Consider the following 56,350-nt stretch of genomic DNA (forward strand, 5'->3'; position numbering starts at 1 on the left):
ATCGCCGCGCTCGCCGGCGCCGATCGCGAGCGCGTGTTCGTGCCGCTCGCCGAAGCCGCGCGCGATGCGGCCGACGACCACGACCCGGCCGCGCTGGCCGCGCGCGTCGAGCGCAGCGAACGCGTGCTGCGCGCGTTGCGGCACGCGATGCTGCGCTCGCAGCGGCGTCTCGAATTCGGCCAGGTGCTGCTCGCGTCGATCGGCAGCACCGCGCCGTTCGTCGGGCTGCTCGGCACCGTGTGGGGTATCTACCACGCGCTCGGCAGCATCGCCGCGAGCGGGCAGGCGCAGATCGAGAACGTCGCGGGGCCGGTCGGCGAGGCGCTGATCATGACCGCGTTCGGCCTCGTCGTCGCGATTCCGGCGGTGCTGGCCTACAACATCCTCGGGCGCCTCGTGCGGCAGCTCGCCGAGGAACTCGACGGCTTCGCGCGCGACCTGCACGTGTTCGTGTGCGCGCAGGAAGCGTGAACCGGCCCCGGAGGAGCGACCATGGCATTCGGCGGACTCGAGCACCACAAGACCTCCGCGCCGATGGCGGAGATCAACATGACCCCGCTGATCGACGTGATGCTGGTGCTGCTCGTCATCTTCATCATCACCGCGCCGCTGATGACGCACGCGATCCGGCTCGACCTGCCGAAGGTCGCGGCCAGCGTCGCGCGTGACACGCCGCAATCCGTCACCTTGTCGATCGACGACGCGGGCAAGCTGTATTGGGATGATTCACCGGTCGCGCTCGATGCGCTGCCCGCGCGCTTCCGGGCCGCCGCCGCGGGCGGCGCGCCGCCCGAATTGCGGCTGCGCGCGTCGCGTGCGACCCGCTACGACGTGATCGCGCAGGTGATGGGGGCCGCGCAGGCCGCCGGCCTTACGCGGATCGGTTTCGTGACCGACGTGCCGCCGCAGGCGGGCGGTTCAGCGGCGGCGCCTGCCGTGCCGGCCAACCGCTGAGCGGGCCCGTCCCCGCCGCGGGATCGGGCCGCGCGCTGCAAGACGGGTCGAATGGGCCGGCGCGGGCGGTATAATCAACGTTTTTCCCGGTTGGCAGGCTTTTTTCAGGTAACCCGGAATTTTCCAGGCTACCCGGGCATGCTGCGGGTTACCCGGAAAATGCCCGGAAACCGCGAACAGGTCCGGCAACAGCGAACCTGCAGGTCCGCCGGGCAAGCACGATTTTCGATCCACTCCTGCGCGCGCGCCGTCGCGTCGCTTAAAGCCTAGTCCGAACCACACCATGCACGAGAGATACGTACCCGCCGACGTCGAAGCCGCCGCCCAGGGCGACTGGCGCGCAGCCGATGCCTACAAGACGAAGGAAGATTCGCAGAAGCCGAAGTTCTACTGCGTGTCGATGCTGCCGTACCCGTCCGGTAAGCTGCACATGGGTCACGTGCGCAACTACACGATCAACGACGTGATGTACCGCTATCTGCGGATGAACGGCTACAACACGCTGATGCCGATGGGCTGGGACGCGTTCGGGATGCCGGCCGAGAACGCCGCGATGGCGAACGGCGTGCCGCCCGCGAAGTGGACCTACGACAACATCGACTACATGAAGGGCCAGATGCAGTCGATGGGCCTCGCGATCGACTGGTCGCGCGAAATCGCGACGTGCAAGCCCGACTACTACAAATGGAACCAGTGGCTGTTCCTGAAGATGCTCGAGAAGGGCATCGCGTACAAGAAGACGGGCACCGTGAACTGGGACCCGGTCGATCAGACCGTGCTCGCGAACGAGCAGGTGATCGACGGCCGCGGCTGGCGGTCGGGCGCGCTCGTCGAGAAGCGCGAGATCCCGATGTACTACCTGCGCATCACGCAGTACGCGGATGAGCTGCTGAACGACCTCGACGGCCTCGGCTGGCCCGAGCGCGTGAAGATCATGCAGCAGAACTGGATCGGCAAGAGCTTCGGCGTGAACTTCGGCTTCCCGTACGAACTCGACGGCGAGAAGAAGCTGCTGCGCGTGTTCACGACGCGTGCGGACACGATCATGGGCGTCACCTTCTGCGCGATCGCGGCCGAGCATCCGCTCGCCACGCGCCTCGCGCAGGACAAGCCGGAACTGCTGGCGTTCATCGACGAATGCAAGCGCGGCGGCGTCGCCGAAGCCGACGTCGCGACGATGGAGAAGAAGGGCGTCGCGACGGGTTTCTCGGTCGCGCACCCGCTGACCGGCGAGCCGGTCGAGGTGTGGATCGGCAACTACGTGCTGATGAGCTATGGCGAAGGCGCGGTGATGGGCGTGCCGGGCCACGACGAACGCGATTTCGCGTTCGCGAAGAAATACGACCTGCCGATCAAGCAGGTGATCTCGGCCGAAGGCCAGCAGTACTCGCTCGACGCATGGCAGGAGTGGTACGGCGACAAGGAAGTCGCGGTCTGCGTGAACAGCGGCAAGTACGACGGCCTGCACTACGCGCAAGCCGTCGACGCGGTCGCGGCCGACCTGAAGGCCGGCGGCTTCGGCGACAAGCAGGTCACGTGGCGCCTGCGCGACTGGGGCGTGTCGCGCCAGCGCTACTGGGGCACGCCGATCCCGATCATCCACTGCCCGTCGTGCGGCGACGTGCCGGTGCCCGAGCAGGATCTGCCCGTCGTGCTGCCGGAAGACCTCGTGCCGGACGGCTCGGGCAACCCGCTCGCGAAGTCGGAAGCGTTCCTGAACTGCACGTGCCCGAAGTGCGGCGCGGCCGCGAAGCGCGAAACCGACACGATGGACACCTTCGTCGATTCGTCGTGGTACTTCTCGCGCTACACGGCGCCGGACGCCGAGACGATGGTCGACGCGCGCACCGACTACTGGATGCCGATGGACCAGTACATCGGCGGCATCGAGCACGCGATCCTGCACCTGCTGTATTCGCGCTTCTGGACCAAGGTGATGCGCGACCTCGGCCTCGTGAAGTTCGGCGAGCCGGCGAAGAACCTGCTCACGCAGGGCATGGTGCTGAACGAGACGTACTACCGCGAGGACGCATCGGGCAAGAAGACCTGGTACAACCCGCTCGACGTGACGGTCACGCACGACGACAAGGGCCGCCCGGTCGGCGCGACGCTGAATGCGGACGGCCAGCCGGTCGTGCTCGGCGGCATCGAGAAGATGTCGAAGTCGAAGAACAACGGCGTCGATCCGCAGCTGTTGATCGACCAGTACGGCGCCGATACCGCGCGCCTGTTCACGATGTTTGCCGCGCCGCCCGAGCAGCAGCTCGAGTGGTCGGGTGCGGGCGTCGAGGGCGCGAGCCGCTTCCTGCGCCGCGTGTGGAGCTTCGGCGCGACGAACCGCGAAGCGCTCGCCGCGCGCGCGGGCTTCGATGCGGCCGCGCTCGGCGAAGCCGACAAGGCGCTGCGCCGCGAGATCTACAGCGTGCTGAAGCAGGCCGATTTCGACTACCAGCGCCTGCAGTACAACACGGTCGTGTCGGCCGCGATGAAGATGCTGAACGCGATCGACGGCGCGAAGGGCGCGATGCCGGGCGTGCTGCGCGAAACGTACGGCGTGCTGCTGCGCGTGCTGTACCCGGTCGTGCCGCACGTCACGTTCGAGCTGTGGAAGGCGCTGGGCTACGCGGACGAATTCGGCCCGCTGCTCGACGCACCGTGGCCGAAGGTCGACGAGGCCGCGCTCGAGCAGGCCGAGATCGAACTCGTGCTGCAGGTGAACGGCAAGGTGCGCGGCGCGCTGAAGGTGGCGAAGGACGCGAGCCGCGAGGCGATCGAAGCCGCGGCAGTGGCCGACGACGCGTTCGCGAAGTTCAGCGACGGCAAGCCGGCGAAGAAGATCGTCGTCGTGCCGGGCCGCCTCGTGAACATCGTCGTCTGACGGCCGCCGGCCATCGGACGTACCCAGAAGGAGCGAAGGTGATCCGCAGATCGTTTTTGATGCTCGCTGTCGGCAGCGCGGTTGCGCTGTCGGCATGCGGCTTCCAGTTGCGCGGCCAGCAGGACTACGCGTTCAAGCACCTGCTGATCGCCGGCGCGCCGGCGCCGGTCGAGGCGCGTCTCGTGCGCCTCGTCGAGGCCGGCAGCGACACGAAGATCGTCAAGTCGGCGGACGACGCCGATGCCGTGCTGACCATGTGGGAATCGCGTGGCCAGAACACGCTGACGCTCAACAAGTACGGCTCGGCGCAGGAATACGCGCTCTTCTATACGTTGCGTTATCAGTTGACGAGCAAGGACGGCACCGTGCTGATCCCGCCGAGCGCGATCGCGCTGAACCGCGCGATGACGTACAGCGATCAGTACACGAACGCGAAGGCGCAGGAAGCGGACCTCCTGTACGCCGACATGCAGAGCGATGCGGTCGACCAGCTGATGCGGCGTCTCGCGATCGTCCATTCGCTGACGCCGGCGCCGGAAGACGTGGTGCCGGGCGTCGCACCGCGCGCGCCGTTGCCGCCGCCGCCGCTCTGATCGACGGCGCACGTATCGATGCAATTGCGACTTGATGCGCTGGAGCCGCACCTCGCGAAGGGGTTGGCCGGGCTCTATACCGTCTACGGCGACGAGCCGCTGCTCGCGCAGGAAGCGTGCGACCGCATTCGTGCGGCCGCGCGCGCGGCCGGCTTCACCGAGCGCTCGGTGCATACGGTCGAGCGCGGCTTCGACTGGAGCGTGCTGCTCGGCGCGACCCAGGCGATGTCGCTGTTCGGCGAGCGCCAGCTGATCGAGCTGCGCATTCCGTCGGGCAAGCCCGGCAAGGAAGGCGCCGATGCGCTGAAGACGCTCGCGGCCACGCCGAACCCCGACGCGCTGATGCTCGTCACGTTGCCGCGTCTCGACGCGGCAACGCAGAAATCCGCGTGGTTTACCGCGCTGCAGAACGGCGGCGTCGCGCTGAAGATCGATCCGGTCGACCGCGCGCAGCTGCCGAACTGGATCGGACAGCGCCTCGCGATGCAGGGCCAGCGCGCCGCGCCCGGCGAGGACGGGCGGCGCGCGCTGCAGTTCATCGCCGAGCGCGTCGAAGGCAACCTGCTCGCCGCACACCAGGAAATCCAGAAGCTCGGGCTGCTGTATCCGCAGGGCGCGCTGTCGTTCGAGCAGGTGCACGACGCGGTGCTGAACGTCGCGCGTTACGACGTCTTCAAGCTGAACGAAGCCATGCTCGCCGGCGACGCCGCGCGGCTCGCGCGGATGATCGACGGGCTGAAGGGCGAGGGCGAGGCGATCGTGCTCGTGATGTGGGCCGTCGTCGAGGAATTGCGCACGCTGCTGCGGATCAAGCGCGGCACGACGGCCGGCAAGCCGCTCGCGACGCTGCTGCGCGAGAACCGCGTGTGGGGGCCGCGCGAGCGGCTGATCGGCCCCGCGCTGAATCGCGTGTCCGAAGCCGCGCTCGAGAAGGCGCTCGCGTTTGCCGCGAAGCTCGACCGTCAGGTCAAGGGGCTCACGGCCGTCGCGCCGGGCCGCCGCACGCAGGACGAACCGCCGCCCGATCCGTGGGACGGGCTGTTCCAGCTCGCGATGACGGTGGCCGGTGCCCGCGGCGAGCGACCGCCGACCGCGGGGCGCGTGCGACGCTAAGTCCCGTTCGGGCCTTCAGCGCGCGCTGCGCAACCCGCTTACAATGTTTTGATGGCTGGCGCGGCCTCCCGGCCGCCGCCGCTCACGCTTCCCCACGAATTCATGCCGCCCAGCGCGGCGCGCTTCTCGAGTCACACGATGGATATCGATCAGTACATGACCGACCTGGGCCGTCGCGCCCGGCACGCTTCCCGCGCGATGGCGCGCGCCAGCACGGCGGCGAAGAACGCGGCGCTCGACGCCGTGGCGCGCGCGATCGAACGCGATGCGCAGGTGCTGAAGGACGCGAATGCCCGCGATGTCGCCCGTGCCCGTGAAAAGGGGCTCGATGCGGCGTTCGTCGATCGCCTGACGCTGTCGGACAAGGCGCTGAAGACGATGGTCGAAGGCTTGCGCCAGGTGGCGTCGCTGGCCGATCCGATCGGCGAGATCAGCAACCTCAAGTACCGCCCGAGCGGCATTCAGGTCGGCCAGATGCGTGTGCCGCTCGGCGTGATCGGCATCATCTACGAATCGCGCCCGAACGTGACGATCGACGCGGCCGCGCTGTGCCTGAAGTCGGGCAACGCGACGATCCTGCGCGGCGGCTCCGAGGCGCTCGAGTCGAACGCGGCGCTCGCGAAGCTAATCGGCGAAGGGCTCGAGGCGGCCGGCCTCCCGCAGGACGCGGTGCAGGTCGTCGCGACGGCCGATCGCGCGGCGGTCGGCAAGCTGATCACGATGACCGAATACGTCGACGTGATCGTGCCGCGCGGCGGCAAGAGCCTGATCGAGCGCCTGATCAACGAGGCGCGCGTGCCGATGATCAAGCACCTCGACGGCATCTGCCACGTGTACGTCGACGATCGCGCCGATCTCGAGAAGGCGCTGACCGTCTGCGACAACGCGAAGACGCACCGCTACGGCACCTGCAACACGATGGAGACGCTGCTCGTGTCGAGCGGTATCGCGGCGAAGCTGCTGCCGCCGCTCGGCAAGCTGTATCGCGACAAGCAGGTCGAACTGCGCGTCGATGCGGCCGCGCGCGCGGTGCTCGCCGATGCGGGCGTCGGCCCGCTCGTCGACGCAACCGAGGAAGACTGGCACACCGAGTATCTCGCGCCGGTGCTCGCGATCAAGGTCGTCGACGGCCTCGACGCAGCGATCGAGCACATCAACCATTACGGCTCGCACCACACGGACGCGATCGTCACCGAGGATCACGACCGCGCGATGCGGTTCCTGCGCGAAGTCGATTCGGCGAGCGTGATGGTCAACGCGTCGACGCGCTTCGCGGACGGCTTCGAATTCGGCCTCGGCGCGGAAATCGGCATCTCGAACGACAAGCTGCACGCACGCGGCCCCGTCGGCCTGGAAGGGCTGACGTCGCTGAAGTACGTCGTGCTCGGCCACGGCGAAGGCCGCCAGTAAACAGCGAGGCACACAATCGATGGCGATGCTCTGGGTCAAGACGTTCCATATCGTTCTGATCGCCGCGTGGTTTGCAGGGTTGTTCTACCTGCCGCGCATCTACGTGAACCTGGCCATGGAAACCGATCCGGCCGCCGTGCGCCGCCTGCTGCTGATGGCACGCAAGCTGTTCCGCTTCATGACGATGATCGCGGTGCCGGCGCTGGCCTGCGGGTTGTGGCTCTGGCTGTCGATCGGCATCGGGCAGGGGCAGGGCTGGATTCACGCGAAGGTGACGGTCGTGCTGCTGCTCATCGTCTATCACGCGTATTGCGGGCACCTGCTGCGGGTGTTCGAGCGTGGCGAGAACCGCCGCACCGACAAGTGGTATCGCGTGTTCAACGAGTTGCCGGTGCTCGGCATGCTCGCGGCGGTCGCGCTGGTCGTGATCAAGCCGTTCTGAGCGGCATTGCCGGCGCAGTAGCCGGCGCCGCCTGATGTGCAACGGCGCCCCGCGGGGCGCCGTTTGTCGTTTACGCGCCCGTGGTTGGTGCGGGCGTCTGCTCAATCCTTCGTGCCGTCGTCGATGCGGCGGCGCGTGATCGCCTCCTTCGCACGGCCGACCCGTTCCATCAGCGCGGGGCCGCGTGACAGCGCGACGCCGACCGCGAGGATGTCGCCGATCGCGAGATGCGACATCCGCGACGTCATCGGTGAGAACACGTCCGTTTCCTCCGCCACGTTCGACGCGAGACTCACTGTCGCGAGCTTCGCGAGCGGCGAATGGCTCTGCGTGATCGCGACGACCTTCGCACCGCACGCGAGCGCGGAGCGCGCCGCGTCGACGATGTCGCGCGTGCGGCCGGTGTTCGAGATCGCGACGACGACGTCGTGCGGGCCGAGCAGCGCCGACGACATCGAGAACGTGTGCGGATCCGAATACGCGACGCTCGGCACGCCGAGCCGGAAGAACTTGTGCTGGATGTCTTGTGCGGCGATGCCCGAGCCGCCGGCGCCGTAGAACTCGATCCGCGATGCGTTCGACAGCAGCGCGATCGCCTCGGCGACGCTGCCGGCGGACAGGCTGTTGCGCACCTCGATCAGTGCGCCGATCGTGCGGTCGAACACCTTGCCGATGATGCCGGGCGCCGGTTCGTCGGGCTCGACGTCGCGATAGACCGACGACACGCCCGGCGCGACGCTCTGCGCGAGCCGAATCTTGAATTCGCGGAAGCCGCTGCAGCCGAGCGCCTGGCAGAAGCGGGCGATCGTCGGCTGGCTGACGCCCGCGCGCGTCGACAGCTCGGTCATCGCGAGGTCGAGCACCTCGCGCGGCGCGGCAAGGATGTAGTCGGCGAGCTTGCGCTCGGACGGGCGCAACTCGGTGCGGATCGCTTCAATGCGGGGCAGCATGGGGCGGCAGGCAGAAATCGGGTTCGGATGAGCGAGTGTATCGCAATCGAATTGTAGAAAATCTACATGAAAATACTAGCTCAATCGTCGGTGATTCATGAGGTGGGTAGGGTTGATCATTAGGGTTTTCACTAGGTAAAGCCTTGCTGGTGGCGGGAATGAGGGTTGCGAGCATGCTGATCCGCATTGCATGCGTGTAGTTTTTCTACTAGACTGCTTTCGTTCGTTCGACGAAGCTCGACCGTCCCCACGATTCCAACCGCCGGTGTCGGCCGGCATACAGGAGCGCCCAGCATGACGTCGCTGCACCCCACTCTGGCGAAGGTCACCGAACGCGTGATCGCCCGCAGCCAATCGACCCGTTTCGCCTATCTGCAGCGCATCGACGGCGCGCAGGGCAAGTTCCCGGCACGCGGCGCGCTGTCGTGCGCGAACCTCGCGCACGGCTTCGCCGGCCTCGAAGGTAACGACAAGTTCTCGATCAAGGCGATCCGCGAGCCGAACATCGGCATCGTGTCCTCGTACAACGAGATGCTGTCCGCGCATGCGCCGTACAAGGATTTCCCCGAGATCATCAAGGCGGCCGCGCGCGAGAACGGCGGTGTCGCGCAGTTCGCGGGCGGCGTGCCGGCGATGTGCGACGGCGTCACGCAGGGCAACCCGGGGATGGAGCTGTCGCTGTTCTCGCGCGAGGCGATCGCGATGGGCACGGCGATCGCGCTCACGCACAACATGTTCGACGCGGCGCTCTGCCTCGGCATCTGCGACAAGATCGTGCCGGGCCTCTTGATCGGCGCGCTGCAGTTCGGCCACCTGCCGACGATCTTCGTGCCGGCCGGCCCGATGACGAGCGGCCTGTCGAACGACGACAAGGCGAAGATCCGCCAGCAGTTCGCGACCGGCCAGGTCGGCCGCGACGCGCTGCTCGAAGCCGAATCGGCCGCGTATCACGGCCACGGCACCTGCACGTTCTACGGCACCGCGAACAGCAACCAGATGCTGATGGAGTTGATGGGGCTGCACCTGCCGGGTTCGGCATTCGTCCACCCGCACACCCCGCTGCGCACCGCGCTGACGGCCGAGGCTGCGCGCCGCGTGCTCGACCTGACCGTCGAGCGCGGCCACTACACGCCGATCGGCCACGTGATCGACGAGAAGGCGATCGTCAACGGGATCGTCGCGCTGCTCGCGACGGGCGGCTCGACCAACCACACGCTGCACCTCGTCGCGATCGCGCGCGCGGCCGGCATCCTGATCGACTGGAACGATTTCGACGAACTGTCGGCCGTCGTGCCGCTGCTCGCGAAGATCTACCCGAACGGCAAGGCAGACGTGAACCATTTCCACGCGGCGGGCGGCGTGGCCTTCCTGGTACGCAACCTGCTCGAAGGCGGGCTGCTGCACGAGGACGTGACGACGGTCGCCGGCAAGGGTCTCGCGCACTACACGAAGGAGCCGAAGCTGATCGACGGCAAGCTCACGTGGGTCGACGGCGCGGCCGAGAGCCACGACACGAAGGTGCTGCGCGGTATCCGCGACCCGTTCCAGCCGGACGGTGGCCTGCGCCTGATGCAGGGCCGCCTCGGCCGCGGCGTGATCAAGATTTCGGCGGTCGCGCCCGAGCACCGCAAGGTGACGGCGCCCGCGATCGTGTTCGATTCGCAGGAAGCCGTGCAGGAAGCATTCGATCGCGGCGAGCTGAAGCGCGATTTCGTCGCGGTGGTGCGCTTCCAGGGCGCGCGCGCGAACGGGATGCCCGAACTGCACCGTTTGACGCCGCTGCTCGGCGTGCTGCAGGATCAGGGCTTCCACGTTGCGCTGGTCACCGACGGCCGCATGTCGGGCGCGTCGGGCAAGGTGCCGGCCGTGATCCACGTGTCGCCGGAAGCGCTGCTGGCCGGCCCGCTCGGCAAGGTGAAGACGGGCGATACGCTCGTGATCGACGCGGAAGCCGGTGTGCTCGACATCGAGGTCGACGCCGCCGAGTGGCAGGCGCGCCCGGTCGCGCAGCCGCTGCACCAGGCCGAGAACGAGGTCGGTTTCGGGCGTGAACTGTTCGGCGTGTTCCGCGCGGCCGCCGCGCCGGCCGAGCAGGGCGCATCGGTTTTCGGCGCGCTGGTCGGCGAAACGGCCGCCCACGTCGCCGCATGAATTTCAAGGAGCCAATTCAATGAAGACGATTGCTGAAATCGTGAAGCTGGGCCCGGTCATCCCGGTGCTCGCATTCGACTCGGTCGAGCAGGGTGAACACGTGTCGCGTGCACTGCACGCAGGCGGCGTGAAGGTGCTCGAGATCACGCTGCGCACGCCGGCCGGCCTGGAAGCGATCCAGCGCGCCAGCCAGCTCGCGGACGACATCGTCGTCGGCGTCGGCACGATCACGAAGCCCGAGCATTGCGAGCAGGCGAAGCGCGCGGGCGCGAAGTTCGGCGTGTCGCCGGGCCTGACGAAGGAGCTGCACCTCGCGTCGCTCGACGCGGGCCTGCCGCTGCTGCCGGGCGTGATGACGCCGAGCGACATCATCCAGGCGCTCGAATTCGGCTACGAGATCGTGAAGTTCTTCCCCGCGCAGCAAGCGGGCGGCGTGCCGATGCTGCAGGCGTTCCACGGCCCGTTCCCGGCGCTGAAGTTCTGCCCGACCGGCGGCATCACCGTCGACACCGCGCCCAATTTCCTGAAACTGCCGAACGTCGTGTGCGTCGGCGGCTCGTGGCTCACGCCGAAAGCCGCGCTCGCCGCGCAGGACTGGGCCGAAGTCACGCGCCTCGCGCAAGCCGCGAGCCAACTGCCCCGCTAAGCCTTGTACCAGATGACGGTTTGGCCCTCGGAAAGCAAGCGTTAGTGCTTGTTTTGCCGAGGGTTTTTGCTGATGGAACCGGTTCTATCCGCGGACCGTAAAGATAAGTAAAATTCAGCGTCCTGACGGGGTGGGTACCCCCCGTGTTTCGGAGACCTGCATAGCCGGGCATACTCGCAACAACTCGCCCGGTTCGAACAATTCTAGGAGGAGTGCCACATGGGGGCTGTCCAAGGCAGCATGCTGCTCGTATTCACGCTGATCGCGATTGCCGCGCTGATCCTGATGATCGCGCGCTACAAGATCTACCCGTTCCTGGTGCTGATCATCGTGTCGCTCGGCCTCGGCCTGGTCGTCGGCATGCCGATGGACAAGATCGTCAAGTCGTTCGAGACGGGCACCGGCGGTACGCTCGGCCACATCGCGATCGTCGTCGGCCTCGGCACGATGCTCGGCAAGATGATGGCCGAATCGGGCGGCGCCGAACGGATCGCGACCACGCTGATCGACTGGTTCGGTGAAAAGAACATCCACTGGGCGATGATGTTCGTCGCGATCATCGTCGGCCTGCCGGTGTTCTTCGAAGTCGGCTTCGTGCTGCTGATCCCGATCGCGTTCAACGTCGCGAAGCGCACCGGCAAGTCGCTGCTCGTCGTCGGCCTGCCGATGGTGGCCGGCCTGTCCGTCGTGCACGGCCTGATCCCGCCGCACCCGGCTGCGCTGTTGGCCGTTCAGCAATACGGCGCCGATATCGGCAAGACGATCGCGTTCGGCCTGATCGTCGGCGTGCCGACCGCGATCATCGCGGGCCCGCTGTTCGCGCTGACGATCTCGAAGTTCGTGAAGCTGCCGGAGAACAACCCGCTCGCCGCGCAGTTCGTCGAGTCGCACACGGATGGCCGCAAGCGTGAACTGCCGAGCTTCGGCATCACGCTGTTCACGATCCTGCTGCCCGTCGTGCTGATGCTGGTCGGCAGCTGGGCCGACTTGGTGTTCACGCCGAAGTCGCTGCCGAACAACCTGCTGCGCTTCGCCGGCAACTCGGACGTCGCGCTGCTGATCGCCGTGCTCGTGAGCTTCTTCACGTTCGGCAAGCTGCAGGGCTTCAACCGCGACCAGATCCAGAAGTTCTGCAGCGAGTGCCTGGCACCGATCGCCGGCATCACGCTGATCGTCGGCGCGGGCGGCGGCTTCGGCGGTGTCCTGCGCGACAGCGGGATTTCGCAGCAGATCGTCGAGACCGCGAAGCACGCGCACCTGTCGCCGCTGCTGCTCGGCTGGTTCGTCGCCGCGCTGATGCGTCTCGCGACGGGTTCGGCGACGGTCGCGATGACGACGGCCTGCGGCATCGTCGCGCCGATCGCGGCGGCGTCCGGCGCGGCGGTCAGCCCGGAGCTGCTGGTGCTCGCCACCGGCTCGGGCTCGCTGATCTTCTCGCACGTGAACGACGGCGGTTTCTGGCTGATCAAGGAATATTTCGGGATGACGGTCGGTCAGACGTTCAAGACCTGGTCGTTGCTCGAAACGATCATCTCGGTGCTCGGCCTCGGCTTTACACTGCTGCTGAGCATGGTTCTGTAACAAGGGGTAGTCAATGATTCTGATCGCAATGGGCGTGTCGGGCGCCGGCAAGTCGCTGATTGGCGAAATGCTGGCGGAACGCCTGTCGTGCAGCTATACCGATGGCGACGCGTTTCACAGCGCGGCGAACAAGGAAAAGATGCACCACGGCATTCCGCTGACCGACGACGACCGCTGGCCGTGGTTGCGCACGATCCGCGCGGCCATCGAGGAAAAGCAGCGTGCCGGTGAGACGGCCGTGTTCACATGCTCGTCGCTGAAGCGCTCGTACCGCGACGTGCTGCGCGGCACCGACACCGACGTGCGGTTCGTGTATCTGAAGGGTTCGTTCGAGGTGTTGCACGAGCGCCTGAAGAGCCGCACCGGCCATTTCTTCGATCCGTCGCTGCTGAAGAGCCAGCTCGACACGCTCGAGGAGCCGGGCCCGGACGAAGCGATCGAGGTCAGCATCGAGCTGACGCCCGAACAGATCGTCGATCAGGTCATGCTGAAGCTCGGCATCGCGCAGCAGCACTGAGCGCGGTTCGCGGCAATCGTCATGGAAAAGGCGCCTTCGGGCGCCTTTTTCGTTGGCGGCTCGTCGTCGCGGGCCGGTCAGGCCTCGGGCGCCTGCTTCGCGATGCCGTCGAGCAGTACGTCGAGCATCGTGTCGTGCACGGCCGCCGGATCGAGCTGCGCGTAGAGCGGGGCGGCCGCCTTGACGAGCGGATGCGCGGCGTCGGACAGCGCTTCCATTTCCGCGAGCTCGACGTCGTTCGCGGCGCGCGTGAGGCCGCCGGCTTCGGCGGCGGCAAGGCCGATCACGCTCGCATACCAGCCGACGCACACCGACGGCAGCGCCGCGCGCGGGATGCCGGCGTCGGCCAGCGCGCGATGCACGGCCTCGATGTGCGCGAGATCGGCCGGCCCGGTACTCATGTGCCGCTGCAGCAGCGCGAACGCGGCCGGGTAGCGCAGCGCGAGCGCGCGGTACTGGCGTGCGAGGTCGCGCAGCCGTTCGCGCCACGGCAGTGATGGATCGACCGGCACGAGCGAGCGCGACAGCGCGTTCGCGATCGCGCGGCTCAGGCCTTCCTTCGACTTGAAGTGGTACAGCACGCTCATCGGGTCGCAGCCGACCGACTGCGCGAGCTTGCGCACGCTGAACGCGGCTTCGCCGACGTCTTCGAGCAGCGCGAGTGCGGCCGCGACGATCGCATCCTTGTCGAGGCCGCGCGGGCCTTGGGCGGGTTTGTCTTTCATCGATGCGGGCTGGCGTGCCGGTGCGGCACCGGCTGTAAACTTGACGAAAGCTTATTCTACACTGTAGAATTATTTCTGCGGTGTAGAAATTGGGTGTCCCGGCACCTTTCAATACGTGCTTTCGCACAGTCCGGGATCCAGGCGGCACGAGCGTGCCTGCCGTCAACACGGGCCATCACGCCCCTTTTCTCGTTGACACCCATGTGGAACCGGCTGCCCCACCCGCGAAGCCTCGAAGCAACGAGGCCCTTCGACAGGCGGCCCAAGACCATGCAAGTGCAATCATGACGTCCAATAACCAACCCCTGATCCAGGGCGAATCGCGTTTCGAACAAACGCAACTGAACATCGAAAAAGACAACTGGAACTGGTGCGACCCGGCCCGCTACGACGGCGAGCGTCCGGCGAACTGGTACGAGGCGTCGCTGTCCCGCCATGCGAACAGCGCGCCGCTCGCGCACGATGCCGTCTGCGACGTGCTCGTGATCGGCGCGGGCCTGCTCGGCGCATCGGCCGCGCTGCATCTCGCGGAAGCGGGTGTCGACACGATCCTCGTCGACAAGCACCACGTCGGCTCGGCCGCATCGGGCCGCAACGGCGGGCAGCTCACGCCCGGCCTCGCGCGCTGGGAAGCCGCCGACATGATCGACTACCTGTCGCACGACGACGCGAAGCGGCTGTGGCGCTTCGCGTCGGCCGAATCGATGGACCTGATCGATGCGATCGGCGCACGTTACGCGCTGGCGCTCGATCGCAAGCGCGGGCACATTACGGCGGCGGTCCACCCGGGCCACATGAGCGCGCTGCTGGACGGCGCGGATGCGCGCCGCCATCTCGGCGACGCGGGCGTGACGCTCGTCGGCCGCCATCAGCTGCATGACGACTACGTGCGCTCGGGGCTGTACCACGGCGCGGCGATCGACGCGATCGGCGGGCAGATTCATCCGCTCGCGCTGGTGCGCGGCCTCGTGCACGGCTTCCGGCTGAACGGCGGCGCGCTGTTCGAGGGCACCGAGGTGCTCGAGCTCGACGAGACGCCGGACGGCGTCGTCGCGACGACGCCGGGCGGCACGATCACCGCGCGCAAGGGCGTCGTGCTCGCACTGCACAACACGACGTTCCGGCTGCTCGACGACGGCGCGGCGACCACGGTGCCGTTCTTTACCTACGTGAGCGTGACGGCGCCGCTCGATGTCGACGTCGCGACGCTGATGCCGGCCGGCATGCCGGTGTACGACACGCAGTTCCAGATCGACTATTACCGGCCGGTACGCGGCAACCGCCTGCTGTTCGGCGGGCAGGGCACCGGCACCTGCTGGGCGCAGCCCGACGTGAACGCGTACCTGCTGACGCGGCTGAACACGGTGTTCCCGCAGCACGACGGCCGGTTCGCGCTCGACTACTGCTGGAGCGGCGTCAGCGACTTCACGCTGAACGGCGCGACCGACAGCCGCAAGACCGACGGCCGTGTGCCGATGTACATGGTGCAGGGCTGGAGCGGCCACGGCGTCGCGCAGACGGTGCGGATCGGCAAGGCGATCTGCGACGATTTCGTCGGCCGTAACGACGATTTCTCGATGCTGACCGGCATCGACCATCGCGCGATTCCGCTCGGCCGCCACTTGTCGCCGATCGCGATTCCCGCCGCGAAGGCCGCGATGAGCGTGATGAGCGCGCTCAATCCGGGGCGGATGATTTCGTTCTGACCGGCTGCGACAGGCAACAAAAAAGCCCGATGCGATTGCTCGCGTCGGGCTTTTTTACGTGCGGAGACGGGGGCGCTTACGCGATCCGCTTCGCGAGTTCGACGGCCTTGCCGATGTACGACGCCGGCGTCATCGCGAGCAGGAGATCCTTCGCCTCTTGCGGGATCGCGAGCGTGCCGACGAATTCCTGCAGCGCTTCGCGCGTGATGCCCTTGCCGCGCGTCAGTTCCTTCAGCTGCTCGTACGGGTTCTCGATGCCGTAGCGGCGCATCACCGTCTGCACCGGCTCGGCGAGCACTTCCCAGCAGTTGTCGAGGTCTTCGTTCAGGCGCTGCGGGTTCACTTCGAGCTTGTCGAGGCCGCGGATCAGCGAGTCGTATGCGAGCAGCGAGTAGCCGAGCGCGACGCCCATGTTGCGCAGCACCGTCGAGTCGGTCAGGTCGCGCTGCCAGCGTGACACCGGCAGCTTGTCGGCGAGGTGGCGCAGCGTTGCGTTCGCGAGGCCGAGGTTGCCTTCCGAGTTCTCGAAGTCGATCGGGTTGACCTTGTGCGGCATCGTCGACGAGCCGATTTCACCGGCCTTCGTCTTCTGCTTGAAGTAGCCGACCGAGATGTAGCCCCACACGTCGCGGTCGAGGTCGAGCAGGATCGTGTTCGCGCGCGCCACGGCGTCGAACAGCTCGGCCATGTAATCGTGCGGTTCGATCTGGATCGTGTACGGGTTGAACGTGAGCTTCAGGCGATTCTCGATCACGTCGCGCGAGAACGCTTCCCAGTCGAATTCCGGATACGCGGAGAGATGCGCGTTGAAGTTGCCGACCGCGCCGTTCATCTTGCCGAGGATCTCGACCTTCTCGATGCGCGTGATCGCACGGGCGAGGCGGGCCGCGACGTTCGCGAGTTCCTTGCCGAGCGTCGTCGGGCTGGCCGGCTGGCCGTGCGTGCGCGACAGCATCGGCTGCTCGGCGTGCGCGTGCGCGAGTGCGACGAGGCGCTGGTAGACCGTGCGCAGCGCCGGCAGGATCACGTGTTCGCGCGCGCCGGCGAGCATCATGCCGTGCGACGTGTTGTTGATGTCTTCCGACGTGCACGCGAAGTGGATGAATTCGCTGGCCTTTTCGAGTTCTTCCTGGCCCTTCACCGATTCCTTCAGCCAGTATTCGACGGCCTTCACGTCGTGGTTCGTCACGCGCTCGATGTCCTTGATGCGGGCGGCGTCGTGCGCGGTGAAGCGCTCGGCGAGCTGCAGCAGGAACTGTTCGGACGCATCGGAGAAGCGCGGGACTTCCGCGAAGCCGGCGCGCGACAGCGCGATCAGCCAGTGCACCTCGACGGTGACGCGGTGGCGCATGAAGGCGGCTTCGGAGAGCCAGTCGCGCAGCGCTTCGGTCTTGCTGGCGTAGCGGCCGTCGATGGGTGAAAGCGCGGTGAGGGCGAAAAGCGTATCGGGACGAGTGTCGGACATGATCGGGCGGGCTTTGGGGCCGGGTCGAGCGAGGGGAGGAGAATCCGGCATTTTACCATCGGCGCGGGACGATCCCGGTCGCGTGCGGCCGGCGGGCGCTGCCGCGTGCGGATACCGCGCCGGCGCCGGTTCGCGGCGGGGCGCCGGGCCGCTCGCCACACCGCCGGCCGGCCCCGCCCGCCGGTAGAATGCAGGCTTCTTCCCGACCGCCGCCCGCCGCGCCCGCCTGCATGGAACTGAAATGGCTCGAAGACTTCGTCTCGCTCGCGGAAACGCGCAGCTTTAGCCGGTCCGCCGAGCTGCGGCACGTGTCGCAGCCGGCGTTTTCGCGGCGCATCCAGGCGCTCGAGGCATGGCTCGCGACCGAACTGATCGATCGTTCGGTCTATCCGACGCGGCTGACGCAGGCCGGGCAGATCTTCTACGAACAGGCGCTGACGATGCTGTCGCAGGCGCACGAGGCGCGCACGCTGCTGCGCGGCCACGTCGGCGCGCCGGTGCCGACGATCGAGTTTGCGGTGCCGCACACGCTGTCGCTCACGTATTTCCCGCGCTGGCTGCAGCGGATCGAGGCGAAGATGGGCCAGGTCCACACGCGGCTGCGCGCGCTGAACGTGCACGACGCGGTGCTGTCGCTCGTCGAGGGCGGCTGCGATCTCGTGATGGGCTACCACCACCCGAGCCATCCGGTCGCGCTCGACCCGGCGCGCTACGACATGCTGATCCTCGGCAGCGAGCCGATCAGCCCGTTCTCGGCGCCGGGCCGCGCGGGGCGGCCGCGCTATACGCTGCCCGGCACGGCCGACGCGCGCGTGCCGTACCTGTCATATACGCCGAACGCGTATCTCGGCCGGATGACGGAAGTCATCGTCGCGAATGCGACGACACCGCTGTTCCTCGATCGCGTCTACGAGACCGACATGGCGGAAGGGCTGAAGGCGATGGCGCTCGCGGGCCACGGCATCGCGTTCCTGCCGCACAGCGCGGTCGAGGATGCGGTCGCGGGCGGGCGTTTGATCCGGCTCGACCGGTCGGTGCGCGGCGGCGCGCACCCGTTCACGCTGACGATGGAGATCCGGCTGTACTGCGACAAGCTCGCGCTGCAGGGCGACGATCCCCGCCAGAAGCTCGTGCGTGCGCTGTGGGACGTCGTGCGCGACGAGCTGCGCGAAACCGCGGGTTAACCGTGGGCGGTTAACCGTCGCGCAGGCGGGCCGGCCTGCTGTCGCCGAGCTTGCGATGCCTGTCGGGCGGCTGTCCGGCGGCCTTCCCTCATCCAGGAAATACGATTTTTCACGCACGCGATGCACGGTCGATCGCGTGCGTTCTTGCGCAAATCGACCGCGGATTTGCGAAAAATCGCGATCATGCAAGAAACGCATAATCGAATAAGCAAACGGCATTGGATAAAAAAAACGGGTTTTTCGACAATGTGCGCACCTGTTGACCGTTGGAGCTTCCATGTCTTCGCAATTGCAGTCCATCCCGTCCTACCTGCACGCCGACGATCTCGGCCCGTGGGGCAACTACCTTCAGCAAGTCGATCGCGTCGCGCCGTACCTCGGCTCGCTGTCGCGCTGGCTCGAAACGCTGAAGCGCCCGAAGCGCATCCTGATCGTCGACTGCCCGATCGAGCTCGACAACGGTACCGTCGCGCACTTCGAAGGCTATCGCGTGCAGCACAACGTGTCGCGCGGCCCGGGCAAGGGCGGCGTGCGTTACCACCAGGACGTGACGCTGTCGGAAGTGATGGCACTGTCCGCATGGATGTCGGTCAAGAACGCGGCCGTGAACGTGCCGTACGGCGGCGCGAAGGGCGGTATCCGCGTCGACCCGCGCAAGCTGTCGCGTGGTGAGCTCGAGCGCGTGACGCGCCGCTACACCAGCGAAATCGGCATCATCATCGGCCCGAACACCGACATTCCGGCGCCGGACGTCAACACCAACGAACAGGTGATGGCGTGGATGATGGACACGTACTCGATGAACCAGGGCCAGACGTCGACCGGCGTCGTGACCGGCAAGCCGATCGCGCTCGGCGGTTCGCTCGGCCGCAAGGAAGCAACGGGCCGCGGCGTGTTCGTCGTCGGCAGCGAAGCGGCGAAGAAGAAGGGCCTGGAAATCGAAGGCGCACGCATCGCGGTGCAGGGCTTCGGCAACGTCGGCGGCATCGCGGCGAAGCTGTTCCAGGAAGCGGGTGCAAAGGTGATCGCGGTGCAGGATCACACGGGCACGATCTACCAGCCGGCCGGTCTGGATTCGAACAAGCTGCTCGACCACGTCGCACACACGGGCGGCGTCGCGGGCTTCGAAGGCGCGGAACCGATGCCGAATGACGAGTTCTGGACCGTCGAAACCGACATCCTGATCCCGGCGGCACTGGAAAACCAGATCACCGAGAAGAACGCAGGGAAGATCCGCACGAAGATCATCGTCGAAGGCGCGAACGGCCCGACGACGACGGCGGCGGACGACATCCTGACCGCGAACGGCGTGCTGGTGATCCCGGACGTAATCGCGAACGCGGGTGGCGTGACCGTGTCGTACTTCGAATGGGTGCAGGATTTCTCGAGCTTCTTCTGGACGGAAGACGAGATCAACCACCGTCTCGAACGCGTGATGCGCGAAGCGTTCTCCGGCGTGTGGGCGGTCGCGGAAGAGCACAAGGTGTCGGTGCGTACCGCAGCGTTCATCGTTGCGTGCAAGCGCATCCTGATGGCGCGCGAAATGCGTGGCCTCTACCCCTGATCGGCGGTTGCCGATTTCAGATCGGTTGACTACGATCAATCCATGACGCAATCCATCCGGTTGCGTGCATGAACCCTCGCGGGCGGTGCCGAATCCGGCATCGCCCGCGCGCGCATTCAGGCGCTGGAAGGGGCGCCCGAAGCCGGGAGGAAGGCTTCGCGCAGCGCGATTCGTAGTGCGGTAAACAACCAGTACTTTCAAAAATATTACTTTGATACACTGGCGCGGGTTTTAGCCAAGGAGATGACCAAAATGAAATACCAAAAGGCAGTCCTGATGTTCGCGGCGCTTTGCGCGTTCGCAAATGGCGCGCATGCTCAGGAGACGGGCACGCTGAAGAAGATCAAGGACACGGGCGTGATCGCGCTGGGGCACCGCGAATCGTCGATTCCGTTCTCCTACTACGACCAGAACCAGCAGGTGGTCGGCTATTCGCGCGAATTCCAGCTGAAGGTGGTCGACGCGGTGAAGAAGAAGCTGAACCTGCCGAACCTGCAGGTGAAGAACATTCCGGTCACGTCGCAGAACCGCATCCCGCTCGTGCAAAACGGCACGGTCGACATCGAGTGCGGCTCGACGACCAACAACGCGGAACGCCAGCAGCAGGCCTCGTTCTCCGACACGATCTTCGTGATCGGCACGCGCCTGATGACGAAGAAGGATTCGGGCGTCAAGGATTTCGCCGACCTGAAGGGCAAGACGGTCGTGACCACCGCCGGCACGACGTCGGAGCGCCTGCTGCGCAAGATGAACAACGACAAGCAGCTCGGCATGAACATCATCAGCGCGAAGGATCACGGCGATTCGTTCAATACGCTGGAATCGGGCCGCGCGGTCGCGTTCATGATGGACGACGCGCTGCTCGCGGGCGAGCGCGCGAAGGCGAAGCAGCCGGGCGAGTGGGTGATCGTCGGCACGCCGCAATCGGAAGAAGCGTACGGCTGCATGATGCGCAAGGGCGATACGGAGTTCAAGAAGGTCGTCGACGACGCGATCTCGCAAGTCGAGAAGTCGGGCGAAGCCGCGAAGATCTACGCGAAATGGTTCGAGAACCCGATCCCGCCGAAGGGGCTGAACCTGAACTTCCCGCTGTCCGATTCGATGAAGAAGCTGTACGCGAACCCGAACGACAAGGCGCTCGACTGACCATACGGCCGTTGATGCAGAAATGACGCTAATGAGACGGAAGAGGCCCCGCTTCTTCCGTCTCTTTTTGCTGGAGTCTTGCCCATGTCTTACCACTGGAACTGGGGCATCTTCCTGAGCCCCGTCTCGACCGGCGAGCCGACGACTTATTTCGGATGGCTGATGTCCGGCTTCTGGGTGACCATCGAAGTGTCGCTCGTCGCCTGGGTCATCGCGCTGATCGTCGGTTCGCTGTTCGGCGTGCTGCGCACCGTGCCGAACAAATGGCTGTCCGCGATCGGTACCGTGTACGTGTCGATCTTCCGGAACATTCCGCTGATCGTGCAGTTCTTCATCTGGTATCTCGTGATACCGGAACTGCTGCCCGCATCGATCGGCACCTGGATCAAGCAGTTGCCGCCCGCCACGCAGTTCTTTACCGCGTCGATCATCTGTCTCGGCCTGTTCACGGGCGCGCGTGTGTGCGAACAGGTGCGCTCGGGGATCAACGCGCTGCCGAAGGGCCAGCGCGCCGCCGGTCTCGCGATGGGCTTCACGCAATGGCAGACGTACCGCTACGTGCTGCTGCCCGTTGCGTACCGGATCATCGTGCCGCCGCTCACGTCGGAATTCCTGAACATCTTCAAGAACTCCGCCGTCGCGTCGACGATCGGCCTGCTCGACCTGTCCGCGCAGGCGCGCCAGCTCGTCGACTACACCGCGCAGACGTATGAATCGTTCATCGCGGTGACGCTCGCCTACGTGATCATCAACCTCGTCGTGATGGCGTTCATGCGCTGGATCGAAGGCCGTACGCGGCTGCCCGGCTATATCGGAGGCAAGTGATGCATCAGTTCGACTGGAGTAGTATTCCCGGCGCGCTGCCGACGCTGTGGACGGGGGCGGTCGTCACGTTCCAGATCACGCTGATCGCGATCGTGGTCGGGATCGTCTGGGGCACGCTGCTCGCGCTGCTGCGGCTGTCCGGCGTGACGCCGCTCGCGTGGTTCGCGAAAGCGTACGTGACGGTGTTCCGTTCGATCCCGCTCGTGATGGTGCTGTTGTGGTTCTTCCTGATCGTGCCGCAGCTGCTGCAGGGCGTGCTCGGGTTGTCGCCGACGATCGACATCCGCCTCGCATCGGCGATGGTCGCGTTCTCGCTGTTCGAAGCCGCGTATTATTCCGAGATCATCCGCGCCGGCATCCAGTCGGTGCCGCGCGGGCAGGTGAACGCCGCGTTCGCGCTCGGCATGAACTACGCGCAGGCGATGCGCCTCGTGATCCTGCCGCAGGCGTTCCGCGCGATGGTGCCGCTGCTGCTCACGCAGGCGATCGTCCTGTTCCAGGATACGTCGCTCGTGTACGTGATCAGTCTCGCGGACTTCTTCCGCACGGCGGCCAACATCGGCGATCGCGACGGCACGACCGTCGAGATGGTCCTGTTCGCCGGCGCATGCTATTTCGTGATTTGCTCGTTGGCGTCCGCACTCGTCAAGGGTCTCCAGAAAAAGGTCACAAGATGATTTCCATCAAGAACGTTTCGAAGTGGTACGGCCAGTTTCAGGTTCTCACCGACTGCACGACCGAGGTCAAGAAAGGTGAAGTGGTCGTCGTGTGCGGCCCGTCGGGCTCGGGTAAATCCACGCTGATCAAGACCGTGAACGGCCTCGAGCCGTTCCAGCAGGGCGAGATCCTCGTGAACGGCCAGTCGGTCGGCGACAAGAAGACGAACCTGTCGAAGCTGCGCTCGAAGGTCGGGATGGTGTTCCAGCATTTCGAGCTGTTCCCGCACCTGTCGATTACCGAGAACCTGACGCTCGCGCAGGTCAAGGTGCTCGGCCGCGGCAAGGACGAGGCGAACGAGAAGGGCATGAAGCTGCTCGACCGCGTCGGCCTGAAGGCGCATGCGCACAAGTTCCCGGGCCAGCTGTCGGGCGGCCAGCAGCAGCGTGTCGCGATCGCGCGTGCGTTGTCGATGGACCCGATCGCGATGCTGTTCGACGAGCCGACGTCCGCGCTCGACCCCGAGATGATCAACGAAGTGCTCGACGTGATGGTCGAACTCGCGCAGGAAGGGATGACGATGATGGTCGTCACGCACGAGATGGGCTTCGCGAAGAAGGTCGCCCATCGCGTGATCTTCATGGACAAGGGCGCGATCGTCGAGGACGACCGCAAGGACGATTTCTTCTCGAATCCGAAATCGGAACGCGCGAAGGACTTCCTCGCGAAGATCCTGCACTGAGCGTTCGCGCGCGTCGGCGCTGCAGGTGCGCCGATACGAAAACCGCCCGGCCGAGCGCCGGGCGGTTTTTTTTCGTCCGCCGTTACGTGGGTAAGCGCCGTTACCAGCTGTAGCGGTAGCCGACCTGCCCGACGATGCCGCGCCGGTAGTCGCCGCCGATGTTGCGCGCGATCTTCGCGTTCGCGTACAGCTCGCCCGACTTGCCGAAGCCCGCGGTCACGCCGACGCCGAGTTCGTACCACGTGCGGCCGAGATGCGTCGCGAACGGCGTGCCGCCGACGACGGTCTGGCCCGGCGACACGAAGTCGTGCAGCACGTCGGCCGTGAAGTACGGCGTGGCGGCGCCGCCGCCCGAATCCGACTGGAGGTTCGGCCGGAAGATGCGCACGCCGACGCGGCCGCGCAGCGCGTTCGTCGTCGTACCCGATACTGCCGAGACGGTGTCGTTGAACCCGTTCAGCTTCAGGTACTGGTACATGAGCTGCGCCTGCGGCTCGACCGCGACCGGCAGCGCGCCGATCGCGAACGGCTTGCCGACTTCCTGCGACAGCGCGATGCCGAAGCCGTTCTGCGACGCCTCGTTGCCGTAGCTGTCGCGATAGCGGTTGCCGTAGTGCGTGACCTGACCGACGCTGTCGAAGTAGGTGCCGTCGGACAGGTACCGGGTCCAGTAGCCGCCGATGCTTTGCGCGTGCATCTCGACCGAGCCCGTCGACGTCGACAGGTTGGCCGTAGCGGCGCGCGCCATGTCGCTGAAGCTCGCGTTCGACACGCCGATGCTGGCCGTCACGCCCGCATGCGTGCTGCCGCCGCCGTTCGGCGCCTGGTCGAGCGTCCAGTCCTTGCCGAACTGCGCGAAGAACGTGCGCTCGTCGGCCGCGAAGCGGCCCGCGTTCGCGTCGAGACTCTGGCCGCCGATGCGTCCCCACACGCCGTCGCGATTGCCGGGCTGCTGCTTTTCGAGGTTGTAGATGTCGCCGACGCGCTCGTGCAGCTTGCCCAGCGTGGAGAAGCCGTAGTCGGCGTTGAGCAGCGGCGTGAGGGCATAGCCCGACACGCCAGGGCGATACGCGAGCGTGCCACCGCTGCCATTCCCGTTGTTGCCGCCGTCACCGCCGCCGGACGGGTGGATCGGGTCGCCGGGGTCCGACGGATCGAGTTGCGAGCGCAGGTACCAGCCGTTCGCGTCGCCTTGCCCGCCGCGATAGAGCCGGTATTCGTACGCGCCCGCCTGCACAGGGCCCGCGAGCTGGAACGCCGACGCGGTGGTCGTGCCGCCGTTGGCCGTGACGACCACCGGAATCCCGTCGCCCTTCGTCTGCGCGCCGGTGCCGGCCGTGTTGGCGATCTTCAGGCCCGTCGTGCCGCTCGCGGCGCCGCCGTTCACGATCACCCGATCGGTCGGCGACGCGTCGGCGCCGAGGAACGTGTTGAGCGCGATCGTGCCGCCGTTGCCGACGTAGTTGCCGGTCGTCAGCGTCTTGTAGCTGCCCGCGAGCGTCGGCGAACCGGTCGGTGCGGCGAATGCGACGAGGCCCGCGTTGTTCAGGCTGCCCAGCACCGAGCTGCCCGTCATGCGCCACGTGCTGGTGGGGTCGACGGTTAGTGCGACCGGATCGATCTTGCCGGTCAGCGTCGTGCCGTTCGAGAGGAACACGTTGCCGGTGCTCGATGCGTCGGAGACGATGTCGCCCGCCAGGTTCACGGCCGATGCGGTGAAGGTGGCGTGGCTGCCGTTCGACAGGTCGAGCAGCGTGCCGTTGCCGGCCGTCACGACCGTGCCGTTGCGCACGGCGATGTCGGCCGTGCCGCCGCGCGCGGCGAAAGCCGGCCCGGTGACGGACGTGACGCTGCCGCCGTCGACGAGCACCGAGCTCGTCGCACCGTTTGCGAGCGTATCGGACGTCAGCACGCCGGCCGTCGCACCCTTGAGCGTCGTGCCGGTCATCGCGAGCACGCCGCCGCTGTCGACGGTGGCGCCGTTGCCGGCGGCGCTGGCGATCGTCGAGCCCGTATCGCCGATGCGGCCGCCGTTCCGCGCGACGAGGCCGTCGGACGTCGCGCCCGACGTGGTGATCGTCGCACCCGACAGCAGCGCGGTCGCGCCGCCGGTCGTCACGATCGCGGCCGAACCCGCGCCGGTCGTCGCGACGGTCGTGCCGTTGGCCGCCAGCGTCGAATCCGCCCCCGACACGAAGAAGCCGCGTGCGTTGTCGCCGGTGGTCCTGACGACGGTCGCCGCATCGGTCGCGATGCGTGCGCCGGCGCCCGTCGACGACACGCCGTCGGCGCCGCCGCCGGTCGTGCCGATCTGCGTGCCGGCCAGCGCGATCGTCGCGTTCGTCCCCTGGTTGTCGATCCCCTTGCCCGAGCCGCCGACCGCGATCGACGTCGCGCCGGCCGCGAGCCCGCCGCCCGTCACGGTCGAGTCGATCAGCACGCCGTCGGCGCTGCCGCTCGCGATCACGGTGCCGGCGCCCGACAGCGCGACCGATGCGCCGGTGCCCGTCAGGTGGACGCCCGCGATGCCGTCGTCGGCTTCGATCGAACCGGTGTTGGCGAGCGTCGCCGACGCACCCTGGACGAGCGCACCGGTGCCGTCGGATACGCGGATCGTCGACGCGTTGTTCACCGTGCCGAGCGTGCCGATCACGACGCCGGTCGAGCCGGCGCCCGTCAGCAGCACCGTGTCGCGGTTCTCGAGCGTGCCGAGGTTCTGCGCGACGAAGCCGGTCACGCCGGCCGTCGATGACGTGACGGCGGCGTGGTTGGTGAGCGTCGTGGCGACCGGGCCACCGGCGTTCGCGCCGGCGAGATCATGCGCCTGCCCGTCGACGACCCCAGCGATCGCACCGGCCGCGTTCAGGTTGATCGTCGCGCCCGCGTCGATCGTGCCTTGCGCACCGCCTTCGACCGCGATCGCGATGCCGTTGGCGCCGTTGACGTTGTAGATCGCGTTGCCGGTCGACAGCACGGTGCCGGCGTCGGTCGCGAGCACGCCGTGCGCGCGCTGGCCGTTGACGTCGGTCGTCAGCGCGCCGGCCGTCGACGTGCCCGTGTAGGCCGCGCCGCCCGCGACGCGGAACAGCGTCGAATCGTCGGTGTCGACGCTGAGGTGCTGCGCGGCGACGTTGATCTTCGAGCCCGCGCCATACGCGTAGAAGCCGATCTGGTGGGTGCCCGACATGAAGGCCGGCACGGCATTGGCGCCGACGTTGATCGTCGCGCCCGAGCGTGCATGCACGCCGATCGCGCCGGTGCCCGTCAGGTTGAGCGCGCCGTCGAGCGTGGCCGTGGCGCGCGGCCCTTCGGCCCACACGCCATAGTTGCGCGTGCCCGAGGCGGGATCGAGGCCGCCGGCGACGTTGATCGTGCCGCTCGACAGGGCGGACGTTGCCTGCGCACCGGTGCCGACGGCCATGATGCCGATGCCGTTGACGCCATTCAGCGTGATGGTGCCGGTGTTGGTCACGGTCGCGGCCGTGTTGGCCGCGAGCATGCCGACGTTGGCGAGCGGCGTGCCGGACGCCGCGCCGTTGACGACGATCGCACCCGCATTGGTCAGCGTGCCGGAGGTTGAGCCGATGCTCGCCAGCGCGGCGCCGTTCTGCGTCTGCGAGCCGATCACGATCGTGCCGAGGTTGCTCGCGGTGCCCGATGCACCGAGCAGGATGCCGTACGCGTGCGCCGCGAGCGCGACGTCGTTCGTCGTTCCGCCGGGTGCGTACTGTGCCGAGCGGCCGACGTAGATCGTGCCGCCGGCTTCGTTCGTGAAGCTGCCGCCGGCGACGAGGCCGCCGATCACCTGGCTGTCGAGCGTCGTCGCGTTGACGCCGACGTTGATCGTGCCGGCGTTCGATGCCGTCGCGCCGCCTGTCACGGCGACCGCGTAGTTCTGCAGGGCCGGCTGGTTGCCGTCGAGCGTCCACGCGCCGACGTTCATCACGCCGTGGTTGACGAACGACGTGCCCGTGCCGTTCGCAAATACGCCGTTGCCTTCGGTGTACGCGTGGTAGTTGAAGTTGTTTGGCGGCGTGCTGCCGCTCGTGTCGAAGTCGTCGCCGGACGCGTACCCGGACGAGATCACGCCGTTGTTGACGCCGCTTGCCCCGCTCAGCAGGCGCACCAGCGTGAAGTCGCCCGACAGGCGCCCGTCGTTGACGAAGTGCGCGCCATTTTCCGCGAGGACGGCCGAGCTCGAGTCGATCGTGTTGACGCCGCGGAAGTCGATCTGGCCGTCCTTGCCGATCTGCAGCGTCGCGTTCGCACCCGTGCCGTGCATTGCCGACAGGTGATCGATCGGCAGCGTGTTCTTGTCGCCCGCGGAAACGGTGTTCTGATACTGGAAGGATTGCTGCGAGAACGTGACGGCCTGGCTGAACGCGCTGTCGTAGGCGGCCTGCGAGCCGAGCGCGCCGCTTTGCACCGAGCGCACGAGAAAGTCGTTGTACGCGGCGAGCGATGCGGCGTCGGTGACCTTCCACGTGCTGCCGTCGAACGCGGTGAAGGTGCCCGCGTAGGCCGGCACGTCGAGCTGGTGGCTGCCGACGGCGCCGCCGTCCGCAAGATAGTCGCCCGTGGTGAAGCGGACCTGGTTGCGCGAGTTCCAGGTGACGGTGCTCTTCGCGGCGCCCGTGCCGTCCGCGAAGGTCAGGTCGGTCTGCTTCGCGGCCATCTCGATCGCGTTGCCGGCTGCATCGGGCGCGTTCGCCGCATTGCCGATCGACACGTTGAGCGTGCCGCCGGTGGCGGTGACGGTGCCGATGCGCGTGTTCACGTACTGATCGCCGTTCACGTCGTGGTAGACGGGCACCTGGGTCGCGCCGGCCGTCGACGCGGCGAACGCGGACGAGTCGTAGGTCGCGACCGACGTACGGGTGCCGGTGATCGAGTCGGGCGTGCTGACGCTGTGCGTCTTGCCGCCGAGCGACAGCAGCGGCTGGTTCGGGTTGCCCGACACGATGGTCGTGCTGCCGATCGGCGTGAGCGTGTAGCCCGGGTCGCCGCCGGCGCCGGTCCATGCGCCCGACACGCCGATGGTGTCGCCGCCTGAGACGGTGGCGGAGCCTGCCAGGTTGTCGTTGACGGTCGGGCTGAAGCTGCCGGGCGCGCACGTGCCGCCGTTCGCGACGGCCGTGCCGCCGCCGCAGGTCGAGGCATGCGCGGAACCGGCCGACAGCGCGGCCAGCAACGCGCCGAATGCGACGATGCGAAGCGATGTCCGGGGCGTTGCCGCGTGTGCGGCGCGGCGGCTCGCGCAGGAAGCGCTACCCGAACGCTTGCCGCGCGCCCGTGCCGTTTCCGCAACCGGGACCCAGCAACCGATGGTCTCGTTCCATATCGATCGAAATGAATGATTCACGACAAGCCCCTCTCTCTTGTTTTGATGTGGTTTTCACCGCGGCGCAGTGAAATCGCAATCCGCGGTGGAGAATGGCGTGAATGGGGGTGAGGCGGCCGTGGCCGTTTCTCCGCGAATCGCAATTCGTTACACCGAGGATGGGCGGAGTCTATTGATCGGGCGAGCGATCGATTGTCGGGAAGCTAACAAATGCGGCAATCATGCTGTTTTCATCGTATATTTTTTGATTGTGTGATGAATCGAACTGAAAGCCTTGCTGTATAAGGGATTGGTGGATTTGAGCGATGCGAATCAGAGATTGCCGGCTCAGTGGCGTGGCGCACGGTTTGCGCCGGATGGGTGCGTTAAAATGCGGTTGCCGGATTATCTGAAAATCGATGCCGCATTTTGGTTTTTAATTTATTTTCTATTGAAAATAAATTAACTCTGAAAAGTGTGGTGCGGCGCCGCTTCGATATGCCGGACTGCGGTCCGGATGAAACGCAGTCGGTGCTCGGGTGAGCGATTTGTTCCGACAATGAGCGTTAATGAATCGTTTGAGCACGAAGCGCTCGCCGCGATCGGACGCGGCGGGCGGCCATCGACTCGCCGTGCAGCGGCGAAAAGGTGAACGGAGGAGGGCGCTGGCGCGCCGGACGCTCAGAAGTCGATCGCGTCGTCCGAATCGACTTCGGCGGCGGTGGCGAGCACCTCGCGCGTGTCGCGCGGCGCCGATGCCGACGCGTCGAGCGCCGGATTGCGCAGCTTCTCGAGCACGCGTTCCGGCACCGGGATCCGCATCCGCGCGGCGACGTCGCCGCACTGGAACATGATCAGCTCGCCCGGCTCGAACGCGGTCCAGACTTCATTGTCGGTGAGCGGCTGGGTCGCGATCACCGCGACGCGATCCTCGGGCGTCGTGTATTTCGCGAAGTCGATCGACAGGTCTTCGTCGACGAGGTGCGCGGTCGAGAACGGCCAGCGCCGCACGAGGTAGTGCAGCCGCGTCGAGCAATGCGCGAACAGCGCCTGGCCGTTCGACATCAGGAAGTTGAACACGCCGTGATCGGTGATGCCGCGCGTCAACTCGCCGACGCGCTCGAACAGTTCGGGCAACGGCGGCTGCGCCCCGGGGAACGCTTCGCGCAGCCCCTGCATCAGCACGCAGAACGCCTGCTCGCTGTCGGTCGTGCCGACCGGATGATAGACGCTGCCGTCCATGTCAGGTGCGTAGTCCTGCAGGTCGCCGTTGTGCGCGAAGATCCAGTGCCGGCCCCACAGCTCGCGCATGAACGGATGGCTGTTCTCGAGCAGGATGTGGCCTTGCGTCGCCTTGCGGATGTGCGCGATCGTGTTCTTGGACTTGATCGGGTAGCGCTTCACCATTTCGGCGATCGGCGACGTGGCCGAGGCCTGGTGATCGATGAACAGGCGGCAGGCCTTGTCTTCGAAGAACGCGATGCCCCAGCCGTCGGCATGGTGATCGGTGAGCCCGCCCCGGGCCGCGAAACCTGTGAAGGAGAATGTGACGTCCGTCGGCGCGGCGCAGTTCATTCCTAAGAGTTGGCACATTTTACTTGGGGCAGCAGGCTGAGGCGGGGGGGTAACGAACCGGGCGAACCCCGGTACAATGCGGCTTCTAGCATATCACCGAGCCCTGAGCGGTAAAAAGCGGATTCCGCCGGCCGAAGGCCCCGTGTTGCGGTTTGCCGTCAGTCGGCCCGCGCACGCGCGTTCCGGCCCCGCCGATGGCCAGCCCGTTCCTCACGACGCCTCCTATGACTGCCTCGAACGCTTCCTCCCCGGCGACGCTCTCGCTCGCCCGTCCCGACGACTGGCACCTGCACCTGCGAGACGGCGACATGCTGGCCGCCGTGCTGCCGCACACCGCGCGCCAGTTCGGCCGCGCGATCGTCATGCCGAACCTGAAGCCGCCGGTGACGACCACCGCGCAGGCGCAGGCCTATCGCGAGCGCATCCTCGCCGCGCTGCCGGCCGGGATGACGTTCGAACCGCTGATGACGCTGTACCTGACCGACAACACGCCGCCCGACGAGATTCGCCGCGCGCGCGAAAGCGGCTTCGTGCATGGCGTGAAGCTGTATCCGGCCGGTGCGACGACGAACTCCGACCACGGCGTCACCGATCTCGCGAAATGCGCGAAGACGCTCGAGGCGATGCAGGAAACCGGCATGCCGCTGCTCGTGCACGGCGAGGTGACCGATGCGTCGATCGACCTGTTCGACCGTGAGAAGGTCTTCATCGACCGCGTGATGACGCCGCTGCGTCGTGATTTCCCGGGCCTGAAGGTGGTGTTCGAACACATCACGACGAAGGACGCGGCCGACTACGTGCGCGACGCGGACGCGGCGCCCGGCCTGCTCGGCGCGACGATCACCGCGCATCACCTGCTGTACAACCGCAACGCGCTGTTCGTCGGCGGGATTCGCCCGCACTACTACTGCCTGCCGGTGCTGAAGCGCGAGACGCATCGCGTCGCACTGGTCGAAGCCGCGACGTCGGGCAACCCGCGCTTTTTCCTCGGCACCGACAGCGCGCCGCATGCGCGCGACGCGAAGGAAACCGCGTGCGGCTGCGCGGGCTGCTACACGGCGCTGCACGCGCTCGAACTGTACGCGGAAGCATTCGACACAGCCGGCGCGCTCGACAAGCTGGAAGGCTTCGCGAGCTTCTTCGGCGCCGACTTCTACGGGCTGCCGCGCAGCGCCGAGACGGTCACGCTGCGTCGCGAGGCATGGGAACTGCCGCGCGAGATCTTCGCGGGCGATACGCCCGTCGTGCCGCTGCGCGGCGGCGAGACGATCGGCTGGAAGCTGGCATGAGCCACCGCGCCGTCGCACGAACCCGGCCGCATGCGGCCTGCGGCGCGCAGTGCTAGAATGCGCGTCGCAAAGCAGGCCAGGCAGTCGCGGCCTCGCCGCCTTCGGGCGCGCGGGGGCGAGGAAAGTCCGGACTCCACAGGGCAGGGTGATGGCTAACGGCCATCCGTGGCGACACGCGGAACAGGGCAACAGAAAGCAAACCGCCGATGGCCCGGCGTAAGCCGGGATCAGGTAAGGGTGAAACGGTGCGGTAAGAGCGCACCGCGGCGACGGCGACGTTCGCCGGCACGGTAACCTCCACCCGGAGCAATTCCAAGTAGGCAGGCGCGCATTTTCGGATGCAGGACGGGGCCCCCGTCTCGTCTGCGGGTAGGAAGCTTGAGCGCGTCAGCAATGGCGCGCCTAGAGGAATGGCTGCCACGCGTTGTGCGCTTCGGCGTGCAGCGTGCACAGAATCCGGCTTATCGGCCTGCTTTGCCGTTCGAATGCGAAAGGGCCGGCGTCTCCTCACGGAGCGCCGGCCCTTTTTTCATGCGCGCTCGCCGTGCGTTCAGCCGGCGACGATGTCGAACGAATGCGTGAGTTCGGCCGTCTTCGCGATCATGATCGACGCGGAGCAATACTTGTCGTGCGACAGGTTGATCGCGCGTTCGACCGTGGACGGGTTCAGGTTGCGCCCGGTGACGGTGAAGTGGAAGTGCACCTTCGTAAACACTTTCGGATCTTCGCTCGCGCGCTCGGCCTTCAGCGTGACCGAGCAGCCGCTGACTTCCTGGCGGCTCTTCTTCAGGATCAGCACGACGTCATAGGCCGTGCAGCCGCCGGTACCGAGCAGCACCATTTCCATCGGGCGCGGCGCGAGGTTGTGGCCACCGCCTTCGGGCGCGCCGTCCATCGTGACGAGGTGGCCGCTGCCGGTCTCGGCGGAAAACGCCATGCCGTCCTGGCCCATCCAGCTTACTTTGCATTCCATGCTTGCACTCCAGCGTTGCCTGATTCGGATTCGATCCGGCATTGTAGCCCGCTGCGCAACGGACGGCTGATGCGCTGCACGACGCGCAATGCCGGAGCCGCGCGAGGGGCGCGCCGGACGGCCATTTCCCGCTCGGATTTAGGGGTTTTGCTCTAGAAGCAGGGTGTCTTCGCGCCTGTCCGACGGGATCAGGTGTTTGATTTAAAAGGGAAAAGCGAATTTTTCAAACGCGACGCGAAAAATTCCGCATTATGGTGTTTGATTTCGTAATGCAAATTTTCTTGTGAAGTCGGCGACGCATTCGTATAATGAGCCTCATTGGTTGTCGCGCTGCGGCAACCTCCGAATGTCTCCTCCACCCTCCTCCTATGGTGGATTAAGCCCGAACCAGCCGTTCGGGCTTTTTTTCGTCCCATGCAAACATCGGCGCGCGGCTTGCGCGCCCCGGCATCGTTACGCCGGTTGCTTGGCGGCCGGCTGCGCGGTTGCGGCGGGCGCCGTGCCGGGCGTGCGTGTGTCAGGTGCCGGCGCGTGGACAGCCGACGCATGGCCGTGCCCGCGTGCGCAGAAGTGACGGACGCGTTCGCGCACCGCGCGCAGGCGGGCGACGCGATCCTCGGCATGGGCGGCGCGGGCTTCGGTAATGCGCGTATCGAGTGCGTCGAGCTTGGCTTCGCAGTCGGTGCGGGCGGCGACGGCAGGCGCCGCGGCGGCCAGCAGTGCGGCCGCAAGGAAGGGCGTAAGTCGTTGATTCATCATGCTTGTTTGTTGTTTTCCAGATTCGGCCGGTCTGGCGCGGGATGGTCATGTGCCGCGCGTCGATGGGTGCCTCCCCGGGCGCTCGGTTCGCCTGATTTGTCGGGGCACGAACGGATTTTGGCCCATTTCGGCCGCCGTGGACACGGGAAGTGGATTCCCTTTGACCGCGTTGCCGTATTTCCTTTATAATTCAGGGCTTTTCCGCATTCATGCCCACGGAAAAAGAACAGGGAGAGCCTGCACCGCGCCTCGAAGCGCACACAGACAAGCAGGAAGAACACATCGGGCAAAGCAATTTTTTTGGATCGATCATGAAGACGTTTTCCGCAAAAGCCCATGAGGTGACGCGCGAATGGTACGTGATTGACGCGACGGATAAGGTTCTCGGCCGTGTTGCCAGCGAAGTGGCACGCCGTCTGCGCGGCAAGCACAAGCCTGAGTTCACCCCGCACGTCGACACTGGTGATTTCATCATCATCATCAACGCAAGCAAGTTGAAGGTCACGGGCAACAAGACTCTGGACAAGAAGTACTACCGTCACTCGGGCTACCCGGGCGGCATCTATGAAACGACGTTCGGCAAGATGCAAGAACGCTTCCCGGGCCGCGCGCTCGAGAAAGCGGTCAAGGGCATGCTGCCGAAGGGCCCGCTCGGCTACGCGATGATCAAGAAGCTGAAGGTCTACGCTGAAGCTACGCATCCGCATTCGGCGCAACAGCCGAAGGCGCTCGAGATCTAAGGGGAGCCCACATGATCGGTAACTGGAACTACGGTACGGGCCGCCGCAAGAGCGCAGTCGCACGTGTCTTCATCAAGGCTGGCAAGGGCGACATCATCGTCAACGGCAAGCCCATCGCTGACTACTTCTCGCGTGAAACGTCGCTGATGATCGTGCGTCAACCGCTGGAACTCACGAACCACGGCCAGACGTTCGACATCAAGGTCAACGTCAACGGCGGCGGCGAAACGGGTCAGGCAGGTGCAGTGCGCCACGGCATCACCCGTGCACTGATCGACTACGATGCGACGCTGAAGCCGTCGCTGTCGAACGCAGGCTTCGTCACGCGCGATGCACGTGAAGTCGAGCGTAAGAAGGTTGGTCTGCGCAAGGCACGTCGCGCAAAGCAGTTCTCGAAGCGTTAATTCCGCTTCATGGCCTCGCCGCTCCCGGGCGGCGTCCGCCGGAAAAACCGCCAGCGTTCGCGCTGGCGGTTTTTTTATGTCCGCTTCCAGGCGCGTGCTGCCGCGGCCCGCGCGGGCGTGTTTGATGAAATCGACAAGAACCTATTGATTTCATGGACTTCAGCACGATCTTCTGATCGGCCCTACAATAGCGGCTAAAGCTTTTTGGAGAGTTCGCAATGAACGCTGTTACCGAATCCGCAGCAACGACGGCCGAAATGCCGGTTCCGTTCGTCTTCACCGACGCCGCAGCCGACAAGGTCAAGCAACTGATCGACGAAGAGGGCAATCCCGACCTGAAGCTGCGCGTGTTCGTGCAGGGTGGCGGCTGCTCCGGCTTCCAGTATGGCTTCACGTTCGACGAGGAAGTCAACGAGGACGACACCGTGATGAACAAGAACGGCGTCCAGCTCCTGATCGACTCGATGAGCTACCAGTACCTGGTCGGCGCCGAGATCGACTACAAGGACGACCTCAACGGCGCCCAGTTCGTGATCAAGAACCCGAACGCGAGCACCACCTGCGGGTGCGGCTCGTCGTTCTCGGTCTGAGCACACGACAGATCCGATCCGGTTCGCCGGAATGAAAAACGGGGCATCATGCCCCGTTTTTTATGCCCGTTCGCCATGGCGATGCGGCGCCCGCCGTGCGGCAGGCGCCGCATCAGCGCGGATAGAGCGCGCCCAGCACGCGATTGCCGGCTGCGCCCGTGACCGTCGCGAGATTGCCGGGCTGACGCGCGGTGAAGCGGTACGCGAGCCACGCGAATGCGAGCGCCTCGACCTGCTGCGGCGGCACGCCGAGCGCGGCCGTCGTATCGACCGTGGCCGGCACGCCGGCCTCGCGCAGTGCGTTCCGGAGGGCGCCGAGCAGCACCGGATTGCGTGCGCCGCCACCGCAGACGAACACGGCCTTGCAGCCCGCTGCGTGCTGCGCGATCTCGCGTGCGACCGACACGGCCGTGAGCGCGGTAAGGGTCGCCTGCACGTCCGCCGGCGTGACCTGCGCGAACGCGGCGAGCTTTGCGTCGAGCCATGCGGGATTGAACAGGTCGCGCCCGGTGCTTTTCGGCGGCGGCGCGGCGAAATACGGCTCGTCGAGCAGCGCGTCGAGCAGCGGCGCGTGGACGGTGCCGCGCGCGGCGAACTTGCCGCCGTCGTCGTACGGCTTGCCGAGATGGCGGGTCGCCCATTCGTCGAGCAGCGCGTTCGCGGGGCCGCAGTCGAAGCCGCGCACGTCGCCGCCTTCGCCGGGCAGGATCGTGATGTTGCTGATCCCGCCGAGATTGCAGACGACGCGCGTTTCGCCCGGCGCGCCGAACACCGTCGCATGGAAGGCCGGCGCGAGCGGCGCGCCATGGCCGCCCGCGGCGACGTCGCGGCTGCGGAAATCGGCGATCACATCGAGCTGGGTCAGCTCGGCGAGCAGCGCCGGGTTGTTGATCTGCCGCGTATAGCCGCGCTCGGGGCGATGGCGCACGGTCTGGCCGTGCACGCCGATCGCGCGGATCTCGTCGCGCGACAGCCCGGCCGTGCGCTGCAATTCGTGGCAGCACACCGCGTAGCGCGCGACCAGCGCGTTCGCCGCGAGCGATTCGCGGTCGATTTCATCGTGGCCGGGCTGCTGCAGCGCGAACAGCGCGTCGCGCAGCGATTGCGCGAAGCCGACGAACGCTTCCGCGAGCACGACCGGCGCACGGCCGGCCTCGAAACGCACGGCGACACCATCGACGCCGTCCATGCTGGTTCCCGACATCAGCCCGAAGTAGATGCCGTCGGCCGGATGGGCATTTTGCGGCTGTCGTTGCGGCACGTTGGGTTCTCCTGGATCGTGCGGCGCGGGCCGGTGCCGCGCGCCTTGCGCCCGATTATCCGCGCAACGTGACGCGCCGTTAAGCGATGGGCGCGCAAGTTATGGGAAAATCCCTGTTTTTGCGACATTCTTCCTGGCACCGATGAGCACCGAACCCAGTTCCAAGCCTGTTTTCCCGATCACCGACGAAGTCCGGCATGCGCTCGCCGTCACGAAGCGCGGCGTCGACGAGCTGCTGGTCGAGGAAGAGTTCGCGCAGAAGCTCGCACGCAGCGCGGCGACGGGCACGCCGCTTCGCATCAAGCTCGGCCTCGACCCGACGGCGCCTGACATCCACATCGGCCATACGGTCGTGCTGAACAAGATGCGTCAGCTGCAGGACCTCGGCCACACGGTCATCTTCCTGATCGGCGATTTCACGTCGCTGATCGGCGATCCGTCGGGCCGCAACGCGACGCGCCCGCCGCTCACGCGCGAACAGATCGAGTCGAACGCGAAGACCTACTTCGAGCAGGCCGCGCTCGTGCTCGATCGCGACAAGACCGAAATCCGCTACAACAGCGAATGGTCGATGCCGCTCGGCGCGGACGGGATGATCAAGCTCGCATCGCGCTACACGGTCGCGCGGATCCTCGAGCGCGAGGATTTCACGAAGCGCTTCCAGGGCGGCGTGCCGATCTCGATCCACGAATTCCTGTACCCGCTGATGCAGGGCTACGACTCGGTCGCGCTGAACGCCGACCTCGAGCTCGGCGGCACCGACCAGAAGTTCAACCTGCTGGTCGGCCGCGAACTGCAGAAGCAGTACGGCCAGGAGCAGCAGTGCATTCTCACGATGCCGCTGCTCGAAGGCCTCGACGGCGTCGAGAAGATGTCGAAGTCGAAGGGCAACTACGTCGGCATCAGCGAGCAGCCGAACGACATGTTCGGCAAGCTGATGAGCATCTCGGACACGCTGATGTGGCGTTACTTCGAGCTGCTGTCGTTCCGTCCGATGGACGAGATCGCCGGCTTCAAGCGCGAGATCGAAGGCGGCCGCAACCCGCGCGACTTCAAGGTGCTGCTCGCGCAGGAAATCGTCGCGCGCTTCCACTCGCAGGCCGACGCCGAGCGTGCGCTCGAGGACTTCAACCACCGCGCGAAGGGCGGCGTGCCGGACGACATCCCGTCGGTCACGCTCGCAGGCGCGCCGCTCGCGATCGGCCAGCTGCTGAAGCAGGCCGGCCTCGTGCCGTCGACGAGCGAGGCACTGCGCAACATCGAGCAGGGCGGCGTGAAGATCGATGGCGCAACCGTGTCGGACAAGGGCCTGAAGGTCGAAGCCGGCGAGTTCGTCGTGCAGGTCGGCAAGCGCCGCTTCGCACGCGTCACGCTGACCGCATGATCGCGCTGATCCAGCGCGTGAAGCGCGCCGACGTGCGCGTCGGCGACCGCACGACCGGTGAGATCGGCGCGGGCCTGCTCGCGCTGGTCTGCGCGGAGCGCGGCGACACCGACGCAGCGGCCGACAAGCTGCTCGCGAAGATGCTCGGCTACCGCGTGTTCAGCGACGCCGCCGGCAAGATGAACCTGCCGGTGTCGAATATCGACGGTGAGGGCCGCGCGGGCGGCCTGTTGCTCGTGTCGCAGTTCACGCTGGCGGCCGATACCAACAGCGGGCTGCGTCCGAGCTTCACGCCGGCCGCGCCGCCCGACGAAGGCGCGCGGCTGTTCGACTATTTCGTGGCGGCCGCGCGTGCGCGCCATCCGGTCGTCGAGACGGGCGAGTTCGGCGCCGACATGCAGGTGTCGCTCGTCAACGACGGCCCCGTGACATTCTGGCTGCAAGTGCGGCCCTGATTCTTCCCCGGAGACGCGCCGCGATGGCCACCACGCAGATTCTTTTCATCCGCCACGGCGAGACGGCCTGGAATCGCATCAAGCGCATCCAGGGTCATATCGACATCCCGCTCGCCGAAACGGGCCTCGAGCAGGCGCAAAAGCTGGCCGCACGGCTCGCACGCGACGCGCGTGACGGTGCCCGGCTCGACGCGATCTATTCGAGCGACCTGATGCGTGCGCAGCAGACCGCGCAGCCGTTCGCCGACGCGCTCGGGCTTGTGCCGCGGCTGCGGAAAGGGCTGCGCGAACGCTCGTACGGGCAGTTTCAGGGGCACGACAGCGCCGAGATCGAGACGCTGTTCCCCGACGCGTACGCGGCCTGGCAGACGCGCGACCCCGGCTTCGCGCCGAAGGGCGGCGAGTCGCAGCGCGAGTTCTACCACCGCGTGCTGCATGCGCTCGAACCGATCGTCGCCGAGCATCCGGGTGGCCGGATCGCGTGCGTCGCGCATGGCGGCGTGCTCGACTGTGTCTATCGTTTTGCGAACGGCATCGAGCTGTCGGCGCCGCGCAATTATCAGCTGCTCAACACGAGCATCAACGTCGTCGACTACGTCGATGGCCGCGCGCAGGTCGTGCAGTGGGCCGACGTGTCGCACCTGGACGCCACGAGCGACGACGACGGGTACCGCAAGGTGCTCTGAGCCTGCATACCCCGTCCGGCATTGCCGGTCAGGGCTTCCTTCCTGCGCGGTGCCGGCTGCTCACTGCGGCAGCGCGTGGCGCGTCTTGTAGTCGAGCGCGTACGCGATCTTGCCGGGCTTGTCCGCCGTGATCGGCTGGCGCAGCTTGTCGAATTCCCCCTTGTTGTATTTCTTCCCGCCGTTGATCGTGTCCGCGCGCCCGAGGTCGGCGCCCGTCTTGCCGTCGATCACCGGGTCCGTGGCCGCGACCATGCGCGCCGACGCATTCCAGACCGCGTTCAGGTAGCCGGTGTCGGCCTTCGCCGGATCCGGGTCGGTTGTGCCGGCGCGCGTCAGGTCATAGCCGGCGAGCGTGAACGTGTCCGGTTGCGCGCGCAGCCAGTCGGCCCAGTAGAACTCGAGGTAGTCGGTGGCTTGTGCGGGCTTGCTGTAGCCGATGTCGCGCGTGAAATAGACGAGCGAGCGGTAGCGGTCGTTCGTCATCCCGAGTTTCAGGCCGAGCCCGGTCGGCAGTTGCGCGGTCGTGATCGCCTTGCCTTCGCCATTCTTGAGGCGCAGATAGCCGCGGCTCTGCATCTGCTGCCAGAACGCGTCGCTCGAGTAGTCGCTGAGATTGTCCTTGACGACGACGTGCACGTGCAGCGCCGGGCCGCCGTCGGGCGTCTCGTAGTAGGTCGACAGGCCGTGGTGGCCGTCGGTCAGGTACAGCGCGTCGCCGTTCGGGCCGATCACGACCGGGTTCAGCACCGAGCGGTCCCGGGCGTTCGCGTCGGTCGTCGTGCACGTGTAGCTCGCGGGCTCGCGCAGCGTCGACTTGGCCGTGTAGCCGCTCGACGCGACGCCGCCGAGGCCTTCGTCCGCACAGAAGTCGTCGAATTTCTTGTCGGGCTGCAGTTCGTAGCGGCCGAGCTTGTAGTAGATCTGGTCGTAGCCGATCGCGCCCTGCGTCGGATGGAGGTCGCCGAGCGTCACGTCGATCAGGTCGCCGGCGCGAGCGGCCTTCCACTTGCCCGGTTGCGGCGTGACGGTGGCGGGCGGCGTGGGAGCCGGCGCGGTCGGGGTGCCGCCGGAAGGCGTTTGCGCGTCCGAACGCGCGACGGCGGCGACATCGTCGCCTCCGCAGGCGGTGAGGGCGAAGACGGTGGACAGGCTGGCGGCAAGGGCGAAACGGATCGGCAGGCGTGGCATCGCGGGCATCGGGTGTCGGTCGGGTGGGCGGGACACCGCGCGGGTTACAGCAAGCGGGACGGACGGCACGTGCGACCGTGCGCGGGTGCAAGCCCGTCAGCTTGACACAGGTATTTGACAGTCAATTGAAATGATAAGAGGAAGCGAATCGTCAGGCAGGCGGGGTGCCGTCGGGCGGTGTCGCAGCGGCGCGGCGGCGTGCACGCTTTGACGCGCCGTTCACGAGCGCCCAGCGCAGCACGGGCGCGACGACCCGGATGCCGGGCCGGACCACCGCGCGGCGCAGCGGCGCGAACGCCGACACGCCGAGCATGCGCTGCGCCCACGGCGGCAGCAGGTCGATACCCGCATGCATCACCAGCGACGCGGCCGGCCGCAGCACGGGCTTGGCGACCGGCACGTTCAGCAGGATGGACATTACGTCGAACGTGCGCGGCCCGGCCTCGAGCTCGGGCTGCATGCGCGCGAGATAGGCGGCCACCTCGGCACGCGAACGGGGCACCTCGTGTGCGCCGAGCAGTTCGGCGACCAATGCCGTTTCGGCGTAGTAGCGGTCCTGCAACTCGCCCGGCAGCGCGGGATTCACATAGCGCAGGTGCGCGGCGAGGAAACTCGATACTTCCGCGACGTGCACCCAGGTCAGCAACGCCGGATCGTCGGCCCGGTACGGGCGGCCGTCCGGCGCGGTGCCCGATATGTGCGCGTGGATCGATTTCACGCGCTCGATCAGCGCGAGGGCGTCCGCGCGACTGCCGAACGTCGTACCGGTGATGAACGTGGCGGTGCGTCGCAAGCGGCCGAGGATGTCGGTGCGGAACGACGAGTGATCCCAGACGCCCGCGAGCGCGAGCGGGTGGAGCGCCTGCAGCAGCAGCGCGGCGATGCCGCCCGTCATCATCGACGTGAAGTCGGCATGCACGCGCCAGCAGACGGCCTCGGGACCGAACAGCCCGGGGTCTCCCGGCGGCGAAGAGAGGTCGAGCGACGGGCCGCCACCGCCCACTGTCAGGTGCGTGACGCCGGCCACGAGCCGCTTGCGGATCGGCTCGGCCCAGCGCGGGCCCGGTGCGGGTGCGGCGGGGCGGGAGCTGGGCGGCGTCGTCATGGCGGGTGCGGCTCGGGCGGCGGGTTACTTCCCGTCGGGGGTATCCCACTCGCCGCGTTCGGTGCGGCCGGTGTCGGGCACGGAAAGCCCGAAGTGGCGATACGTGAGCAGCGTCGCGACGCGCCCGCGCGGCGTGCGCTGCAGGAAGCCCTGCTGGATCAGGTACGGCTCGAGTACGTCCTCGATCGTGTCGCGCTCTTCGCCGATCGCCGCCGCGAGGTTGTCGATACCGACCGGGCCGCCGTCGAACTTGTACAGGATCGCCTCGAGCAGCTTGCGGTCCATCAGGTCGAAACCGACCGGATCGACGTCGAGCATCGCGAGTGCGGCATCGGCGACGGCCGCGGTGATCTGGCCGTCGGCCTTCACTTCCGCGAAGTCGCGCACGCGGCGCAGCAGCCGGTTCGCGATCCGCGGCGTGCCGCGCGAGCGCTTCGCGATTTCGAGCGCGCCGTTCGGATCGATCTGCGCGTTCAGCAGCGATGCCGAGCGCCGCACGATGCGCGACAGTTGATCGGCATCGTAGAACTCGAGGCGTGCGACGATCCCAAAACGATCGCGCAGCGGGTTGGTCAGCATCCCGGCGCGGGTGGTGGCGCCGACCAGCGTGAACGGCTGCAGGTCGAGCTTCACGCTGCGCGCGGCCGGGCCTTCGCCGATCATGATGTCGATCTGGTAATCCTCGAGTGCCGGATACAGGATTTCCTCGACGACCGGCGACAGCCGGTGGATCTCGTCGATGAACAGCACGTCGTTCGCTTCAAGGTTCGTCAGCAGCGCGGCGAGATCGCCCGCGCGCTCGAGTACGGGGCCCGACGTCTGGCGCAGGTTCACGCCCATCTCCCGCGCGATGATGTGCGCGAGCGTCGTCTTGCCGAGGCCCGGCGGCCCGAACAGCAGCACGTGGTCGAGCGGCTCGGAGCGGCGCTTGGCGGCTTCGATGAAGATCTCGAGCTGGCCGCGCACCTTTTCCTGGCCGACGTAGTCGTCGAGCTGGCGCGGCCGCAGCGCACGTTCGAACACCTCCTCGTGCGACGAGGTGGGCGTGGCGGCGATGATCCGCTGCTCGGTGGCGAGTTTGTCGGTTTCAATCATGCGGCCATTGTACCGCGCGCCGCAGTCCCGCCCACCTGGCCGAACGGCCGACTGGCGAGCGTCGCGCGGCTGCGCGACACTGGCTTCAACGCACCGGTTGGCGGCGCGTCATGCGGGCGTTACACCTTCGACAGCGCCTTCAACGCGAGCTTGATGCCTTCGGATACGCCGGTGCCGGCCGGCACGTTCTTGATCGCGGCGAGGCCTTCCTTTTCGGAATAGCCGAGCGCGAGCAGCGCGTTGAGGATGTCGGTCGCGTGGTCGGACGGCGATGCGGCGCCGGCGAGTGCACCGAGATCGGCGCCGAGCTTGCCCTTCAGTTCGAGCAGCAGGCGTTCGGCCGTTTTCTTGCCGATGCCGGGCAGGCGCGTGAGGCGCGCGGCGTCCTGCATCGTCACGGCCTGCGCGAGTTCCTGCACGCTCATGCCGGACAGCACGGCGAGCGCCATGCGCGCGCCGATGCCGGTGATCTTCAGCAGCTCGCGGAAGGTCGTGCGCTCCTGCGGCGTCAGGAAGCCGTACAGCAGGTGCGCGTCCTCGCGGACGATCTGCTGCGTGAGCAGCACGACGCGCTCGCCCGTTTGCGGCAGGTTGTAGAAGGTACTCATCGGCACGTCGATTTCGTAGCCGACGCCGTTGCAGTCGACGAGCAGGTGGGGCGGGTTCTTTTCGAGCAGGATGCCGGCGATGCGACCGATCATGGATGGCTTGATGCGAGGAAGAAAGCGCGAGTGTAGCGCACGTGCGGCGCGATGCCGACGGGATCGGCCATCAGGCCGGGGCGGCGCGTGTCGCGGGCGCGTCGGGCGCGGGTGAAGCGATCAAGGTGGCCAGCGCAAGATGGCCAACGCAGTCGAGCCGACGTGCCGGGCCGCGATGCGCGCCGGTGTCAGCCGACCAGCCGCCCGCGCCGCACGCGCAGCCCTTTCTTCGCGAGCGCCGGCGCGAGGCCGCCGAGCGTGCTGAGCGTATTGCCGCCGTGCGCGTGGCAGATCGCCATGCCGAGCGCGTCGGCCGCGTCGGAGCCTGGTTGTCCGGAGAGGCTGAGCAGTCGCGTGACCATTTCCTGCATCTGCGTCTTGGTCGCGCGGCCGTAGCCGACCACCGCCTGCTTGAGCTGCAGCGCCGTGTATTCGGCGACGGGCAGGCCGCCGGCGACGAGGCCGCAGATCGCGGCGCCGCGCGCCTGGCCGAGCAGCAGCGTCGACTGCGGGTTCACGTTGACGAACACCTTTTCGATCGCGGCCTGGTCGGGTGCGTGCTCGCGCACGATGGTCGAGACGCCCTGGAAGATCGTGCCGAGCCGGGTGGCCAGGTCGGCGGTCGGCGTGCGGATCACGCCGCTCGCAACATACGCGAGCCGATGGCCGCTGACGTCGATGATGCCGAAGCCGGTGACGCGCAGGCCGGGGTCGATGCCGAGAATTCGCATGAGTGAGGAGAGTGGCGTGATGCAGCGATACTACAACGATTGGTGCGGCAAGCCGGTCGCCCGGTCGTGCGCGAAGGCGCCGTGCAATAAAAAACCCGGCGGGTGCGATGCCGCCGGGTTGTCGTGCAACGGCCGCGCGGGCCGCATGCGATCAGTGACGGAAGTGGCGTACGCCCGTCAGGACCATCGCGATGCCGTGCTCGTCGGCCGCCGCGATCACTTCGTCGTCGCGCATCGAGCCGCCCGGCTGGATCACGCAGGTCGCGCCGGCTGCCACGACGACGTCGAGGCCGTCGCGGAACGGGAAGAACGCATCCGATGCCACGGCCGAACCGGCCAGCGTGAGGCCGGCGTTCTGCGCCTTGATGCTCGCGATGCGCGCCGAGTCGACGCGGCTCATCTGGCCGGCGCCGACGCCGAGCGTCATGCCGTTGCCGCAGAACACGATCGCGTTCGACTTCACGTACTTCGCGACGCGCCACGCGAACAGCAGGTCGTCCATTTCCTTCGCGGTCGGCTGGCGTTTCGTGACGACGCGCAGCTCGCTCGGTTGCACGTTGCGCGAATCGAGCGACTGCACGAGCAGGCCGCCGCCCACGCGCTTCAGGTCGAATGCGTTATGACCTTCGCCGAGCGCGATTTCAAGCAGGCGCACGTTCTGCTTCGCGGCGAACACCTGCTTCGCGGCGTCGGAGAACGACGGTGCGATCAGCACTTCGACGAACTGCTTCGCGACAGCCTGGGCGGCCGCTTCGTCCACTTCGCGGTTGAACGCGATGATGCCGCCGAATGCCGACGTCGGGTCGGTCTGGAACGCCTTCGCGTAAGCGTCGGCCGAATCGTTGCCGACTGCGACGCCGCACGGGTTCGCATGCTTGATGATCACGCAGGCCGGTGCGTCGAACGTCTTCACGCATTCCCACGCTGCGTCGGAATCGGCAATGTTGTTGTACGACAGTTCCTTGCCTTGCAGCTGGCGGTAGTTCGCCAGCGCGCCGGCCGGCGTCGCGAGGTCGCGGTAGAACGCGGCGCTCTGGTGCGGGTTCTCGCCGTAGCGCAGGTCCTGCACCTTGTCGAACGCCAGGTTCAGCGTGGCCGGGTATGCGCTGCGCGATGCGTGCTTCAGCTCGTCGGTCAGGCTCGTCAGGTAGTTCGTGATCGCGCCGTCGTATTGCGCGGTGTGCGCGAACACCTTCGTCGCGAGGCGGAAGTTGGTCGCGTAGCCGACCGCATTGCCGTTCGCCTTCATTTCATCGAGCACGACCGCGTAGTCGGCCGGATCGACGACGACCGTCACGTCGCGGTGGTTCTTCGCGGCCGAGCGCAGCATCGTCGGGCCGCCGATGTCGATGTTCTCGATCGCGTCGGCGAGCGTGCAGTCGTCCTTCGCGATCGTCGCGACGAACGGGTACAGGTTCACGACGAGCAGGTCGATCGTCGGGATGCCGTGCTGCTCCAGCGCCTGCATGTGCTCGGGCAGGTCGCGGCGGGCGAGGATGCCACCGTGCACCTTCGGGTGGAGCGTCTTCACGCGCCCATCGAGCATTTCCGGGAAGCCCGTGTAATCAGCCACTTCGGTCACGGGCAGGCCCGCGTCGGCGAGCAGTTTCGCGGTGCCGCCCGTCGACAGCAGCTTGACGCCGAGGTCGGACAGCGACTTCGCGAAGTCGACGATGCCGGTCTTGTCGGAAACGGAAATGAGCGCTTGCTTGATCATGATGGAACCACCAATAGCCAGGGAAACGGGGACGGGACGGCTGCCTACAGCAGGCCGTGCTGCTGCAGCTTCTTGCGCAGCGTATTGCGATTGATGCCGAGGTACTCCGCGGCGAGCGACTGGTTGCCGCCTGCCTGTACGAGCACGACCTCGAGCATCGGCTTTTCGACGCAGGACATCACCATTTCATAGACGTCGTGCGGATTGGAGCCGTCTAGATCCCGGAAATACACGTCCAGGCTCTCGCGGACACATTGTTCGATGTTGTGCTTGCTCATGCTGCTAACTGGTTATGGTCGTCCGACTCGCCCTGGCCGTTTTCCTCTTCGTCATCGACGTAGACGAGGTGGTCCGACAGCGCCTTTTGCGCCTCGAAGAATGCATTGACGGCGGCGAGCTGCTCGCGGGTGGAATCGAGCGTGTTCATCCTGTGCCGGAACCCGTTGGCACCGGAAAGGCCGCGAGTGTACCAGCCGATGTGCTTGCGCGCAGTACGGACTCCCGTGAATTCACCATAGAAAGCGTAGTGGTCTTCCAGGTGTTCGTTCATCACGTGCTGGATCTCGTCGATCCGCGGCGGGGGCAGCAGCTCGCCGGTTTGCAGGAAATGATCGATTTCACGGAACAGCCACGGCCGACCTTGCGCGGCACGACCGATCATCAGCGCGTCGGCGCCGGTGGCGTCGAGCACGGCCTTCGCCTTCGCAGGCGACGTGATGTCGCCGTTCGCGACCACCGGAATCCGCACGGCCGCCTTCACGGCGGCGATGGTGTCGTATTCGGCGTCGCCGCGGTACAGGTCGGCGCGCGTGCGGCCGTGCACGGTGAGCATCGAGATGCCGGCGGCTTCGGCCAGGCGCGCGACCGTGATCGCGTTCTTGTGCTCGCGATCCCAGCCGGTGCGGATCTTCAGCGTGACGGGCACCGCATCGGGCCCCGTGCCGACCGCCGCGACGACGGCCTCGACGATGCGCTGCACGAGCGGCTCGTTCTGCAGCAGCGCGGAGCCGGCCGCGACGTTGCAGACCTTCTTCGCCGGGCAGCCCATGTTGATGTCGATGATCTGCGCGCCGTTGTCGACGTTGTAGCGGGCTGCTTCGGCCATCATCGCCGGATCGGCGCCGGCGATCTGGACCGCAATCGGTTCCACCTCGCCTTCGTGGTTCGCGCGCCGCATCGTCTTCGCGCTTTTCCACAGCTGGGCGTTGGACGCGACCATCTCGGACACGGCGTAACCGGCTCCCAGCCGCTTGCAGAGCTGGCGGAACGGACGATCCGTCACGCCGGCCATCGGCGCGACGAACAGGTTGTTACGCAATACGTGAGAACCGATAACGGGCATCGCAATGGCACCGCCCGCGGCGGGCGCGGGGAGGGAAAGGGCGGACGGAAACGCGCATTTTACCGTATTCCCATGCCCCGCCGATTTGACCCGGTTTGAGCGGCGCGACTGTGCGCGCCGCGGGTCAGTTGCGCTGGCCGAACATCATCTGGCGCGCGATCACCTTCTTGAGCGGCGGCACGAACTCCAGCGCGGTGAGCGCGGCGCCGCGCAGCAGCGGGAGCGGGCCCGAGTCGATCGTGAAAAGGCGCGCCAGCGTGTCGGTCGCGCCGATCGTGAAGCGCCGGTCGAGTGCGCGGCGCGCGTTGAAGGTGGCGAGTGCGATCGCTTCGAAGCCTTGCGCGGACAGCGTATCGACGAGCGTATGCGCATCGCGCAGCCCGAGGTTGAGCCCCTGGCCCGCGACGGGGTGCAGGGTTTGCGCGGCATTGCCGACGATCGCGACGCGGCCGTTGACGAGCGTTTGCGCGGCGGTCAGGCCGAGCGGGAACGATGCGCGCCCCGCGATCGCGACGAAGTCGCCCATGCGTTCGCCGAATGCGCTGCCGAGCTCGCGCAGGAACGCATCGTCGGGCAGCGCGGCGCGGCGCGCCGCTTCGTCGGGCGTGCAGCACCAGACGAGCGCGTACTCGGCCTGGCGCGGCCCGCCGAGCGGCAGCAGCGCGAGCGGGCCTTCGTGCGTGAAGCGTTCCCATGCGACGTTCGGGCGCGGCGCCGATACCGTGACCGTGCCGACGATCGCGGTCTGTCCGTAGTCGCGGCGATGCTTGCCGGCGTCGGCCTGCTGTTCGTGGAACAGACCGCCTTCCGCATTGATGACGACGCGTGCGCGCAGCGTGCGCTCGCCCTGCGGGCCGTCGAGCGTCAGCGTGACGCCGTCGGCGTCCTGCTGCGGCGTGCGCGCGGTGGTCGACGTGAGCCAGTCGACGCGCGTGCCGCGCACGGCGCCCGCGAGCGCCTGCATGAGCGAGCCGTAACGCACGACATAGCCGAGCGCGGCGACGTCGTGCTCGTCGCGGTCGATCAGCGTGCGGCCGAAATGGCCGCGCTGCGAGACGTGGATATGTTCGATCGGCGTCGCGTCGGCGGGCCACGCGAGCGTATCGAGCAGCACGCGGCTGCCGTGCGACACGGCGATCGCGCGCGGATCGTTCGCGCTCGCGGCCGGTTCGCGTGCATCGATCAGTGCGATCGATGCGTGCTGCGTCGCGCTGCGGCGCGCGAGCCAGCCGGCGAGCGCGAGCCCGACAGGGCCCGCGCCGACGATGGCGAGATCGTAGTCCGGCGTGGCCGGGGAGGAGGCGGTCGTCATCTTGATTCGTGAAACGGAGGTAACGGTCGGCGGCAGCCGGTCATGCGCCCGCGCGCATCAGGGCTTCGATCTCGTCCGCCGCGACGGGCACGCCGCGCGTGATCAGCTCGCAGCCGTGCTCGCGCACGATCGCGTCGTCCTCGATGCGGATGCCGATGTTCCAGTACTCGGGCGGCACGTCGTCGGCGGCGCGCACGTACAGGCCGGGCTCGATCGTCAGCGTCATGCCGGCTTTCAGCGTGCGCCACGGCAGCGCGCCGTTGCCGTCACGCTCGGCGAGCCGCTCGCGGTAGTCGCCGCAATCGTGCACGTCCATGCCGATCCAGTGGCCGGTGCGATGCATGTAGAAACGCGCGTAGGCGCGCTCGGCGATCACGTCGTCGACGTTAGAGAAGCGTGTTTTCGGGATGATGCCGGTGTCGAGCAGCCCCTGCGCGAGTACGCGCACGGCGGCGTCGTGCGGCGCCTCGAACGGCACGCCGGCGCGCGTCGCGTCGATCGCGGCCTGCTGCGCGGCGAGCACGATGTCGTACAGCGTGCGTTGCGCGGGCGAGAAGCGCCCGTTGGCCGGGAACGTGCGCGTGATGTCCGACGCGTAGCCGTCGAGTTCGCACGCGGCGTCGATGAGGATCAGGTCGCCATCTTGTGCGGCCGCGTTGCCGGCCGGGTAGTGCAGCACGCACGCGTTCGCGCCGGCTGCGACGATCGAGCCGTACGCGGGCGACTGCGCGCCGTGCTTGCGGAACACATACAGCAGCTCGGCCTCGAGTTCGTATTCGCGGATGCCGGGGCGGCACGCCTGCATCGCGCGGCGGTGCGCAAGGGCGGAGATGTGCGCGGCGCGCATCATGATCGCGAGTTCGTGTTCGTCCTTCACGAGCCGCATGTCGTCGAGCAGCGGCGTGAGGTCGAGCATCGCATCCGGCGCGGCGACGCCCGTGCGCGCCAGCGCGCGCACCGCGTCGACCCAGCCCGCGAGCTGGCGGTCGAAGTCGGCCGATGCGCCGAACCGGTAGTGCACGGTGCCCGCGTCGGCGAGCAGGCGCGGCATCTCGGTATCGATCACGTCGACCGCGAACGCCGCGTCGAAGCCGAACGCATCGCGCGCGGCCTCGGGCCCGTAATGGAAGCCTTCCCAGATTTCGCGGTCGGCGTTCTTGGCGCGGCAGAACAGGATCGACTCCGGCGCGCCGTGCGGCGCGGCCGCGTTCAGCACGAGCACGGCATCCGGCTCGCTGAAGCCCGTCAGGTAGTGGAAGTAGCTGTCGAACCGGTACGGATAGTCCGTATCGCGGTTGCGCGGCACTTCGGGCGCGGTGGGGACGATGGCGACGCCGCCGCCGGCGGCACGCAGTGCGGCAAGCACGCGTTCACGGCGCTGGCGGTAGACGTCGACGGCGATGGCGGTATCGAGGGGCGCGTTCATTCGTGCGATTGTAGCGCCGCGGGACGCCGTGCGTGAGAGAGGGGGCGGGAAGCCGCCCTGGAAGGCCCGCGCGGCGGTTGTTGCAAACCATCCACAGGCCGTCCGGGCGATTTTCTGTCGCGCGGCGCTGGCCGGTTATGATCGGCGACAACGTATACTCTCGGCGGTTCCCTTAAAAAGGCAGATGATGAAATTAATCGGTTCGCTCAGCAGCCCGTACGTCCGCAAGGCGCGGATCGTGCTGGCTGAAAAGAAGATCGACTACAAGCTGGAGCTCGAGAACGTGTGGGCGCCGGAGACGGATATTCATGCCTCGAATCCGCTCGGCAAGGTCCCGTGTCTCGTGATGGAGGATGGTGCCGCGGTGTTCGATTCCCGCGTGATCTGCGAATACGCCGATACGCTGTCGCCGGTCGGCAAGCTGATTCCGCCGTCGGGCCGCGAGCGCCTCGAGGTGCGGTGCTGGGAAGCGCTGGGCGACGGCGTGATCGACGCGGCGGTGACGATTCGCGTCGAACATACGATGCGCGACGAGGCGCAGCGCAGCGCGAGCTGGATCGCGCGCCAGCAACGCAAGATCGACGACGGGCTCGTCGCGATGTCGCAGGGCCTCGGCGGCAAGACGTGGTGCGTCGGTAATCATTACACGCTCGCCGACATCGCACTCGGCTGCGCGCTCGGTTATCTCGACTTCCGGATGCCCGAGCTCAACTGGCGTGATCGCCATCCGAACCTCGACAAGCACTTCGCGAAGCTGCTGCAGCGGCCGTCGTTCGCCGACACGCTGCCGCAGAGCTGAGCCGCACGCGACGCATTCACGCGTTTCACGCATTCGGCAGACGAAAGAAAAGCGCCCCGCGGGGCGCTTTTCTTTTTGCCGGGCCGCCCCGCGGCGGGGGCGGTTGCCCGCGTCATTCGATCGATGCGTACACGGCCTCGCCGAGCGTGAACGAATCGCTGCGCGCAATCGGCCACCACTTGTCGTACAGCGAGAAGCCGCAGGTCTGGCCGTCGAGCAGCGCACCGGGTTTCAGGTACTTCAGCAACTGCGACATCAGCCGCACTTCGTGCGGCGCGACCCGCTGCACGATGTGATGCGCGCGCAGCTCGGACGGGTGCGCGAGGCCGGCCGCCTGCACGAGTTCCTGCAACGCATGCAGCGTATTGCGGTGGAAGTTGTACACGCGCTCGGCCTTGTCGGGCACGACGAGCGCGCGCTGGCGCACCGGATCCTGCGTCGCGACGCCGGTCGGGCAGCGATCGGTGTGGCAGTGCTGCGCCTGGATACAGCCGACCGCGAACATGAAGCCGCGCGCCGAGTTCACCCAGTCCGCGCCGATCGCGAGCGTACGCGCGATGTCGAACGCGGTGATGATCTTGCCGCTCGCGCCGATCTTCACGCGATCGCGCACACCGATCCCGACGAGCGTGTTGTGCACGAGCAGCAGCCCTTCCTGCAGCGGCACGCCGACGTGGTCGGTGAATTCGAGCGGCGCCGCGCCCGTGCCGCCTTCCGCGCCGTCGACGACGATGAAGTCCGGCACGATGCCGGTCTCGAGCATCGCCTTCGCGATCCCGAAGAATTCCCACGGATGGCCGATGCACAGCTTGAAGCCGGTCGGCTTGCCGCCCGACAGCGTGCGCAGCCGTTCGACGAACTCGAGCAGCCCGCGCGGCGTCGAGAACTCCGAGTGCGTCGCGGGCGAGATGCAGTCCTTGCCCATCGGCACGCCGCGCGTCTCGGCGATTTCCGGCGTGATCTTCGCGGCCGGCAGCACGCCGCCGTGGCCGGGCTTCGCGCCCTGCGACAGCTTCACCTCGATCATCTTGACCTGCGGATCGGCGGCCTGCTTCGCGAACTTGTCGGGGTTGAAGGTACCGTCGTCGTTGCGGCAGCCGAAGTAGCCGGACGCGATTTCCCAGATGATGTCGCCGCCGTTTTCGCGGTGGTACTTCGACAGCGAGCCTTCGCCGGTGTCGTGCGCGAAACCGCCTTTCTTCGCGCCGAGGTTCAGCGAGCGGATCGCGTTCGCGGACAGCGAGCCGAAGCTCATCGCCGAGATGTTGAAGATCGAAATGTCATACGGTTGCGCGCGGTTCGCGCCGACGCGGATGCGGAAATCGTGGTTCGGCAGCTTCGTCGGCGCGAGCGAGTGGCTGATCCATTCGTGCGCGACGGCCTTCACGTTCAGCTCGGTGCCGTACGGGCGATTGTCGGCGACGTTCTTCGCGCGCTGGTAGACGAGGCTGCGCTGCGCACGCGAGAACGGCTTTTCGTCGGTGTCGTCCTCGACGAAATACTGGCGGATTTCAGGTCGGATGAATTCGAACAGGAAGCGGAAGTGGCCCCAGAGCGGGTAGTTGCGCAGGATCGCGTGGCGGTCTTGCTTCAGGTCGTACAGGCCGAGCGCGACGAGGGCGGCCGGGATCAGGAGCCACAGCCACGCGATCGTGTGCCGCGCGGCGAGCGCCGCGACGGCCACGAACAGCAGGACCGCGCACCACATCGCGATATAGCGTCGGGAAAACATGGGGACTCCATCGTCATTGTCTGGATGGCCGTCACGTCGCCAGGATCGCGCGGCGGCCGGCAGGTCGGCGCCCGAGGCATCGCCGGGCCCGGCGGGCATGCTGCCCGTGCCGTACCCGCCGCTGCCGGCGCCCACGATGGTCGAGAGTCTACTACGGGTGTCGCGAAGCTCGCGTTGCCGAGTCGGGGCCTAGCCACCTGCGCCGGTCGGGCGGATGAACGGGCTGTACGCCGGGCTGCCGGGCTTCAGCCGGGCGTCGTCGTCGAAGTCTTCGTCGCGGTTGAACGGCACCCGCGGCCATGCCTGCCAGTCGCGCAGCCGCGCGCGGTAGCCGGCGAGACTGTGCGCGAGGCGCGTGTCCTGGCGCCGAGCGGTGTCGCTCGTGGAGACGCTCGTGGCGCTCGACCGCTGGGCCGAGCGCCATTTTCCCGAGCTGGACGCGGCGCGCGAGCGCTACGACGCGTCGGTGCGGAACATGCGGTGAGTGGCGCGGCCGCTTCCGGCCGGCTGGCGCTTGCGCGGCGCCGGCGGCGGCGCGTCAGCGGGCGAGCGCAAGGGCGGGCGCGTCGTTCGCCTGCGTGTTGCCGGACAGCGCGGATTCGATGATCCCGCCACCGAGGCAGATCTCGCCGTCGTACAGCACGGCCGACTGGCCGGGCGTGACGGCCCACTGCGCGTCGTCGAACGCGAGCGAGAAGCGGGCTTCGCCTGCCGGGCCGGGCGTGGCCCGGCCGAATGCGCACGCCGCATCGGCCTGCCGGTAGCGCGTCTTCGCACCGCACGCGAAACCTTCGGCCGGCGGTTCGCCGGCGACCCAGCTCACGTTGCCCGCGACCAGCTCGCGCGCCAGCAGCCACGGATGATCGTGGCCCTGCACGACGTACAGCGTGTTCGACGCGATGTCCTTCGCGGCGACGAACCACGGATCGCCGTTGCCGGTCTTGCTGCCGCCGAGGCCGATGCCCTTGCGCTGGCCGAACGTGTAGAACGCGAGGCCGATGTGCTCGCCGACGACCTTGCCGTCCGGCGTTTTCATCGGGCCGGGTTTCGTCGGCAGATAGCGGTTCAGGAAATCGCGGAACGGCCGTTCGCCGATGAAGCAGATGCCGGTCGAATCCTTCTTCTTCGCGTTCGGCAGCCCGATCTGCGCGGCGATCTCGCGCACCTTCGTCTTCGGGATCTCGCCGAGCGGGAACATCGTCTTCGACAGTTGCGCCTGGTTCAGCCGGTGCAGGAAGTACGACTGGTCTTTCGTATGATCGAAGGCCTTCAGCAGTTCGAAACGCCCGTCACGCTCCCGCACGCGCGCATAGTGGCCGGTCGCGATCATTTCCGCGTCGAGCGACATCGCATGATCGAGGAACGCCTTGAACTTGATCTCGGCGTTGCACAGCACGTCGGGGTTCGGCGTGCGGCCGGCCGAGTATTCGCGCAGGAATTCGGCGAACACGCGGTCCTTGTATTCGGCCGCGAAGTTGACGGCTTCCACGTCGATGCCGATCAGGTCGGCCACCGACACGACGTCGATCCAGTCCTGGCGCGTCGAGCAGTATTCGCCGTCGTCGTCGTCTTCCCAGTTCTTCATGAACAGGCCGACCACGTCGTAACCCTGTTCCTTCAGCAGCCACGCGGTCACCGACGAATCGACGCCGCCCGACATGCCCACCACTACACGGCGCTTGCTCATTTGTTGACCGCCTGACGTTCGAATGCTTCGGGGCGCGGCGCGACCGAATGCGTGTGCACGAAATCGAGCGGAATGCGCCGCCCGGCGAGGTAATCGTCGACGCAGCGCATCACCGCCTGCGAGCGATGGCGCTCGCCGCACGCGCGCAGCTCGTCGGCGGTCATCCACAGCGTGCGGACGATGCCGTCGTCGAGCGCGTGGCCCGCGATCGGCTCGCTGGCCGTGCCGCAGAACGTGAAGCGCAGGTAGGTCGCGCCGGCGGTGCCGGGGCGGTCGTAGTGCGCGAGATAGACGCCGACGAGTGCGTCGGGCGTGAACGGGTGCGCGGTTTCCTCGAGCGTTTCTCGGATCACGGCGTCGGCCAGCGTTTCGCCGGCTTCGAGGTGGCCTGCCGGCTGGTTGATGCGCAGGCCCGACGAGGTTTCTTCCTCGATCATGAGAAAGCGGCCGGCGTGCTCGACGAGCGCGGCGACCGTCACATGCGGGGTCCAGATTTCGGGTTTCATGGTTCGGCATTTTACCGGTTGCGCCCGAACGCTGCCGGTCGTCACGCTAAACGAATCTGACCCTCTTCATTCGTCTGTCCTGCCGATGCGCGGCGACGCCGGCCGGGCTGGCGCGCATCTCGCACGACCGTGCGTGCCGCTGGTACGGCCGTCGCTTTCGCCTAAAGTGGAGAGTGAGTGTCGTCGCTCGTGAGCCGGTAGTCGGCCTGCCCGGCTCGTTGCGCAGTAGAAATCGCAGGAAACGAAATACTGACGATGACGGAGGGACCGACGATGCATATTGGCGTGCCTGCCGAAACGCGGGCGAACGAGGCGCGTGTGGCTGCGACGCCGGAAACCGTGAAGAAATACGCGGCGGCCGGGCATCGGGTCAGCATCGCGAAAGGGGCCGGCATCGCCGCGAGTTATCCCGACGACGCCTATGCGGCCGCCGGTGCCGAACTGACCGGCCAGTCGGCCGCTTTCGATGTCGACATCGTGCTGAAGGTCCAGGCGCCCACCGACGCCGAACTGCCGTTGCTCAAGCGCGGCTCGGTGCTGGTCGGCATGCTCGAGCCGTTCGACGGCGAGCAGGCGGCGAAGCTCGCCGCGGCCGGCGTGACGGGCTTCGCGCTCGAAGCCGCGCCGCGCACGACGCGCGCGCAGAGTCTCGACGTGCTGTCGTCGCAGGCGAACATCGCGGGCTACAAGGCCGTGCTGGTGGCCGCCGCGCTGTATCCGCGCTTCTTTCCGATGCTGATGACGGCCGCGGGTACCGTGAAGGCGGCGCGCGTATTGATTCTCGGCGCGGGCGTCGCGGGCCTGCAGGCGATCGCGACCGCGAAGCGCCTCGGCGCGGTGATCGAGGCGTCCGATGTGCGGCCGGCCGTGAAGGAGCAGATCGAGTCGCTCGGCGCGAAATTCCTCGACGTCCCGTACGAAACCGACGAAGAGCGCGACGCGGCGCAGGGCGTGGGCGGCTATGCGCGCCCGATGCCGCCGTCGTGGCTCGGCCGCCAGGCCGCGCTGGTGCATGAGCGGGCGAAGCAGGCCGACATCGTGATCACCACCGCGCTGGTTCCCGGGCGCCCGGCGCCGACCTTGATCTCCGTTGAAACCGTGCAGTCGATGAAACCGGGCTCGGTGCTCGTCGATCTCGCGGCCGGCCGCGGTCCGGAATTCGACGGCCGCAGGAGCGGCAACTGTCCGCTGACGGTCGCCGACCAGGTGATCGTGCACGACGGCGTGACGATCGCGGGCTACACGAATCTCGCGTCGATGGTCGCAGCGGACGCGTCGGCGCTGTATGCGCGCAACCTGCTCGACTTCATGAAGCTGATCGTCACGAAGGACGGCACGCTGCACATCGACCTGACCGACGACATCATCGCCGCGACGCTCCTGTGCCGCGACGGCGAAGTCGCGCGCAAGTAACCGGGGGAAGGCGACCATGGAAGTCATCAATCACACGGTGATCAACGTGATCATCTTCGTGCTGGCCGTATACGTCGGCTACCACGTGGTGTGGAACGTCACGCCGGCGCTGCATACACCGCTGATGGCCGTGACCAACGCGATCTCGGCGATCGTGATCGTCGGCGCGATGCTGGCGGCGGCGCTCACCGTCGGCACGACCGGCAAGATCTTCGGCACGCTCGCGGTCGCGCTCGCGGCCGTCAACGTGTTCGGTGGCTTCCTCGTGACGAGGCGAATGCTCGAGATGTTCCGCAAGAAGGCGCCGAAACACGCCGACGGCGGCAAGGAGGGCACGCGATGAGCATGAACGTCGTCACGCTGCTGTACCTCGTCGCATCGGTGTGCTTCATCCAGGCGCTGAAGGGCCTGTCGAACCCGAAGAGCGCGCGGCGCGGCAACCTGTTCGGGATGGCCGGGATGGCCATCGCGATCCTCACGACGGTCGCGCTGATCGTCAAGCAGGCCGAGTGGCTCGGTGCGAACCTGCCGCTCGGCATCGCGCTGGTGCTCGGCGCGCTGATCGTCGGCGGCGGCGTGGGGGCGTTCGTCGCCGCGCGCGTCGAGATGACGAAGATGCCGGAGCTCGTCGCGGCGATGCACTCGCTGATCGGTCTCGCGGCCGTGTGCATCGCGTATGCGGTGGTGTCGGAGCCGGAAGCGTTCGGGCTCGTGCCGCAGGACGCTGTGTCGTCGAACTTCGTCCCGTACGGCAACCGCGTCGAGCTGTTCATCGGCACGGTCGTCGGCGCGATCACGTTCTCCGGTTCGGTGATCGCGTTCGGCAAGCTGTCGGGCAAGTACCGGTTCCGGTTGTTCCAGGGCGCGCCGGTCGTGTATGCGGGCCAGCACCTGCTCAACCTGATGTTCGC

At 67.1% G+C, this 56,350-nt stretch carries 52 protein-coding genes and 1 other RNA gene (1 of these 53 cut by a window edge); 32 read left to right on the forward strand and 21 right to left on the reverse strand.

What is annotated here, in order from left to right:
• From F3J15_RS19715 to F3J15_RS19745, 7 genes are all read left to right on the forward strand, one after another.
• The coding region (locus tag F3J15_RS19715) for a MotA/TolQ/ExbB proton channel family protein (protein ID WP_166893548.1) at positions 1-471 on the forward strand (471 nt) is incomplete at its 5' end.
• Positions 472-492: 21 nt separating this feature from the next.
• The gene (locus tag F3J15_RS19720) at positions 493-954 is read left to right on the forward strand and encodes a biopolymer transporter ExbD (RefSeq protein WP_069247121.1); all 462 of its coding nucleotides are present in this window, start codon (positions 493-495) and stop codon (positions 952-954) included.
• 283 nt (positions 955-1,237) lie between these two features.
• The gene (leuS, locus tag F3J15_RS19725; protein ID WP_166893550.1) at positions 1,238-3,832 is read left to right on the forward strand and encodes a leucine--tRNA ligase; all 2,595 of its coding nucleotides are present in this window, start codon (positions 1,238-1,240) and stop codon (positions 3,830-3,832) included.
• A gap of 38 nt (positions 3,833-3,870) precedes the next feature.
• Complete coding sequence (lptE, locus tag F3J15_RS19730) at positions 3,871-4,425, forward strand: LPS assembly lipoprotein LptE (protein ID WP_069247123.1); 555 nt, start codon at positions 3,871-3,873, stop codon at positions 4,423-4,425.
• Between the two features lie 18 nt (positions 4,426-4,443).
• The gene (gene holA / locus F3J15_RS19735) at positions 4,444-5,538 is read left to right on the forward strand and encodes a DNA polymerase III subunit delta (RefSeq protein WP_089444941.1); all 1,095 of its coding nucleotides are present in this window, start codon (positions 4,444-4,446) and stop codon (positions 5,536-5,538) included.
• A gap of 138 nt (positions 5,539-5,676) precedes the next feature.
• Positions 5,677-6,948, forward strand: coding sequence for a glutamate-5-semialdehyde dehydrogenase (locus F3J15_RS19740; protein ID WP_166893552.1), 1,272 nt, complete (start codon positions 5,677-5,679; stop codon positions 6,946-6,948).
• 19 nt (positions 6,949-6,967) lie between these two features.
• Entirely contained in the window at positions 6,968-7,390 is a 423-nt protein-coding gene (locus F3J15_RS19745; protein WP_011350935.1) for a CopD family protein, read from the forward strand.
• A gap of 101 nt (positions 7,391-7,491) precedes the next feature.
• Here the strand turns inward: F3J15_RS19745 and F3J15_RS19750 are convergent, their stop codons facing one another.
• Complete coding sequence (locus tag F3J15_RS19750; RefSeq protein ID WP_031398862.1) at positions 7,492-8,340, reverse strand: MurR/RpiR family transcriptional regulator; 849 nt, start codon at positions 8,338-8,340, stop codon at positions 7,492-7,494.
• 294 nt (positions 8,341-8,634) lie between these two features.
• Here F3J15_RS19750 and edd point away from each other — a divergent pair, with 294 nt between their 5' ends.
• The 4 genes from edd to F3J15_RS19775 all read left to right on the forward strand — a co-directional run bounded on the left by edd (position 8,635) and on the right by F3J15_RS19775 (position 13,235).
• Positions 8,635-10,491 (forward strand): phosphogluconate dehydratase, encoded by a 1,857-nt coding sequence (gene edd, locus F3J15_RS19755; RefSeq protein WP_166893554.1) that lies wholly within the window; start codon positions 8,635-8,637, stop codon positions 10,489-10,491.
• A gap of 19 nt (positions 10,492-10,510) precedes the next feature.
• The gene (gene eda, locus F3J15_RS19760) at positions 10,511-11,137 is read left to right on the forward strand and encodes a bifunctional 4-hydroxy-2-oxoglutarate aldolase/2-dehydro-3-deoxy-phosphogluconate aldolase (RefSeq protein WP_069247127.1); all 627 of its coding nucleotides are present in this window, start codon (positions 10,511-10,513) and stop codon (positions 11,135-11,137) included.
• 219 nt (positions 11,138-11,356) lie between these two features.
• Positions 11,357-12,718 carry a GntP family permease gene (locus F3J15_RS19770; RefSeq protein WP_089444944.1) on the forward strand — a complete coding sequence of 454 codons (1,362 nt, stop codon included), beginning with the start codon at positions 11,357-11,359 and terminating at the stop codon, positions 12,716-12,718.
• A gap of 13 nt (positions 12,719-12,731) precedes the next feature.
• A complete protein-coding gene (locus tag F3J15_RS19775) occupies positions 12,732-13,235 on the forward strand; it encodes a gluconokinase (protein WP_069247129.1) in 504 nt (167 codons plus the stop codon).
• A gap of 77 nt (positions 13,236-13,312) precedes the next feature.
• Here the strand turns inward: F3J15_RS19775 and F3J15_RS19780 are convergent, their stop codons facing one another.
• The gene (locus F3J15_RS19780; RefSeq protein ID WP_089444945.1) at positions 13,313-13,960 is read right to left on the reverse strand and encodes a TetR/AcrR family transcriptional regulator C-terminal domain-containing protein; all 648 of its coding nucleotides are present in this window, start codon (positions 13,958-13,960) and stop codon (positions 13,313-13,315) included.
• 284 nt (positions 13,961-14,244) lie between these two features.
• Between F3J15_RS19780 and F3J15_RS19785 the strand changes: the two genes are divergently transcribed.
• On the forward strand, positions 14,245-15,666 hold the full coding sequence (locus F3J15_RS19785; RefSeq protein WP_166893556.1) for an FAD-dependent oxidoreductase: 1,422 nt from the start codon (positions 14,245-14,247) through the stop codon (positions 15,664-15,666).
• A 76-nt stretch (positions 15,667-15,742) separates the two neighbouring features.
• Here the strand turns inward: F3J15_RS19785 and purB are convergent, their stop codons facing one another.
• Complete coding sequence (gene purB, locus F3J15_RS19790) at positions 15,743-17,131, reverse strand: adenylosuccinate lyase (protein ID WP_089439230.1); 1,389 nt, start codon at positions 17,129-17,131, stop codon at positions 15,743-15,745.
• A gap of 230 nt (positions 17,132-17,361) precedes the next feature.
• On the opposite strand from purB, the gene F3J15_RS19795 reads away from it, so the two are divergent.
• From F3J15_RS19795 to F3J15_RS19820, 6 genes are all read left to right on the forward strand, one after another.
• Positions 17,362-18,315: a LysR substrate-binding domain-containing protein gene (locus F3J15_RS19795; protein ID WP_046544936.1), complete on the forward strand. Its 954-nt coding sequence runs from the start codon at positions 17,362-17,364 to the stop codon at positions 18,313-18,315.
• Positions 18,316-18,592: 277 nt separating this feature from the next.
• Positions 18,593-19,879 carry a Glu/Leu/Phe/Val dehydrogenase gene (locus tag F3J15_RS19800; protein WP_069247133.1) on the forward strand — a complete coding sequence of 429 codons (1,287 nt, stop codon included), beginning with the start codon at positions 18,593-18,595 and terminating at the stop codon, positions 19,877-19,879.
• A 252-nt stretch (positions 19,880-20,131) separates the two neighbouring features.
• Complete coding sequence (locus F3J15_RS19805) at positions 20,132-21,025, forward strand: glutamate/aspartate ABC transporter substrate-binding protein (protein WP_166893558.1); 894 nt, start codon at positions 20,132-20,134, stop codon at positions 21,023-21,025.
• 84 nt (positions 21,026-21,109) lie between these two features.
• A complete protein-coding gene (locus tag F3J15_RS19810) occupies positions 21,110-21,850 on the forward strand; it encodes an amino acid ABC transporter permease (RefSeq protein ID WP_089483431.1) in 741 nt (246 codons plus the stop codon).
• Positions 21,850-22,527: a glutamate/aspartate ABC transporter permease GltK gene (gene gltK / locus F3J15_RS19815; protein WP_069247135.1), complete on the forward strand. Its 678-nt coding sequence runs from the start codon at positions 21,850-21,852 to the stop codon at positions 22,525-22,527. Before F3J15_RS19810 ends, gltK begins: the two co-directional genes overlap by 1 nt.
• Positions 22,524-23,249, forward strand: coding sequence for an amino acid ABC transporter ATP-binding protein (locus tag F3J15_RS19820; RefSeq protein WP_011350949.1), 726 nt, complete (start codon positions 22,524-22,526; stop codon positions 23,247-23,249). Before gltK ends, F3J15_RS19820 begins: the two co-directional genes overlap by 4 nt.
• Positions 23,250-23,349: 100 nt before the next feature.
• On the opposite strand, the gene F3J15_RS19825 is transcribed toward F3J15_RS19820, so the two are convergent.
• Together F3J15_RS19825 and F3J15_RS19830 are read right to left on the reverse strand one after the other, a co-directional pair.
• Complete coding sequence (locus F3J15_RS19825) at positions 23,350-28,611, reverse strand: autotransporter outer membrane beta-barrel domain-containing protein (protein ID WP_166893559.1); 5,262 nt, start codon at positions 28,609-28,611, stop codon at positions 23,350-23,352.
• Positions 28,612-29,250: 639 nt separating this feature from the next.
• A complete protein-coding gene (locus F3J15_RS19830; RefSeq protein WP_089424497.1) occupies positions 29,251-30,162 on the reverse strand; it encodes a class II glutamine amidotransferase in 912 nt (303 codons plus the stop codon).
• Between the two features lie 206 nt (positions 30,163-30,368).
• On the opposite strand from F3J15_RS19830, the gene pyrC reads away from it, so the two are divergent.
• Positions 30,369-31,433, forward strand: coding sequence for a dihydroorotase (gene pyrC / locus F3J15_RS19835; protein ID WP_011350953.1), 1,065 nt, complete (start codon positions 30,369-30,371; stop codon positions 31,431-31,433).
• Positions 31,434-31,501: 68 nt separating this feature from the next.
• Positions 31,502-31,913: RNase P RNA component class A (rnpB, locus tag F3J15_RS19840), an RNA gene on the forward strand.
• Positions 31,914-31,983: 70 nt separating this feature from the next.
• Here rnpB and F3J15_RS19845 read toward each other — a convergent pair.
• Together F3J15_RS19845 and F3J15_RS19850 are read right to left on the reverse strand one after the other, a co-directional pair.
• Positions 31,984-32,448 (reverse strand): OsmC family protein, encoded by a 465-nt coding sequence (locus F3J15_RS19845; protein WP_172625585.1) that lies wholly within the window; start codon positions 32,446-32,448, stop codon positions 31,984-31,986.
• Between the two features lie 411 nt (positions 32,449-32,859).
• Positions 32,860-33,165, reverse strand: coding sequence for a DUF1090 family protein (locus F3J15_RS19850; RefSeq protein WP_089483434.1), 306 nt, complete (start codon positions 33,163-33,165; stop codon positions 32,860-32,862).
• Positions 33,166-33,476: 311 nt separating this feature from the next.
• Between F3J15_RS19850 and rplM the strand changes: the two genes are divergently transcribed.
• The 4 genes from rplM to erpA are packed head-to-tail and all read left to right on the forward strand — an operon-like array spanning position 33,477 to position 34,899.
• Entirely contained in the window at positions 33,477-33,905 is a 429-nt protein-coding gene (rplM, locus tag F3J15_RS19855; RefSeq protein WP_009687896.1) for a 50S ribosomal protein L13, read from the forward strand.
• Positions 33,906-33,916: 11 nt separating this feature from the next.
• Positions 33,917-34,309 carry a 30S ribosomal protein S9 gene (gene rpsI, locus F3J15_RS19860; protein WP_011883283.1) on the forward strand — a complete coding sequence of 131 codons (393 nt, stop codon included), beginning with the start codon at positions 33,917-33,919 and terminating at the stop codon, positions 34,307-34,309.
• A 9-nt stretch (positions 34,310-34,318) separates the two neighbouring features.
• Complete coding sequence (locus F3J15_RS19865; protein WP_166893546.1) at positions 34,319-34,507, forward strand: hypothetical protein; 189 nt, start codon at positions 34,319-34,321, stop codon at positions 34,505-34,507.
• A 20-nt stretch (positions 34,508-34,527) separates the two neighbouring features.
• Positions 34,528-34,899, forward strand: coding sequence for an iron-sulfur cluster insertion protein ErpA (gene erpA / locus F3J15_RS19870; protein WP_011350956.1), 372 nt, complete (start codon positions 34,528-34,530; stop codon positions 34,897-34,899).
• 112 nt (positions 34,900-35,011) lie between these two features.
• Here erpA and F3J15_RS19875 read toward each other — a convergent pair whose 3' ends face one another.
• Entirely contained in the window at positions 35,012-36,160 is a 1,149-nt protein-coding gene (locus tag F3J15_RS19875; protein WP_166893561.1) for an anhydro-N-acetylmuramic acid kinase, read from the reverse strand.
• Between the two features lie 142 nt (positions 36,161-36,302).
• Between F3J15_RS19875 and tyrS the strand changes: the two genes are divergently transcribed.
• Genes tyrS through F3J15_RS19890 form a run of 3 tightly spaced genes read left to right on the forward strand, consistent with a single transcriptional unit; the run spans position 36,303 to position 38,685 of the window.
• The gene (gene tyrS / locus F3J15_RS19880) at positions 36,303-37,544 is read left to right on the forward strand and encodes a tyrosine--tRNA ligase (RefSeq protein WP_046544946.1); all 1,242 of its coding nucleotides are present in this window, start codon (positions 36,303-36,305) and stop codon (positions 37,542-37,544) included.
• Positions 37,541-37,999, forward strand: a complete 459-nt coding sequence (gene dtd, locus F3J15_RS19885) for a D-aminoacyl-tRNA deacylase (RefSeq protein ID WP_011350959.1) — start codon at positions 37,541-37,543, stop codon at positions 37,997-37,999. The genes tyrS and dtd overlap by 4 nt, the downstream gene beginning before the upstream one ends.
• 23 nt (positions 38,000-38,022) lie before the next feature.
• The gene (locus tag F3J15_RS19890; protein WP_166893563.1) at positions 38,023-38,685 is read left to right on the forward strand and encodes a histidine phosphatase family protein; all 663 of its coding nucleotides are present in this window, start codon (positions 38,023-38,025) and stop codon (positions 38,683-38,685) included.
• Positions 38,686-38,745: 60 nt separating this feature from the next.
• Here the strand turns inward: F3J15_RS19890 and F3J15_RS19895 are convergent, their stop codons facing one another.
• From F3J15_RS19895 to F3J15_RS19940, 10 genes are all read right to left on the reverse strand, one after another.
• Positions 38,746-39,873 carry a ParB/Srx family N-terminal domain-containing protein gene (locus tag F3J15_RS19895; RefSeq protein WP_166893589.1) on the reverse strand — a complete coding sequence of 376 codons (1,128 nt, stop codon included), beginning with the start codon at positions 39,871-39,873 and terminating at the stop codon, positions 38,746-38,748.
• 151 nt (positions 39,874-40,024) lie between these two features.
• Positions 40,025-40,978 (reverse strand): oxygenase MpaB family protein, encoded by a 954-nt coding sequence (locus F3J15_RS19900; RefSeq protein WP_166893565.1) that lies wholly within the window; start codon positions 40,976-40,978, stop codon positions 40,025-40,027.
• Positions 40,979-41,002: 24 nt separating this feature from the next.
• Positions 41,003-42,073 (reverse strand): Holliday junction branch migration DNA helicase RuvB, encoded by a 1,071-nt coding sequence (gene ruvB / locus F3J15_RS19905; protein ID WP_069247143.1) that lies wholly within the window; start codon positions 42,071-42,073, stop codon positions 41,003-41,005.
• Between the two features lie 119 nt (positions 42,074-42,192).
• Positions 42,193-42,774 carry a Holliday junction branch migration protein RuvA gene (ruvA, locus tag F3J15_RS19910; protein WP_014898064.1) on the reverse strand — a complete coding sequence of 194 codons (582 nt, stop codon included), beginning with the start codon at positions 42,772-42,774 and terminating at the stop codon, positions 42,193-42,195.
• Positions 42,775-42,962: 188 nt separating this feature from the next.
• Positions 42,963-43,505, reverse strand: a complete 543-nt coding sequence (ruvC, locus tag F3J15_RS19915; protein ID WP_069247145.1) for a crossover junction endodeoxyribonuclease RuvC — start codon at positions 43,503-43,505, stop codon at positions 42,963-42,965.
• Between the two features lie 151 nt (positions 43,506-43,656).
• Positions 43,657-45,222, reverse strand: coding sequence for a bifunctional phosphoribosylaminoimidazolecarboxamide formyltransferase/IMP cyclohydrolase (purH, locus tag F3J15_RS19920; RefSeq protein ID WP_069247146.1), 1,566 nt, complete (start codon positions 45,220-45,222; stop codon positions 43,657-43,659).
• Between the two features lie 44 nt (positions 45,223-45,266).
• Complete coding sequence (locus F3J15_RS19925; protein WP_006476892.1) at positions 45,267-45,500, reverse strand: Fis family transcriptional regulator; 234 nt, start codon at positions 45,498-45,500, stop codon at positions 45,267-45,269.
• The gene (dusB, locus tag F3J15_RS19930) at positions 45,497-46,564 is read right to left on the reverse strand and encodes a tRNA dihydrouridine synthase DusB (protein WP_006751898.1); all 1,068 of its coding nucleotides are present in this window, start codon (positions 46,562-46,564) and stop codon (positions 45,497-45,499) included. The genes F3J15_RS19925 and dusB overlap by 4 nt, the downstream gene beginning before the upstream one ends.
• Positions 46,565-46,688: 124 nt before the next feature.
• Positions 46,689-47,876 carry a UbiH/UbiF/VisC/COQ6 family ubiquinone biosynthesis hydroxylase gene (locus F3J15_RS19935; RefSeq protein ID WP_166893567.1) on the reverse strand — a complete coding sequence of 396 codons (1,188 nt, stop codon included), beginning with the start codon at positions 47,874-47,876 and terminating at the stop codon, positions 46,689-46,691.
• A 40-nt stretch (positions 47,877-47,916) separates the two neighbouring features.
• A complete protein-coding gene (locus F3J15_RS19940) occupies positions 47,917-49,302 on the reverse strand; it encodes an aminopeptidase P N-terminal domain-containing protein (RefSeq protein WP_089444954.1) in 1,386 nt (461 codons plus the stop codon).
• Positions 49,303-49,486: 184 nt separating this feature from the next.
• Here F3J15_RS19940 and F3J15_RS19945 point away from each other — a divergent pair, with 184 nt between their 5' ends.
• Positions 49,487-50,101: a glutathione S-transferase N-terminal domain-containing protein gene (locus F3J15_RS19945; protein WP_166893569.1), complete on the forward strand. Its 615-nt coding sequence runs from the start codon at positions 49,487-49,489 to the stop codon at positions 50,099-50,101.
• A gap of 112 nt (positions 50,102-50,213) precedes the next feature.
• Here F3J15_RS19945 and F3J15_RS19950 read toward each other — a convergent pair whose 3' ends face one another.
• On the reverse strand, positions 50,214-51,833 hold the full coding sequence (locus F3J15_RS19950) for an FMN-binding glutamate synthase family protein (RefSeq protein WP_089483441.1): 1,620 nt from the start codon (positions 51,831-51,833) through the stop codon (positions 50,214-50,216).
• Between the two features lie 355 nt (positions 51,834-52,188).
• Between F3J15_RS19950 and F3J15_RS38125 the strand changes: the two genes are divergently transcribed.
• Complete coding sequence (locus tag F3J15_RS38125; protein ID WP_275691238.1) at positions 52,189-52,317, forward strand: hypothetical protein; 129 nt, start codon at positions 52,189-52,191, stop codon at positions 52,315-52,317.
• A 54-nt stretch (positions 52,318-52,371) separates the two neighbouring features.
• Here F3J15_RS38125 and mnmA read toward each other — a convergent pair whose 3' ends face one another.
• A complete protein-coding gene (gene mnmA, locus F3J15_RS19960) occupies positions 52,372-53,520 on the reverse strand; it encodes a tRNA 2-thiouridine(34) synthase MnmA (RefSeq protein WP_166893571.1) in 1,149 nt (382 codons plus the stop codon).
• The gene (locus F3J15_RS19965; RefSeq protein ID WP_166893573.1) at positions 53,517-54,026 is read right to left on the reverse strand and encodes an NUDIX hydrolase; all 510 of its coding nucleotides are present in this window, start codon (positions 54,024-54,026) and stop codon (positions 53,517-53,519) included. Before F3J15_RS19965 ends, mnmA begins: the two co-directional genes overlap by 4 nt.
• A 273-nt stretch (positions 54,027-54,299) precedes the next feature.
• On the opposite strand from F3J15_RS19965, the gene F3J15_RS19970 reads away from it, so the two are divergent.
• The 3 genes in view from F3J15_RS19970 to F3J15_RS19980 are tightly spaced (at most 16 nt apart) and all read left to right on the forward strand, a layout consistent with a single transcriptional unit that may run on beyond the window.
• Positions 54,300-55,439 (forward strand): Re/Si-specific NAD(P)(+) transhydrogenase subunit alpha, encoded by a 1,140-nt coding sequence (locus tag F3J15_RS19970; protein ID WP_166893591.1) that lies wholly within the window; start codon positions 54,300-54,302, stop codon positions 55,437-55,439.
• A gap of 16 nt (positions 55,440-55,455) precedes the next feature.
• Positions 55,456-55,782, forward strand: a complete 327-nt coding sequence (locus tag F3J15_RS19975) for an NAD(P) transhydrogenase subunit alpha (RefSeq protein WP_166893575.1) — start codon at positions 55,456-55,458, stop codon at positions 55,780-55,782.
• Positions 55,779-56,350 carry the 5' portion of an NAD(P)(+) transhydrogenase (Re/Si-specific) subunit beta gene (locus tag F3J15_RS19980; RefSeq protein WP_166893577.1) on the forward strand. Its footprint extends 883 nt past the window's final position, so 572 of the gene's 1,455 nt are visible here — the first part of the coding sequence; its start codon is at positions 55,779-55,781; its stop codon lies beyond the right edge, outside the window. The genes F3J15_RS19975 and F3J15_RS19980 overlap by 4 nt, the downstream gene beginning before the upstream one ends.

Origin of the sequence: Burkholderia sp. Ap-955, from assembly GCF_011753045.1 — a bacterium.
Taxonomy (GTDB): domain Bacteria; phylum Pseudomonadota; class Gammaproteobacteria; order Burkholderiales; family Burkholderiaceae; genus Burkholderia; species Burkholderia lata_D.

Bases quoted from the DNA above. Each gene is read 5' to 3' on its own strand.
- F3J15_RS19720 (WP_069247121.1), top strand. From the start codon at position 493: ATGGCATTCGGCGGACTCGAGCACCACAAGACCTCCGCGCCGATGGCG.
- leuS (WP_166893550.1), top strand. From the start codon at position 1,238: ATGCACGAGAGATACGTACCCGCCGACGTCGAAGCCGCCGCCCAGGGC.
- holA (WP_089444941.1), top strand. From the start codon at position 4,444: ATGCAATTGCGACTTGATGCGCTGGAGCCGCACCTCGCGAAGGGGTTG.
- F3J15_RS19740 (WP_166893552.1), top strand. From the start codon at position 5,677: ATGGATATCGATCAGTACATGACCGACCTGGGCCGTCGCGCCCGGCAC.
- F3J15_RS19745 (WP_011350935.1), top strand. From the start codon at position 6,968: ATGGCGATGCTCTGGGTCAAGACGTTCCATATCGTTCTGATCGCCGCG.
- F3J15_RS19750 (WP_031398862.1), bottom strand. From the start codon at position 8,340: ATGCTGCCCCGCATTGAAGCGATCCGCACCGAGTTGCGCCCGTCCGAG.
- edd (WP_166893554.1), top strand. From the start codon at position 8,635: ATGACGTCGCTGCACCCCACTCTGGCGAAGGTCACCGAACGCGTGATC.
- eda (WP_069247127.1), top strand. From the start codon at position 10,511: ATGAAGACGATTGCTGAAATCGTGAAGCTGGGCCCGGTCATCCCGGTG.
- F3J15_RS19770 (WP_089444944.1), top strand. From the start codon at position 11,357: ATGGGGGCTGTCCAAGGCAGCATGCTGCTCGTATTCACGCTGATCGCG.
- F3J15_RS19775 (WP_069247129.1), top strand. From the start codon at position 12,732: ATGATTCTGATCGCAATGGGCGTGTCGGGCGCCGGCAAGTCGCTGATT.
- F3J15_RS19780 (WP_089444945.1), bottom strand. From the start codon at position 13,960: ATGAAAGACAAACCCGCCCAAGGCCCGCGCGGCCTCGACAAGGATGCG.
- F3J15_RS19785 (WP_166893556.1), top strand. From the start codon at position 14,245: ATGACGTCCAATAACCAACCCCTGATCCAGGGCGAATCGCGTTTCGAA.
- purB (WP_089439230.1), bottom strand. From the start codon at position 17,131: ATGTCCGACACTCGTCCCGATACGCTTTTCGCCCTCACCGCGCTTTCA.
- F3J15_RS19795 (WP_046544936.1), top strand. From the start codon at position 17,362: ATGGAACTGAAATGGCTCGAAGACTTCGTCTCGCTCGCGGAAACGCGC.
- F3J15_RS19800 (WP_069247133.1), top strand. From the start codon at position 18,593: ATGTCTTCGCAATTGCAGTCCATCCCGTCCTACCTGCACGCCGACGAT.
- F3J15_RS19805 (WP_166893558.1), top strand. From the start codon at position 20,132: ATGAAATACCAAAAGGCAGTCCTGATGTTCGCGGCGCTTTGCGCGTTC.
- F3J15_RS19810 (WP_089483431.1), top strand. From the start codon at position 21,110: ATGTCTTACCACTGGAACTGGGGCATCTTCCTGAGCCCCGTCTCGACC.
- gltK (WP_069247135.1), top strand. From the start codon at position 21,850: ATGCATCAGTTCGACTGGAGTAGTATTCCCGGCGCGCTGCCGACGCTG.
- F3J15_RS19820 (WP_011350949.1), top strand. From the start codon at position 22,524: ATGATTTCCATCAAGAACGTTTCGAAGTGGTACGGCCAGTTTCAGGTT.
- F3J15_RS19830 (WP_089424497.1), bottom strand. From the start codon at position 30,162: ATGTGCCAACTCTTAGGAATGAACTGCGCCGCGCCGACGGACGTCACA.
- pyrC (WP_011350953.1), top strand. From the start codon at position 30,369: ATGACTGCCTCGAACGCTTCCTCCCCGGCGACGCTCTCGCTCGCCCGT.
- F3J15_RS19845 (WP_172625585.1), bottom strand. From the start codon at position 32,448: ATGCCGGATCGAATCCGAATCAGGCAACGCTGGAGTGCAAGCATGGAA.
- F3J15_RS19850 (WP_089483434.1), bottom strand. From the start codon at position 33,165: ATGATGAATCAACGACTTACGCCCTTCCTTGCGGCCGCACTGCTGGCC.
- rplM (WP_009687896.1), top strand. From the start codon at position 33,477: ATGAAGACGTTTTCCGCAAAAGCCCATGAGGTGACGCGCGAATGGTAC.
- rpsI (WP_011883283.1), top strand. From the start codon at position 33,917: ATGATCGGTAACTGGAACTACGGTACGGGCCGCCGCAAGAGCGCAGTC.
- F3J15_RS19865 (WP_166893546.1), top strand. From the start codon at position 34,319: ATGGCCTCGCCGCTCCCGGGCGGCGTCCGCCGGAAAAACCGCCAGCGT.
- erpA (WP_011350956.1), top strand. From the start codon at position 34,528: ATGAACGCTGTTACCGAATCCGCAGCAACGACGGCCGAAATGCCGGTT.
- tyrS (WP_046544946.1), top strand. From the start codon at position 36,303: ATGAGCACCGAACCCAGTTCCAAGCCTGTTTTCCCGATCACCGACGAA.
- dtd (WP_011350959.1), top strand. From the start codon at position 37,541: ATGATCGCGCTGATCCAGCGCGTGAAGCGCGCCGACGTGCGCGTCGGC.
- F3J15_RS19890 (WP_166893563.1), top strand. From the start codon at position 38,023: ATGGCCACCACGCAGATTCTTTTCATCCGCCACGGCGAGACGGCCTGG.
- F3J15_RS19895 (WP_166893589.1), bottom strand. From the start codon at position 39,873: ATGCCACGCCTGCCGATCCGTTTCGCCCTTGCCGCCAGCCTGTCCACC.
- F3J15_RS19900 (WP_166893565.1), bottom strand. From the start codon at position 40,978: ATGACGACGCCGCCCAGCTCCCGCCCCGCCGCACCCGCACCGGGCCCG.
- ruvB (WP_069247143.1), bottom strand. From the start codon at position 42,073: ATGATTGAAACCGACAAACTCGCCACCGAGCAGCGGATCATCGCCGCC.
- ruvA (WP_014898064.1), bottom strand. From the start codon at position 42,774: ATGATCGGTCGCATCGCCGGCATCCTGCTCGAAAAGAACCCGCCCCAC.
- ruvC (WP_069247145.1), bottom strand. From the start codon at position 43,505: ATGCGAATTCTCGGCATCGACCCCGGCCTGCGCGTCACCGGCTTCGGC.
- purH (WP_069247146.1), bottom strand. From the start codon at position 45,222: ATGATCAAGCAAGCGCTCATTTCCGTTTCCGACAAGACCGGCATCGTC.
- F3J15_RS19925 (WP_006476892.1), bottom strand. From the start codon at position 45,500: ATGAGCAAGCACAACATCGAACAATGTGTCCGCGAGAGCCTGGACGTG.
- dusB (WP_006751898.1), bottom strand. From the start codon at position 46,564: ATGCCCGTTATCGGTTCTCACGTATTGCGTAACAACCTGTTCGTCGCG.
- F3J15_RS19935 (WP_166893567.1), bottom strand. From the start codon at position 47,876: ATGACGACCGCCTCCTCCCCGGCCACGCCGGACTACGATCTCGCCATC.
- F3J15_RS19940 (WP_089444954.1), bottom strand. From the start codon at position 49,302: ATGAACGCGCCCCTCGATACCGCCATCGCCGTCGACGTCTACCGCCAG.
- F3J15_RS19945 (WP_166893569.1), top strand. From the start codon at position 49,487: ATGATGAAATTAATCGGTTCGCTCAGCAGCCCGTACGTCCGCAAGGCG.
- F3J15_RS19950 (WP_089483441.1), bottom strand. From the start codon at position 51,833: ATGTTTTCCCGACGCTATATCGCGATGTGGTGCGCGGTCCTGCTGTTC.
- mnmA (WP_166893571.1), bottom strand. From the start codon at position 53,520: ATGAGCAAGCGCCGTGTAGTGGTGGGCATGTCGGGCGGCGTCGATTCG.
- F3J15_RS19965 (WP_166893573.1), bottom strand. From the start codon at position 54,026: ATGAAACCCGAAATCTGGACCCCGCATGTGACGGTCGCCGCGCTCGTC.
- F3J15_RS19970 (WP_166893591.1), top strand. From the start codon at position 54,300: ATGCATATTGGCGTGCCTGCCGAAACGCGGGCGAACGAGGCGCGTGTG.
- F3J15_RS19975 (WP_166893575.1), top strand. From the start codon at position 55,456: ATGGAAGTCATCAATCACACGGTGATCAACGTGATCATCTTCGTGCTG.